This window comes from Paenibacillus sp. V4I9, assembly GCF_030817295.1.
In the GTDB taxonomy this organism is placed as follows: Bacteria; Bacillota; Bacilli; order Paenibacillales; family NBRC-103111; genus Paenibacillus_E.
In genome coordinates this window covers 1,038,089-1,093,986 of sequence record NZ_JAUSZE010000001.1, presented here as the reverse complement: position 1 = coordinate 1,093,986, position 55,898 = coordinate 1,038,089, and the positions used below count along the sequence as shown (strand labels likewise).

The following is a 55,898-nucleotide window of genomic DNA, read 5'->3' as shown; positions in this document are numbered from 1 at the left end:
ACTAACAACATAGAAAAAATTACTGTAAATGAGGTGATGGAATTAAATGTTGAGCATTCGGAAAGTTTGATTGATGATAGCGAGTTTCATCTCGTCGATGAACGCATCGTCGGCAGGAAACCGTCAACACTGGATTTCGCTCAATCGGCAGCGCTGCCGTTAACCATGATTGAAGCAGGCAACACAGTTGGAAAGGTTATTTTGGAACATTTTTAATTTCGGACATTTATTTTTTTGATATTAAAATAGAGCCTGTTGAGTTCTCTCAACAGGCTCTTCAATCTATCAGCTAATTTAATGAAGTGGCAGATGACTTTCCTGGACATCCTCGCCATACATGTCCGGATTCAGTTTCTTTGCAATCGCCAAGTCCAGCAATATACGCTGTGTCTGAGTATCTTCCAGGCTGTCCACCCAGAGGCGGATCAAGTCATTCATCTTTGAAGGGTTTTTAATCGGAATTTGATGCTTAGCATCTTTTATGAAATAAAGGGAGCTATGCGGCAGCTCATTATGGAGTATGTTCGCATACCGATGAAATGTGCGGTCCTTTTGACCATAAATCAATAGGATCGGATGCTGGAGGCCCCTAAGGCGGCGCGTACAGGTGTAGGTAAGGGACTGTTCGTAATAGGACTTCACATTATTAGCAGCATCGCTTAATGAGCTTTCATACAGACTATGATAGGTATTTTCATTATCTGCATTTCCAAAAGTAATTGCTTTTTTCAGTAACTTCATGAGCAGACCTGAACCCGCCATCCACGAAGCGAGCCACAGCCTGCTTTTGTTATAAGAATCCGTTAATTCAGACATCCCGCTAACCACGATTCCCCCAAGGAAACGTTTAGGGTACGTAAGCAGCGCTTCCAGCACTAACGCGCCACCTGTTGAATAACCGCACAGGAATACTTTTTCGATGCCCAGGTAGTCCAGCAGCTGCCTTATATCTTCAACGATCAGCGCATAGCTAAATGCACGATCTGACGACTTGCTCGCGCCGTGTCCCCTGATATCAAAAGTAATGACTTGGAAATGGTCTGAAAGCTGCTCTTTTTGATAAGCAAAGGTCTTTAAGGTTAATAAAGGTGGATGAATAAAGACGATTGGGGTGCCAGTCCCCGTAATCTCAACATTCAATTTGGTTCCGTTCACATGGGCTAAAGGCAAGATGGTCTCCTCCGAAAGGTCAATTTAGGCAACTCAACCTTAGAGTGACCAGTTCTGCCTATTTCTATGAGAACCTTAAAACATTTTGAAGCCTCTGATCCGCAGCGCTTTAATGGCCGATCCACTTAAAATAGCGCCAACCAAACCACCGATAGCCGGAACAATATCAACAATTGTGAAGCTCTCACCGCTGGAAAGAAAAGACGCCTCTCCTATTGAACCATAAATAACAACGCCGATAACCAAAGCAATAAAAGCATAAAGTGGAAACCATGTTGTTTTCATTAGCATATTCAAAATAAACCCGATCCCAAAAAATAACACTATCATTAAGACAGTGGCAATGACCATTTGTAACAATGTATGTTCCCCCTTAACAATGTAAGAAGCCCGTTCATCTATCTGACTTCCTTATAATTGTAATCCACGAAATGTCACAGGTAAAGTGTACACAAATTGAACATTTCCCTCTTCACCCTTTGTTCATTTGCCCTTTCCCCATGAATTGGATACAATGTAGGGGATATTAGCCCTTGAATGGAGGAAAACCAATGAGTGAAGCCGTACAAACGCTGGAAGGCTGGTATGCGCTCCATGATTTCCGTCTAATCGACTGGAACGCATGGCATGCCGCAACCCCGCAGGAGCGTAAGCACGCAACGGACGAGCTGAATACATTTCTGTCCCAGTGGCAGCAATTCGAGAACGATAAACTAGGCAGTACTGCCGTTTATAGCATCGTTGGTCAGAAAGCCGACTTTGTATTCATGCAAATGCGCGAAACGCTTGAAGAACTGAATGAATTGGAAAATACGTTTAATAAATCAAGCTTCGCCGCTTTTACAATCCCGGTCTATTCCTACGTATCCATTGTAGAATTAAGCAGTTATCTAGCTAAGCCAGGCGTGGATCCTTCGGAAGATCCGGAAATTCAAGCCCGCTTGAAGCCTATCCTGCCTAAATCGAAGCACATCTGCTTCTATCCGATGAATAAGCGTCGCGATGGCAATGACAACTGGTACATGCTCCCTGCCGAAGATCGCAAAACGATGATGCGCAGCCATGGCATGATTGGACGCACATACGCAGGTAAAGTGAAACAAATCATTACTGGTTCCGTTGGACTGGATGATTGGGAGTGGGGCGTAACCCTGTTCTCCGATGATCCTCTTCATTTCAAAAAGCTCGTTTATGAAATGCGTTTCGACGAAGTGAGCGCACGTTTCGGTGAGTTCGGCGACTTCTACGTCGGCAACCTGCTGACACCTGATAAATTTGCTAAATTAATTCAAATTTAAGATATAACTCAAGAGTGAAGGACTCCATGTCCTTCACTCTTTTTTGCATCACTGCACAATCAACATTGTGCACATTTTTGGAAGAGGGTAAACAGCCCCTGAAGATGAAATAAGCAAAAAAAGAAAGCTTGCTCAATGAAGAGCGAAGCTTTCTTAAATGAATTATTCCTCATCCTCGTCGTCCCGCAGGGCAGCCTCTAATTCAGCTTCCATTTGCGCTTTACGAGCCAGATACACTTCTGTATCACGGTCACGCTGACGACCTTTTTCCTTCAAGCGTTCAATCGCAGGAAGAATGAGGATATCGATTTCCTTTTGTACAACGGCTACATGATCATATCGTTTCTCAGTCTCTAGAAAGTGACCGACCTCGATCAAGGCATTGTAACGATCCAGTTCATCCCGGGTAAGAAGTCCTCTTACTTGGACACTGCAGTGCCGCATGGCGATCCCCCCGTTTACTAATGATGACTAGAAACGTCCTTTACGTATAACAAGTGGAATACCGCCGATAATGTAGAGGTACCTCATATCAACCACTTTTTTCATCATGGCTGCAACGTTACCTTTCAGCTTACGGGAACCAACGATACCAATGGCTTGACCTTTACCTAAGGAAGCAACTGTACCTTTGTTGGAGTATTTGAAAGTTTTCATTTGCGAACCGCGAATGGAAGCAATCAGGTTATGTGCAACAGCTTCACCTTGCTGCATAGCGATTTGAGCTGTTGGAGGGTATGGTCTGCCTTCATCGTTCATCACGATGGAACAGTCACCAACAACATAGATGTTATCGAAACCAGGCGCATGCAGGTGTTCATCCACTTTAATTCTGCCGCGCATCGTTTCGAAGCCAGCTTCATCAAGCATATGGTTACCGCGGATACCGCCTGTCCAAACGACTGTAGCTGCTTTGATGAACTCATCGCCAGCGATCAGAACACCTTCAGGTGTACATTCTTTAATCGCTGTACCGATTTTGAAAGTAATACCTTTGTCTGTCAAAACTTTCATCGCATACTCAACAAGCTCAGGATCGAATCCTGGAAGTGCCGTTGGAGCTGCTTCAATATTATAAATCTTCACAAGGGAAGGATCTACGTCAAATTCTTTGCAAAGCTGTGGAATACGGTCAGCAAGCTCACCAATGAACTCGATTCCAGTAAATCCTGCTCCACCGATAACGAATGTCAGGTAATCTTTGCGATCCGGTTCACGCTTGTACTTCGCAAATTGATACTCAATATGTTCACGAATGAAACGAACGCTGTTGATACTGCGAATGTTCAATGCGTTTTCTTTAAGCCCTGGAATACCGAAAGTTTCAGCTTCGCCACCAAGACCAATAACCAGGTAGTCATAGGAAAGCGTACCATCTTCGAGAATAACCTTTTTCTCATGAGGACGGATTTGTGTAACTGTCGATTTCACGAAATCAACTTTAAATTCATCAATCAATTTCAAAATGTTCACGCGTGCATTTTCAGGGTTATCCGTCCCTGCAGCAGGCATGTGAAGATGGGTAGTAATGTAATGATAATCATGCTTGTTTACAAGTGTTACATCGGCTTCATTGTAATTTAATTCTTTTTGCAAACGAATTGCGGAAAGAATCCCGCCATAGCCTGCTCCTAAAATTACGATTCTTGGTATTCTACTCATATCTCTCTCACTTCCATATCCGTATTTATAGTCCTATGGTTTCTCTATCTTGTGAAAAATTACACAAACAGCTTCAAAAGTAGTATTCTGCCTCTAGTTTGCACACAGCTGCAGCGAATTATGATGAAACAGGATGAAATTAGTCACAACATGCGTAAACCGATTCTCATGATATAATATAATTTTCATAAGTAAATATCAAGTGCTATTTTGCTCTAAAATAAGGCGTACAGGCCCTTCTAGCCTGACCAACCACTGTAAGCATTATTTATCATATATATAAGCGATTTATATAAAGAAATCTCACTTTTCTGTTTCCTTCAATAGAAGAGACGTTTATAATGGAATAATGATTGTTACTGCACTCAGGAGAATCACACACATCAAAGGAAATGAATCGGAGGAGTTTAAACAATGAACGAGAGAGAAACAAATCAAGATATCGTAGATATCATAGTAATTGGTGGAGGCCCTGCTGGAATGTTCGCATCTTTCTATGCGGGTATGCGCCAAGCATCAGTTAAAATTATCGAAAGTATGCCGCAGCTTGGTGGTCAGCTTGCAGCTTTATATCCGGAGAAATACATTTATGATGTAGCTGGTTTTCCAAAAGTAACCGCACAAGAATTAGTCGACAACTTGCTAGCTCAAATGAAACACTTTCAGATCAACACTTGCTTGGAAGAGAAAGTACACCAAGTGATCAAAAAAGAAGAGCGTCTCTTCGAAATAACAACAGACAAAGGCACACACTACAGCCGCGCCGTTATTATTTCAGGTGGAGTTGGCGCATTCGAGCCGCGTCGTCTTGAGTTACCGGAAGCCGCGCAATTCGAGAAGAAAAACTTGCATTATTTCGTTAGCGATTTGAATGCTTTCGCTGGCCAAAAAGTATTAATCAGCGGTGGCGGTGATTCAGCAGTTGATTGGGCCTTAATGCTTGAACCTATTGCGGAGAAAGTCACGCTTATCCACCGTAGAGATAAATTCCGTGCACATGAGCACAGTGTAGAAAATCTGATGAACTCCAAAGTAAACGTTGTAACTCCTACGGAAATCACCAAACTTCACGGCAGTGACCGTATTGAGCAAGTAACGCTTAAAGATATCAAATCAGGCGAAGAAACTATACATGATGTCGATGCTGTTATCATTAACTTCGGCTTCGTTTCTTCCCTTGGACCGATCTCCGAATGGGGCCTTGAGATTGAAAACGGCTCAATCGTTGTTGACTCCAGAATGGAAACAAACATTCCAGGCATTTTCGCTGCCGGGGATATTACAACTTATCCTGGGAAATTGAAACTGATTGCTGTTGGCTTTGGTGAAGCACCTACTGCGATTAATAACGCTAAAGTCTATATTGACCCTAGTGCAAAGCTTTCACCAGGACACAGCAGTAACTTAAAATTTTAATCTTCTTAAATAAAATGGGGTATTCTAAACCTAATCTACGGATTAGGAGGAATACCCCTTTGTCATATATATGTCCGGTTTGCAACGGCCTGCAGGAGCTGAATATCGAGTGTCCTGTTTGTTCACAACAGATGAATGATTGCGGGAAATGGAGTGACTATCTAGGCCCCTACTCTCCTTATCGAGAGATTGATGATATCTCCATGTCAGATGGGACACTAGGCTCACAGAATAATCAATGCCTTCATCTGGTAAACTGCGCCGACTGCCACCAGAATTTTACCATCCAAATAATTTCATGATGAAACTCTCTAGTTTAGCGGGGTTTCATCCTTGATGTAGACGTGCAGTTTTAAATTACGTCTCTGTATTTCTGCGAGCAACAGGTCAACAAAATCTGATTCCAATCTCAAATCCAATGCTTTGTAATAAGAGTCGATCAATGTTTCGTCACTAATTTGTCTCACTGAAATCACCTTTATTCTATAATTTGTAATTATATTATCATGGCGGGAAAATTAGAACAAGCGTTCCGTTATCCACAGATACCTGTGCATATCCTGTGGGTAGATTGTTAATATGTCCCATAAACGCACTGTATTTATGGGGGATACTGTGTATAAAGTTATGCACACGCTAAACTGTCAGTCTACCGATAAAAAAAATTGATCGAAATACCGGAAATATTTTACGTTCACTTAACAAATCCTTAAGATTGTTCACACAATTGAAAAGAAATTTTAATCGTCATTTAATATTCGTAGCCTACAATGATAGTAGAAAGACAAAAACAAAGGAGTGAAAGATATGATCGTCTACGACATTGTACTAAATGGTGAAATAAAAGAAACGATTAAACCCCGCAAGAACCGGTTGAAAGAAATTTACGCATTTATGCTAGAGCAAAGTAAGCTCATGAAAGCTAAGTATGGTGATAATGTTAAAATTAAAGGCCGCATGGTGTATTAGGGATAAACAACCCGTTATACACTCGCGGCCTTTTTTTCTTCCATGCCATTAGATGATCCCTTTGCGATGAAGAACCGTTAATAATCGATAGAAATCATAGCTCCCTTTCTCTGGAGTATCGATTAATGCGGCCTTGACCGCAGCGTCCACAGCAGCTTTCGCCCATTGCGGTACTACCTCCATAGCTGCTTGCTCCTCTAAGGAACTAACTCTATTTTGTAAGATTACGATTTGTTCCTGCAGTTTCTCTAACATACGAACGACCTCCTCATCAAAGTGAGTTAAACCATATGTTTGAATAATCGTATTCAGTTTACTAGCATAAGAGGGATCCGTTGCATATCCACTACTTTGCAATGCTTTCACTTGTTCACCAGGACTTCTCGCTATCCTAACACTAGCATAACGAGGGGATCCAAAAAGTAAATCCTGATCACGAAACCCTGCCTCAAGCGTAGGATATGCGCGAAAATCTCCTGGTACGTTATCATAACGTATACCTCCAATGACTTCCCATGTCGTTGTTGAAACGCGATCACCCTGCCAATAGGGCGTCAATACCCCATTACCAACCTTATATCCGACTAGATTGTTCCACGCATTCAAAATGCCTCCTGTCTCCTGAATGGCTTGCGCGATTCTCACTGAAGGATAGATCGGTGAGTTCTCTAGGCGAAGCTTCACTGCAATAGTTGCAATCATCTCAATAAATTCCTGTCTAGTTGCCATGAACACACCTCCTTCTTTTATCACTAGTAAACTAAACCTTTCAATCTATTCTATTCTTTCAATGCTTAAAAGGGTTCCGCTAGTATTTTGTTTTTTGAAAATAATATAAAAAAGGCTCCCACAAGTGCAACTATCCTGCACTCGGGAAGCTAATGAATCCAATGACCAATCAACATCATAAGTAATCCAAATATAGCCGAATATCTCTTTATCGTTCGGTTCGTCTTCGGGTAAAACAGCAGCAGCCAAATAATAAATCCAATAGGAATTAAAACACCAACTTTTAAATTGAATGTACCTAAAATGTAGTATCCAACTAATTTCAATCCCAAATAACCTTCGTCCTCTTCCCTATTTCTGTAAAACAGCATTAATACGAAAATGACAACAATTGTAGAGATAATTGAAACATTAAAATTCCAATTCACTTATAGGATTCAACTCCTCTCAACCACACCAACTGCAGGAATTCCTTATTATGTATATTGTATCACTTGATGGTTTGTCCTTACTAAGATGAAAAAAAAACCTCCCAAGACAGTGTATTTAAAAATACACACCTTGGAAGGATTGGTTCTCAATGTTCATTAAGCCTCGACTTTATCGTCGCACTTCTCAACTAAGCCCTCTTCATCTTTTACTTTAAATGAAGAACCGCAACCACATGATGCTACAGCATTCGGGTTGTTAATGGAGAACCCGCGATCATTAAGTGCAACCAAGTATGATTGGCAAAAAACTATATGTATCAAGGGTTTAAGTAACAAATGATGTTGAAAATGAGAATTGTTAATTGCAAAGTAGATTATGGATTGCATCGTCCTAAGCTTGCGGATAATGCTAATCCCAGTATACCCAAACTAGCCGAATTGTAAATCCTATTTTCAGAGTCATCAGAAGCCCAATTTACGCTCTCAATCATTAAATATATACTATACCTTCCACATTAAATATAAAGGCATGTATTGGTCATTCTGCATGTCTGATTATCATCATGGTCTTCTATTCATCCGTTAAATATGAAGAGAACATTTTCCGCTTCTTTTCTTTAATTAAAAAGAAGCAGCTTATTTTGCTACTTCTCCATGTCGACTAATCAACTTAAAAGGCGATGAGATCATTCTAATATATCAGAGATACAGCTCATCACCTTCAACACCCACGATGCTACTTTTTATTACAGCAACTTTACTTTTTGCTTTTCAAACTCTTCTTTCGTCATAAGCCCTAGCTCAACAAGTTTAGAAAACTTAAGAAGCTCATCCGCGGCTGAACCGTTGAACGATTCTTTTCGTGAAGATTGATTCACTTTCTCATCACCACGTTTAATCAATACACTTATTAAACTGTGCCAGTGATTAACATCTTGTATTGCTTTTACTGCTTTTACATTTGTTTTGCTCAACTCTAATTTATCATTTAGAAAATCAATTGTCACAAAAGGTCTTTCCATATCATTTACTACCAGTTTTATGTACACACGTTTTACTTTATCGCTAGAGGTTGTACGTTGCCCTGAGAGTCCTCCTATTATTGCACCAACTCCACCTAGTAAAACCCCACCAACAATCGCACCTGCCGCTTGACTTCCTCTGGACGTCTTCATTACTTGCACATCATCTTCAATTGCTTCTACTTCTAAAATTTCATTAGCCGAAAATACTCTTACACTTGTATCAATTATGCATAGTTTATTTCGACTTTCATCAAGAGCTAACACAACATTATAATTTTGTTCAACATACTTGTGAGAGTAATCAAAACCCTCAACTGAATCCAATATACTAGTAATCCTTTGTTCCTTCTCTGATTGTATTCTTCTTTGAGCTCTACCAACAGGATTACTAGATTTAACTGCAAAAAACACTGAAATTAAACAAGCAATTGTTCCATACCATCCACTACTCACTACAAATTCTATATTAAATATGTAGAAAATCCACCATCCTAAGTCACTTAAAGGTTCCATCCATAAATACCATAAGAACATTGCTAGTAAAGCAAAAAAAATAAAGAAAAATGGGTAAAGCTTTTGAAAACCATTGAGTTTTACTATTTCTTGAAGTTTAATTGACTCTTCATCTACATTGATAACTTTATTATTTGTTTGAATGTTACTCATAGTTGTCCTCCTAGTTCCTATAACTAAATCTCAAAATCAAATGTATCACAAAATTATGTAAATATAAACCATTTAGTCGAGTCAACCAGACGATCGAACCAACAACTTTTCTTGATAATTAAGTTAAAAGGAGATTTTCCTTTGCAACTTGAAATCATATTTGGAAAAGTAGTTAAAAGTATTCGTATTAAGAAGAATATTACTCAAGAACAATTAGCAGTGAGCAGCACTCTTGAGCGCACATACATTTCCGAACTAGAACACGGCAGATACCAGCCTACATTAACTAGCCTATTTGATATTGCAAGGGGACTAAATATGAATCCCTCAGATCTTGTCAGATTAGTTGAATTAGAGTTCAATAACCAAACACACTAATACAACGAAAAAGACTCACCAGAGCTAATCTGGTGAGTTTTACTTTAGTTCTATGTCAAACATCAATCAAACAATCCCAATGCAGCAGGTGGAAACTTGATATCACGTTATTACGATAGTCACCCTTAGCGTCTATTATATTTATAGTGTGAGGGTGACTGTCAATTTCACTTCCCAATTTCAATCTATGGTTAAACTTTCTATAATATTAGATCATGATCTTATCTAATTCATCCAAATTGATTTTAACCTCATTCATTAGCCTCTCAATCTTTTGTAATGATACTTCGATAGAGTTTTCATATTTGTCTTCACCCAGAAGATCGATCATCTCATCTCTATCCTCAACCAAAGAGTTATATTTTTCTCTTTCCACTATTAATTCAACTAATCTTGGGTTATCAGCAGAAATTCCATGATTAATTAATTTCACTTTTACATCACATGCTCTATATGATATTCCAATGCTCCGTCCAAGTCGAATCATGTCGTAGTCATCTTTTTCGTGGTAATCATATAATTTTTGATAGTCAGTTACTCTAAAACACCTAAACAATTCCTGTTTTATTTGGCTGCGATAGTTATTTATTTCTTCGATACTTTTTAACGTATCTACCTGTGCTGTCAATGATGCAAAATGAGATGCATAATCAAAAAAAAGTAAACTATCATTCTTGCTCCATAGTACTTCAGTTTTTTTTAGGTATAACTTCGTCTTAGATTTCGTTAATTGGATATAACCATAAATATTCATACTTAAGAATTTATCAAAAACATTCGAAAATAATATCTCTAGCACATCATCATTCGTATGTAAAATTTTAATGTTCCTATTATTAATACTTGCTTCATCCATAGGAATGTTTGGAAAAATCCGCATTAATTGAACTGTTATATTCTCACATTCTTGAAGAGTATCTTCGACACTTTTTATATGAGTGCCTAGTGATTCTTTAAAGACATTTATAAGTGTAACGTCATTAAAATCATTTTTTAACCCAAAGTCTATAATTTCATCACAAAAAGAGAGCTTCAACTTATCAACTTCAAACTTTATCCTATCCATGCTTTCACTGCCTACACGTTTCTCAACAAGATTCCAATGTATCATTATGTATCCTCCTTTTTAAGCATTCACACGTAAAATAACCCCTTTTAAATCATACCATCTCTGCTAACTTCCGCACTACATTTACGCCTAGAATACCATCTCTGAGCTGTTGCAAGTTTACTAAGTCACCGTATCCGTTTTAATGATAGTTCATCCTCATTGAGTTATAGTTCGAATATCATAACATTAAAACTATACAAAAAGACGCTCAGGAGCAATCCTAGAGCGTCTGATTTCGTATATAAGCAATTATTAGACCTTAGATAAAATGCGAGTTTTATCTAACTATGACACATATGTTTAATAAAGGAGTTAATCTCCTTTATCTATTACTCAGTGATTCGCTCGTAATGGTAATGGTTCTTTTGAAACATATTTTCGTTAGCTTTCAATGCGAAATGCTCTTCTTGGTGATTCCCATAATTAGTGAACAATCCAATATCTGTATAACCTACGTACCATACGCCTTTAGTAAGTGGGATAGATTCAGACGCAGAACCTACTTGAGTATTATCCATAAATGTCTGCGATGTATCATCCGCAGAAATAATCATAAACTTGAAATTAGTTCTGATTATTGGGAACAAAGTTACATAATAAACAGTACTAGGCTCTGGGTCGGCATACCCTTTAGCAATCACGTGATTGTCTTGTACCCATTTTAAAAAAGTCTTAATCGCTGCTACTTCTTGAGATCTAAAATATGAACTAGCAAACTGCATATTATCTACCGTGTTTTTAATAAAATCATCTTCGTTGATTGTGCGATAGTCGATATTTAATTGATTCATATAATACTTTCTAACCCTTTCTGACCAACCATCTATTGCATCTTTATAAGTCCACTGAGGAACTTTCTCTATAAATTCTTTGTGATTATACCATTTATACGTATCAGTGTACTGAGGTAAATCATAAAATTCTTTCGAAGTATCTGTAAGAAGATTCCACTTAGCATCCCAAGTTTTAGATAATTCACGACCCCAAGCGTCAAGAGTTACAGAACCATTAGATACCTTATCTTTATAAGATACATCTGTTACTTTCACGGAATGAGCACCTTCGTCCCATACAACTTCTGAAGATAAAGCTTCGGAAACAAAGCGTAAAGGAACCATTGTACGTCCTTCCGTTAGCACAGCGGTAGTATCAAGTGTTACAGCTTGTCCATCTACTGTTGCTACGTTAGAGCCTAGTGGCAGGCTGATCGTCTTAGAGCCATTTTTGACAGTGACTACCTTTTTTATGTCATCCCAAGTAACAGTGCCACCCAACTTCTCACTGACGAATCTGACAGGAACCAATGTACGACCGTTTGCATCGATGTATGGCTCTGTATCTGGGAATCTCACTTTTTGACCGTTTACGATTACAGGAATCATACGAAGGTCGTTGGTTACATTTGATGCGTGTACTGAAGTGTTTGTTAATGCTGTAGATAGAATAATTGTTGTTGCTACTATTGTCACGGCTATTTTCTTGAACATATAATACTTCTCCCCATGTTGCATAATCGGACTGTTCTCTTGTCCCATTGTGAAATTATACCATATCAGTATCTTCTTTGTATCTGTTTTGAGCCTTATTTCACTGCTCTAAGATGGCTCGCCTTTATTCTCATTACACAATTACCTCTTAAATATTTCCCATCCTCTACAACCACTACTTCATCGTCAAATGCTGTAATTTTCGATACACTATCAAGCATTCCTGCAAACCAAACCTCAACTTCCATATTGGCAATAATACAATTTTGTAGCTGCTCGTCTGTTTTGATATTAATTCTATTTTTCATCATCGTAATCTCTCCTTTTGGAAAACAAAAAAGCACACAGAAATAAAGGCTAATGCTATCTCTGCATAATTCACATTTTCCGTTTAATTCATAATATTTACAATTTATAAATCATGGCAGAATATCAATATGATAAAAAAGGTCTAACAAGATCTGCAACATCTTTAAGTTGATTAGGCTCGTGATCTAATACCCACTGCACTATTTGCTTACCATGGCGAACTTTGCTATAAACTAGCCCATATTTTTCGAATAATTTCGCCAATACTTTACTTCCCACAATATCATTTACTAAAACATTTCTTTCCTTCGGATAAAAGTATCTATCTTGACTTTCAAAACAGTCAGCAAGAAAACTTTCAATTTCGTCAATTGATTCTTCTATTCCGTATCCATTTAGTATGTTTAATAATGCTTCATTATTATCCAGAAAATAGTTTTCCAGTTCCCTTCGTCCCATTACTAAAATTTTATCTCCGTATTTTTCCCTAAGTTCATTTATTTTTTGCTCATCTCTTTCATCTCTGTCAATTATTATTCTATAAGGAATTGGGTCTACGGCTATCCCTTTAAAAATCATATCTAATTTTTGGGAGTTATTTGCCATTGCCCCTTTATTTTTGAACTCACTGCCAGTACCTTTAAGATTGATAATTTTATAGTTGTATCCTATTTGTTTCATACCATAATGCCTTAATATTAAAGGCAGAACAGCTTCTTCCGTCTCACCTTCCACAAACAATACCTTATCCGCCAAGGCAAAATCACTATTAGATATGCCTATCTCTTTAAATATTTCTTGCATGCCATCCATCTGGGTATAGGAAGTTTTGCCATTCTCTTTACTTGTTAAGAAAAGATTCTTAGTAACAGGATAATTAATCAAGATAGGTGAATGGGTTGTTAATATAAATTGATGGCTCTCATGTTCTACAGCTAGATCATAGATCGCTTTCTCAGCAGAAGGATGCAAATACACGTGTGGTTCATCAAATAGTACGACTTTATTTTGTTCAGAATATAAGACACATAGCATTATAAGTACATGTGTAAATCCACTTCCACATTCATGAAGCGAAACAGGTGAATCTAAACCAGTAAACGAAAGTTGTAAATTTGTCATAGTTCCATTGATGGGTGTTCTTATTAGATTTATATCTGTGAATATTGTCTTAAATCTTTCTTGAATTATATCGAAGACTTCCTCACTATTATTATGTAAAGTTTGCATAAATATATGTAGATTTGTCGCAGAGGTATCTAATTGCATACTTGTGCTTATTTGGGACTGTACAGGCACTGTTCGTGCTCCACTTATGTAGATAATTGTCTTAGCTATGTTATTAAATAGATGATGCATATAATTAGGTGGGGTATTTCCTGCTTGCATTTGTCCTTCTATAGTAAGATATTTATAATTTCCGTTTGCATCGTTCCAGTCAACAATTATTCTTTTATTGTTATCATCAAAAAGCTGGTTCAAAGCAAGTATCGCTGTATTTCCTTTCCAGCATTTTAAAATCAATTCACATTTCTTTATTCCATAATTACGTCCAAGAGCCATTAACATATCTTCCTCAATATTGAAGCTGAATGTTAATTCTATAATTGAAGGGTCAATTTGATTTATTCGATTAGATGCAGTCTGATCATTTCCTGAGTTTGGCATATCTAATACGCCTTGGAAAGATTTAAAAACTGCTTCAATAAACGCAGTTTTTCCAGAATTATTTTTACCCGCAAGCACATTAAAATTTTCATGAAAATTTAATTCTTTTGAGTCAACAATACTTTTATAGTTTTTCACAATAATTTTTTCGATTTTCATTTGATCATTTATCTCCCATCGTTTTCCTCTACACCAACCAAAAACAATTTCTCCTCAAACCCTCCACGCTTTTCCTTCTTAGCCAACCTAACTTTCTCAAAGTCCTCAATACTAACTCCCTTTCTCTCCAATATCGCATACACAACTTCTATAAGATCAGCCAGTTCTTCAACTTGATCTTCTTCATTTGCATGAATAAATTCAAGCAATTCCTCATGTAATTTCAGATCAAGCATTGTTCTATATTCAACATCACTCAATACTCTAAACTCAGCTTTCTTACCTTTTTCTTCAATGATTTGTGGAATCTTATCACGCACAAGTTTGTTGTATACTTTCATGTAAACTCACACTTTCTTATGATAGTCAGGGTTTGTTTGTTCATATCCATTTTCTCCTCCACGATGATAATATCCATATTTACCATGAACTTCGTGAGGTCTTACATGATGTGCATTTGGATTTTCAAGAATTATCTCGTTTTGATCTTCCATGTTTATTTCTGCTATATCGTTTTCTTCCTCAGAAATATGAAATTCTTCTTCAATTACTTCTTCTCCCAAATCTTCATGCATACCTTCAAATAAAGCATCTCCTATAAAGATTGGTATTGGTAACGATATTATGACAGCTCTTTTCATTAACTTTCTAGAGTGTTTTTTGAAGCTATCTGAATCATTTTCAATAATACTATCTACCATTTTAACGCTTGTTTCTATTGTGCTTGATATTCTTTTTCCCATGTTAATTAGAGTCTCAGCTGCTACAGTTCCAACATCATAAATTCCTTGGTCTATCTTCTCAGAATTTCCAGTTAATACACCACTTAGAACTCCTGAAGTGCCATCAGCTAATTTACCAAGGGTTCTACCAGTATGTTTTGTTGTATTCTCAACTTCATCGCCTATTTCTTTAATTAAGCTACTACCTGTTATGTCTCCAACTATACCAATTGCACCACCTAATAATGAGCCAGTAATCTCACCAAGTGAAGTAAGTAAATCATTCAAAAAGGTAACTTCCCTTGCTTTATTATTAGTTTTAGATTTTGAAAAGTATTGATTAATCATTTCACCATGTCTTATGGTTAGAAAATTCATCTCTTGCTTAAATTCATCAGGATATTTATTGAGAACATATAAAATATTACTTTGTTCTTTGAATAAGTTTGTAATCTTACTACTTTTTGCAATTCTCCTTTTTTCGACTGGTAAATATTCAAAATTTACTACAGACTTCCTATATTGTCTAATATCTTGCTTACAATTAATCCATACTTTTAATAAAAACAGCAACTTTTCACTTGAACCTGACTCAATATTTATTGAAATAGGTTCTTTAGGCTTAAGTTCAAGCATTATTCTTTTAGTTATTATGTTCATGTCTTTCTCGAACTTGTTACAATCATAATTGATTGTATTTATTATTTTATTTTGATCTCTCAGTAACACATTTGAACTTCCTTTTAGAGCTAGTACTTTTCTGTCTTCTGGTAGATAATCAAAGTTTTTGATGTTGTGTTTAAATTTTTCTGAATCTCCACCGCAATCATTCCATAGCACAACAAACAATTTCTTTTCTTCTTGTGTTTTTAATTTAAGAAAATAATCCAACGACATAATTCTTTCAGATGTAATGTTATTACTCATAGCTTCCCTCCCATTAAGCATCATCCCTGACATGCAATCCAAAACTTTCTGACATAGTTATTATCCATCGCCATTTCTAACTCTGAAACATGCTTGTCCTTAATTCCACTCTTTTGAAGTAAGTTAAGTAACACACTATTTCTTTTCTCTAGTCGCACAATCATATCTTCATTTGGTATCATGTTTGATTTGCTACTATTACATCTCTGATGTGCAAACACCAAGTTCCACAGGTCATCTGAGTACAAATAAGACCAAGGAATTACATGATCTATTGCAGGAGCTTCCTCAACAATCACATAACCACATAAGAAACATAATTGCTCAGGATTCTCAATGTTCAAGTACGCAGAAAATTTATTAAGTGGTTTACGTCTTATATTATCTTCATCTATTATCTTAACCTTTTTGCTAATTCGTGGTGAATGATTGAAGTTCTCTAACATTTGTGTCCAACGATAATTTATGGCATCAAAAACAATTAGGCTATTATCCTTTAGTTGCTTCAAGTTGTCAGCCGCTATATACAAGCAATCAGCTTTTTGCTCATATTCATAGATGCCTTCTATTTCTCTTCCTTCAATGCGTAGGAACCTATAACTCACATCTGCTTTCAGAGCCTTCACTATATCCTTTATCGCTTTGTCGTACTCTTGCTTACACAGATCCTCTGCGTTAGTTTTAAACCATTTAATGGGTTTGAATGAGCCTGTCTTTGCTTGGTAAGATGTAATTAGTTCTTTCACAGCACTAACGATAACAGGTGGTTTAACTGGATTACCGCTTTGTTTTAAATCGAAGAATGAGATTTGCTCCCAATAATATCGAATTACCTTTTGAGCAATTGACAATAGGGTTATTTCGACATTCTCTTGTTTATTATTTTCAAAATCATATTCAACCGCAATTTCTGTAATTGCTTTAGACCAAGCTGCTTTGTATGTATTATCGAATGAGCAATTGCGGATTATGTGAAGCCATTTTTCTAATAACGTCATTTAGATAGTCCCTCATTAATCATATTAATCATTCATCCAAACCAATTTATTGTTTCATAACCGAATCGAATATGGACAATTTCTTTATCACTAACTAGTGCTTTATATTTCTCACCATGTCTAAAATAAACCCTTGTCAGTGTGGGCTTAAATAGGGATAGCAATTTATCTTTACGTAAAATAAAAACATCAATACCATTATTCTCATCTGAAACGAATGCTAGATATGGGGTACAGTTAAATGCTTTACAAGCGGATACCTTGATGTTCCTTCTTCTCACCTGTTTTACGACTTCTCATTTTTACAGAGATGCCCATCACTTCATCATTATTTGGATTTCTAGCTATAATATCAATGCCAACATGATCTACTAAAGCTGACTCAAATCCATGCTTTGACAACCAATATAATATTAAGTTCTCAGCAAAATTGCCATTGGAATGTCGTGAACTTTTTGTTACTTCTGGGTTAAATAACATCGTATCCATCCTTCACAATGAACTTTACTTACTTTACAACAAACCTACACTTCGGATAATTCCCATAACCCTTTACCATACTTACCTCTAAGCTCAATCAACACTCCACCAGATTGAATTGTGATGTCATGCAAAATTAAATATTTGTCTTTATCAAGATTGTTAAGTTGATACGACACAGATATTTCCCCTATATATCCTTTGAACGTGAGAGATTTCAAGATAATCGAAAAAACTAGAGGTACAATAAGAAATATATAGATTGACATTTGACTCTACTTATCTGGTTGAATAAGTTAAATTGTACCATGACTTTTGACATAACAGGGAATATTTTGTTGTATAAAAAGAAGCTTCCAAAGGAAGCTTCCAAACATTTCAAGATATATTTTTCTGTTTTTTGTTGAAATCCAAATGGTATTCACAATTCTCCAGATACCAGTTTAAATTCATCACTTCTCATACTCATTTTAAATACAGGTATATTTCTTCTATTAGCTATACTAAGCACTTTGTTCTGATCATCTTCGCTAATTTTTGTACCTAGATATACAGCTTTTGGAGTTGTGACTGCTCTATTAAATGACTCAAAACTAACTCCCATAGGAAATGTTAATCGCCATTCTCTTTCATATGCCCATTCTTTAGACTTAATAATAGCGGAATAAATACTTATCAGATTATTATGATCTTCAAGTGTTTCTGTCATATAAACTGACATATCGAACATTTTGTCTGTATAAATAACAGGTTGCAAACTTCTCGTCAAAACATCGTCATTTCCACACTGTTTAAAGTCATACTCAACACAAAATCCCTTGTGGTTATTAGCATAATGACTCCACATTAATATTGAATCGTTCAACTCACTAAAACATGCAATAAAAGTACCTTTTTGAGCTTTTTCAACAAAAAGCTTAACATGGTTATCATTCTCTTCTTTCATTAGTCTTATCATAGACTCTGCAAACTCATCAATAATATCTGGTTTTGTACTTAGCTGTTTATCATATGAAAGGACGAACTTACATAATTCTTTCAACGATTTTGTAGAGTATCCTTTTAACTGATTTTTATCCACGCCATTTTGATTATGACTATCTAGAAATTTAGATATTATTGCCCTCTTTATACGTTCCTCCAAATAGTTAAATTCCATATTCAAGGCACAATCGTAAGGATCATTAAAGTTAACGGCATTTGTTACCCAAACTGTATCTTCTTCAAGATTTTTCAACGAAAACTCATTTACTGCTCTATATTTATACAACGATGTTGGAATATGTTCATATTTAAATAGCATCGCTTCTTCCATTTTAATTAATTTATTATTAATAGGATATTTTAGTTTAATATAATCATCAATCCACATACTAATTTCTCCAATCAATTAGATTTCTCAGAATCGTTTAAACCATTTATTTACTTCTCACAAGCTACTCCATCGTTATCCCTATCTAGCTTAGAACTATAACCAGGCTCTCCTCTTTTAATGTTATAAGCACCTGCTGCTTTTGCTTCTGTACAATTATTATAGTAAACGTTTGAACTACTACCACTATTCGTTTCAGCTACAGGTACTGGCTTAGGAGTTGTGGTTGGTACAGGTTTAGGTGATGGACTTTCTTTTGCCTTCACAACACCTTCGTGAAATCCATCTTCTTGCGCATAATTTTCAACACTCCAAATATTAACTCCTTTTTGTTGTGCTGTCTTTTGTATTTCACGGAATTTATCTACATACTTAACATTTGGTGGATAAACATACGCTACTCTTGCGTAACCATTTTCAAGTAACATTTCATTGAACATCTTATCACCTATGTAAAGGTAACAAAGTAATCTTCCGTACTTATCACGTTCTGACACATCAATCTCTAGCTTTACATCTTTATCACTCAATGTATCTTTTGCGTATTTAGAAGCGTCAAGAGCAAACGGTTGAACTGGTTTTTCAGGATCAACACTCTCAGGGGTATCCACTAAAAGTAATCTAATTGTTTCTTCTTTAACTTTTCCACCTTCGTTAAACGAAACTTTCATTGTATCCCCATCAACAACCTTCAGAATCTTGGCTGAGATTAGTTTGTTGGTGGATTCAGGTGTAGTTGTTGGCTTTGCTTGTTCTTTAGTTGGTGTTGGTAAAACTGTTGCTAAGGGACTTGGAATTGGCGAAGCTATGACACCACTTGCTTTTGATTCCACATTAGTTGCAGCCAAGGGTTTTTGTATATCTTGAGAACACCCAGCAACAACAAATATGACTATTAAAGACACCGCTGCACTAATAAGAAGCTTCTTAACTTTTCTTTCATTCAACATCTGGTAATACCTCCAAGTTATGACTGATCTTTAGGACTAAGTAATTATATCAAATAATGGAGTTCTTAGGTGATTTTTCGCAAACGAAAAAAAAGCATCCTATCAAGGATACCCTAGATTAAAGCCTACATTTATCAGGTAGCCCTTTGCCTAATCACTATTTTCATTATCTTGATTGTTTTTAGGAAGTTTCATTAGTAACCACTTCAATATCTTATTTGCTAAAGGTACAGCGATTGCCACTGAAATTACAACTATTGTTACCCAAACCACAGTTTCCGTAAGACTTTCCATTTTATGAGGCACAAACAAATGATATATGTTTATAAACAATTTAGATAATACGCCAATTAAAATCAATATTAGTATGTTCCTTATTAGAATAACTATTGTACGTATCATTCTTATGGAGATTTTCAATAACACCTTCTCCTCCTCAGATTTACTTAAACATGCATGTTAGCTATATAGTCCTGTCTTGGATAAGCACTTAAATCTCCATTATTAATCTCAATGAATAAAGGTTTGCTTTACCCTTTTTGAAAAAAGGAAATAGCAAATCCATAAACATAGCCAAACTACTTTTATAGTTGCTCCCATTATCAACGCCTTTTGAGGTAAATCGTTTGCTAGGAAATAGCTAATAGCAAGTGATACCAGATTCAATACTTCAAAACCAACAATCAATTTAGGAACAAATTTCCTCTTTTTAAAAATCAAAAGAATTGTCACGATCAAGATAAACAAATGTATAAAATTGTAGATTGCAATGAATGCTGAATAACTTGTCCAATTGTGAACGGAAATTCCATATCTCAGTATAACCACGTAATTATACATAATTAAAAAAATGCTTATTACACATGTTGCTGCATAAAGCATTAGCAAACCACCTACAGGTGATGATTCTACGATTTCATTTTGCCTAGAGTCAAAATCAATGATTTCATTTTCACATTTAGGACAGTGCTTAATTCCTGATTCTAACTTGGCTTCACACCAAGGACATTCGATCATGTGAGATTCCTTCAAGTTGCCACCACCTTTCTAACCCCAACTTCCAAACTCTGATACAATTTCAAAACCAGATTCTTTAAGAATCCGTTTGAACTCCACAGTAGTTTCTAATTTGGCTAATCCTTCTTTCGGGACACATTTATTCATATCAAAAGAAATCACAACATTCCCATTATGCCAATCTTGATTTTGTAATTCATTGGTAAAAGCATGACGATACTCTATTTGATAAACCTGACTTTTGGCTTCCCTTGGCAAATGCATGAATGGGAATGTGTCATATTGATGCCATTCCTTACTTTTCTTATTAAACAGTCTTGAAAGAAAGCCCTCATTACTATCCAATGGGATATTTGATGTGCATTCCAGTTCGTCAAAACAGCTTTCTTGATCTTCAAACACATCTGCAATGATTTCTGTGATTGAAGGAAATAAAGCATATTTTGATGATGCTATAAGCAATTTACTCCCATAAAGGCTTTCAATCTCATTAATAGCAAATCCTGTACGTTCAAAGATTCTCCCATACGTTTCGGATTTAACTGAGTGAAATAGATTAACCTCAATAATATAGTCCCTAGTTTCTATACCTTCGTGCATGTTTTTTATAAAATCAGCTAGAGTAGTCTTTACTATAGGGGTTCTATGCGTCTGATGAGAGGTGTTGCAATAAATCTCCAAATCTTCATTGTTTAAATAGCTTTCTGCTACAAGCTTGCGTAATAGATCAGCAATTTGTTCTGCCGCGATTGCTTGTTTATGACCTGTCATCATTACATGCTGATATTCAACGCCCATTCGCTTCCTCCTGCGCTATCTTAACAATGTGTCAAAAAACAAATTTGGGTGAGCATATGTTGAAGCCAGAAGAAAACTCCAAGTCCTCCACATGCAAGAAATAAAACTGTAATCCAAATAATGACTAAAGAGTTCTTCATAATTCTTGAGCGTTCGCAACTATCTTCATGGTTCCATGGATTTGATTTCTTCATTTCATAACAGCTTCTCTCCAGACCAAAATACGTCATTAAGTATCTCATTTATTTGCTTCTTTAATAAATCTAAAGCAAAATTGAGCGGTGTTTGAAACTGATCACCTAACAAAGTAATTCGAACAGGTGAGATGCTTGGACTACTGCCATCACTTGCACAAGGGACAGTAATGATTCTTGGGAATTGATTATAGTAGCATAACGCAATCAACCAATGAGTGGCATAAGTATATTCACTCTTCCCTGTTGTATCATCCCAATATTCTTTGCAAAGAGCATTGTAATCATTTTTACCCATAGGAAGAAAAGCGTATTTGTATACATACCAATTTTTTTACGACACTTTTTCCGTCCTAGTCTGGTTATGTTTTGTAAAACGTTGTTCTCATGAAGCCAAGGCAACCCTAATTTCTTCAATAATCGTTTTCTCATATTTCCCTCATTTGACTAAATGCATCATCAAACCTGCTTGAGATTTCAATAAACTCATTACCCCAACCACTAGCAATAAATATTTCCTGCAAGGAACCTGTTGGAGCAAAGAGAAGCATTATATCATCAAGGGCAGATTCGTTCCCTAGCCTTAAACTTTCGATACATGAATCCAAGAATTTCAACGCTTCGTTAACATCTTTAAACCTTGACCAGGTAACGTCTGTATTGGGCGTATCTATAAGTGAACGAACTTCCAGCAATAGCTCTATCAATGCTGCATACGTGAACAGTCTCTCAGACATCTCATTCAAGACCTATCCTTATCAAGCAGTTCAATTACTTTATCAAGCTTCTTACCCATTTCAACATCGTGTTTCTTCTTCCAATCAAAATATCTTATGCTACTTATCAACGCAATAACTAGCAATACTACCAAAAGCAACGAAATCAGTTGCATTAAACCAGTTTCTTCCGAAAACGAATATCCCATCTAGTATTCCCCTCTCAACACGCAATCTGCCTTACATAAAACTTCTCTTTATTTAAACTATCCTAATTTTTTAATTAATAAGCCTCTGACGTACCTTCTCAAGACTTTCCTGATTAATCTTGCTTCCATAACCGTTCAGTTTAAGAAAATATCTTAGTTTCTGTTCTTCAGAAATTCCACTCAGCACTGCAAATCTGGTTGAATAGAATATAAAACTGCCTTGATCATTATCACACAAATCGCTATAAAGCATTCCTTTATACGAAAATCTATCTTCATAAAACTCTAGAATCGTTTTCATTCTTTCCTTTCCATCTAAGATTTCATACTCAAACATTCCTTGATTTTCTGATTCTAATCGAACAAAAACAAATTCTCCAATCCCAAATCCATTAAATATTGAGTCAATTAATTTCACCTTTTCATCTAAGCTCCAAATAAAATCGATTTGATAACTAGGGGATAAATCCACACCATTGTAGTAAGCTTTATCAATAATTCCTTGTAGGAATATTTGAGAGAAATCCAAATGCAAATCAAGGTCTTTAGTCATTTGTTCAGGAATTACATCGATTTTTTTTCTGACTTCTGTCCAGAGAACTATTCTTTTTTGGTTCTCTTTTTTAACTAGTCTCCAACTTAACTGGTTAGGCTCATATGTAGTATATGAAATTTCATAAGCCCTACCATCAAATAGCACTCTTTCAATTTTAATATCTTGAGTATTCCCAATCCTTATAGGACTTCCAACTTCAAAAATATAAGTTGGCTCTGGTATTAATTCAAGGGACTTCTCAATACAATTTATTGATTCTTCAAGAGCCAGTCTCTGTATCTCTAACTCTTCAGGTGAAACTATTTTTTCTTTCTTTTTAGACATTTATTATGCACCTCAAACTTTCATAGTAAATAGCTTTTTATTAAACCAGTTATTTTAAATGAAACCTTCTTAAATGAAATCCATGTTTTATTTAAACCCAATACATTGACCATGAAATTCTAACTCCAATAATAGCAAAACTAATCCCATAAATAACCAATAATGTCAGTCTTTTCTTCGAAAATGAAACAATCTTCTTAGTGGTATCTATATGTATTCTGAATAGGTAATGCATATTTAACAGAAAGCAAACCCCTAGTGTACCTAATGCTATTTTTGAAAGATAGCCATATATTACTGAATCAAAAATAGTGCTTATAGCATAATCAAATTCCTTTGGGTTTGAACCAATAAATATTTCCCCAATCACCTCTAAGAAAAACGAAAACACCACAAATATAATCATCCTAACTATCACTTGATTGAAAATGTTCCTAATTACATATGAAAATCCCAAAACATTATTCGTTCCTAGCTTCAATTTCAGTATCAAAACAATAAGTCCATGAATCGTTAGTTCAAATAAGGAGAACGATATTATCCAAAATATACCTATCAGACTTATTACAATTGTCCAACCTTCAATCATAATTTTCATCCCTTAGTTTTAATGAAATTGCTCTTTCATTTAAGCTGATGCAGAGTATGTTACTCTAATACCTTTGTGAATTGATTCAGAATACCAAGAAAGACAAATAAAACACCTGATACCCTATTCAATACTAGAACAAACATATTTGCTGGTTCTGACTCCAATTTAAAATCATCTTTTGTAATTCGAAACATAAAGCATGATAAAAACCATAATTGTTTAGGAAACAAAATATTGAGCAATCCCACGACAATCAAGCATGCCGTAATTAGAATGTGTTTATTTCCCTCATTCCTAAAAAGCTATCTCAATTCAATTAATTACTAATATCTCCCATGAAATACCTAGTCAATTGAACAATCACAAAGATAATCGCACAAACAATTAGGGCTTTCTGAATAAGTTTGGATAGCGTAACTGTTAGGTTTTTTACATTCTCCCACGTTGTTGAGTTTTCACCAATTGAGCGTTTCAGCAGCCAAGACAATGGATAAACAAGGCAAGCAAAAATAAAGAACACAATCTTAATAAACCAAGCATGATCGAAAAATGCAATTAAGTGTGCCAAGTCATACCAATGATAATTGTGTTCGTTAGTCATTTTGAGTCACCTATCTGCAATAAATCGCGCTTTCAAGTATGTATAAGGTCTTTAAGAATAAATTTCAGGACATCACTATTGAGCTTTTGTATAATTGAATGCTCAAACGAATCAATTACATCGAATTGAATTGGTTCATAGCTATTAAGCCATAGTACTCATTAAAAACATAAACATCATCCTGCATAATGTCCTCCCTTTTCAGGATAGATTCCATGTTCCTTATAATACCTGTATATCTTCATAATCGCCCTTCCTGCTAATCCATAATCTTTCCATTCACCATCACATGGCGTTACTAATTCAAAGGTAATATCCTGTTCATTCTCACTTGCAATTTCTAATCCTATATGTTTACTTAAATCAATTTCAAAGACACCTTCAAAACAATTGAAATCCTTGCTATAGCCATATGTTGCAAGAGTTCCATTAATGTTCAATAACTTGAAACTAACCGCTATTCCCATATCCATCAACTTCCTTTATATCCCATTCCACTCATTATACATTAAAAATAAACACAAAAAAGCTACCTTTTTGGGATAGCTGTTCTTATTTAATTTGCCATTAATCCGAAATTGATTCATATTCTCTACACTAACTAATTAGCTTCTATGAGACTTTTTCCAGTATATGCTTATGATAAACTAAAATGAATCATTGTCTTTTTCATCATATGGTTGGTTTACTAATTTATTAAAACCACTAACAGGATATATGTAAGTCATTGATTTTATCTTCAAGTATTTTTTGATCTCTCTAAATATGTTTTTCCATGAGGACTAAACTCTCCTGAACCATTGGTAAGTTTGATTATTGTTTTTTCAAGTGATCTTCTTAAAAATTGTTTATCTTGATGTCCTAATCTAAACCTTGTAAAGTCCTTATTTAAGCTTTTGTATAATTCTCCTATTGATTTGTCAAAATGCAAATTATGCTTGTAGGTCAATATATAGTAAGCATCTTCGCCTCTTAATTTGGAAATAATAGCCCATAAAATATAATGAAATTTATATTTCACAAGAGTATTTTTATTAATTGGATCAAATAACTTTGTCTTTTCATTAAGTCTGTATAATTGATCTAACATGCACCAAAAAAGTTCAATTTCAGCAATACTTTGCAAATTACCAACACATAAATCTTCATGATAATCATAGTATTTTACATTATGAAATGCAGAGATAATTTGTGGAGTACCATACATAAGATTTACATTTATATGTTTAAGAATGTTTTCTTTTATTACACTGACTTCTATTCCAGGCTTAATATCATGCACTCGTGTATATGCAGTCTTAACATCCAGATACACATATAACTCAAAAAGAATTGGTGCATATAGCTTTTGATATACTTCTTTATTATACTTAATATTTTCACGCTTCTTAGTTAACCAATGAGAAATAATTTGAGCAACTACTGCAGCGGCAAATGCAACTGATGCAGTTACTATTGATGTCAAGTAAGGATTACTGTTCATTATTTAAACTCAACCCACCTTTTTTATAAATCAAACTTTCTCCAAATACATATTTTTGTTCTTGAAATGAACCAAAATCATTGCGCCAGAAGCAAACAAAATTTCAAAAGACAACGTATCATCATCTACAATCAATATTTCATTGTAGCCCCAGTCATCAAAACCCCTACGTTGTTCAAAGTCACTTTCACCACATTCAAACCTCAATTCAAGCTTCTTGATCTTCTTGAACGTGACCTTCCATTCTTCAATGTTGTTAGTCATTGTAATTGATACTTCAACAGGATTTAGCACACCATACTCAGAATGCTTTACTTCCAATTTTTTTAAGCGATAATCATGAAATCCATTTGTTTTAAAGTGTTCGTAGACCTTACGTGAAAGCCTTTCTTGAAGACTTGGGTAGTGTTCAGCATATGCTTTACTATTCTCAGACCACTCATTATTTGCCTTTTCCGCTTCATGAGCGCAACCTTGATTCATTTGTGTCCATAATTCATTTGTGAAGTATTTCAAGCAAATACGCCCCTATTTCCTTTTTATCCCTATTGTACCATTAGAGGTAAGGCAGAGGGTGATAATTTATCATTGTTAACTCTACATAACCGTGCCCAACGCGGCTGCAGTGCCTATACCCTTTAAAACACAACAAAAATCAATAAAAGTAGAAAGTACTCCCCCCTATCCCAATTAAAATAAGGGAATATCCGCTTATGGACATTCCCTCATTATTAGCTAACCCCGTTATTCACATTTCATCCATTAAAACCTTCAACGCTTCTTTCCCATAGCTTGTCATAAAAACACGATGATCCTTTGAGCTTTTATCAGTCTCAATAAACCTCACACAAGATAAAGCGTTAAAGACTTTTCTAAATATCGCTTCTGACATTTCGCTTTTCTCTTTAAGTGAAAAGAGCGTAATAGCTCTAAACTTTGACAACGCTCCATTTTCGTTCAATATCTTAAGAAGCGTCAGATCCTGCAATGTTATGTTTTCAAGAACATATTCAAAGTAGTTATCCATGTTCATCCTAATTAGCCTTCTGTGTGGGATGAATAGATTTTTTACGATTCTCTATTTCACGATACAGAGTTGCTTTAGATACGCCTGTTAACTCCGCTATCTCTTTTCCACTATGCTGTCTAGAATCATACAACTTCATTGCTTGCTTGATCTTCTTCTCATCAATCTTTGGTCTTCCACCTTTACGTCCTCTTGCTCTTGCCGCCGCTAAACCTGCTAACGTTCTTTCGCTAATAATATCCCTTTCCAGTTCAGCGATGACAGCAAGCATTTTAAACATAGCCCGTCCGACTGCAGTAGTTGTATCTATCTGATCTCTAATACTAATCAACTCAATCTTACGACTCTCTAGTAGCTCACTAATCTCAATCAGCTTCTTAGTTGACCTAGCCAATCTATCTAGCTTATAGACAACTAATGCATCACCTTCACGTAAATATTCCAGAGCTTTAGCCAATTCCACACGATCATCGTTTTTGCCAGACGCTTTTTCCTCAAAAATCTTAATACAGCCAGCCTGGTTAAGTGCATCCGTTTGTAGGTCTAATACTTGATCATTTGTACTTACTCTTGAATAACCGATACGAGACATGGACTTTTCACCCTTTCAAATTGATAGACCGTCTACCCAGCCCAGACTGTACTACCAAAAACGGGCAAAAGCCAGTCTTTTTTTACTTTGTTTTTGAGATGGCTTTTGGTACTAATGCTGAGCTATTAATGTATGAATTTACGTATCGGTTCAATTGTTCTCAAAAACATTCGTTTTAGACAATTAAATTACTTAGTTAAACAAATCAAATAGTCATTAAATTCTTTAATCTTCGTTTGTATTCCCCTATTCGATGTTCTTGAAGTTTGTTTAACCATTGCCTTAACCATGTTACCTTACCAAACTTTTCACGAATTAGAATTGCGTCAAGACTATCATAGGTTAAATAAAATTCATTCTTCGCGTCTGAATAACCAAAATATCTACTAGGAAGAGTTGGAATGACATCAAGCTTATTTAATATGGAATAGTGAGTTTCTCCACATTCTGTTGCATAACTATTTCCGACTCTTGGCATTCCAAAAACAAAACAACTAAATAAACCATAATATGTGTGTCTAAAAGCCCTCCCTAGGCATGCTTTATATAAAATAGTAGCTAATGCTCCGCCAAGAGAATGCCCAGTAAAAACCACTTTGGTATCATTGTCTGTATGCAAACCTAGTTCCCTTTTAAATTTCCCATAAATTCTTGAAACTTCACGATAAAAACCAGAATGATATTTCTCGTTGTAACGCCTCTTCACTTTTCTCGCTTTAATATTTACTAAATTATCTCTGTAAATATGGTGTGTACCTCGAAGGGTTACAAATAACACGTTTCTACATTTAATTCCAATACTTATTATGTTACGTGTCTCTATTATAAAAACTACTTTAATCTCTTCGTTGTGTGAAGCGTTTCTTTGGACATGTCTTCGAATATCAAATGATTTTTCTTCTTCTATTATAGTCCAATACTTCCTACATGGAATTATTTTCAAACGGTTAATATCTTGCCTTTCAAACTCAGGAATATGTAAATAAGCCATTTCTGAAAGGATGGAAGTTATATAAGCCTTCTGTAACGTAAATTCATAATTATCCCATATACCGTCTCTAACTGAATTTATTATTTCTTCTAATTCATCATTTTCTATCATATCCCTCGACCTTTCACCTTTTATAAATCTTTAAGTTCTAGTCTCTATTAGTTACCCAGACTGAATTTTTTATAAAGACCGCTCTGACCCTTTGATAAACCTTAGTTTAAGTCTATTTTTGAATTTGACAAATAAAAAGGAACGATATTCGCTCACTGATTTAGATATAACTATAGTAGTCAATAATACATGAAATTGTCTCGGTTCATACGTATCGATGAAACTTCGCAAAAACATTAAAAGAAAAAGGCATGAACCTCCTTGAAATGCTTGGGTTTATGCCTTAGTCTTTAAAATCTTCTTAAAGTTTGATATTTATTGTTGATTACTTCTTTTTACCGCTACATCACAAACGGAAAGAAATCTTTGTCCATCTTGAGATAATTTATATGTTTTCACACCATTAACATCCATTAATTCTAGAAGATTAAATTTATACAGCAAAGGCGCTACATTATAATAAACAAATAACGACTTATCGTTAATACTCACACCATTAATAAACAAATGGTATTCCGTGATGAAAAAATTTAAAATGCTTATCTTGCCAGTCCAATTAGGTGGTATTACTGTCTCGTCACCAAGAACTTTTCCTATATCATTAACTGAAATGCCATTAAATAAATAATTTTTATCAAGAGATCCTTCGAGATCTTTTATTTGCTTTTTCAACTGCTTATTTTCTTCTCTTAGTCGATCTACTTCGGTAGAGTTATTGTTAACTTCCTTTCCAGAAATCCAACCAGAAAGATCATTTCTTTGTTCTAACTCTTTCATTGACTTGAGTATTCCATTCTCAATATCTTTCATATCATCAATTTTCTTTATTAGTTTTGATTTCATTAGACCATCTCTAAATTCTTTATGCATTTGAGGATTATTCTGTTCTAATACTTTAGTGTGATCTCCTACGATAGCGATCTTTCTTTGAATTGCATCATCAGTTAAAACAAGTGCGAATCTGGGTTTACCTATTTGACCTGCATAATCAAATTCCCAATGGGTATAACTTTGAGAATTGTCAGGAAGTAACGCGCCATACCTTCCACCTAGTATTAACATATAAATATCTGATTCTTTAATCCACTTTTTAATTATATCTTGTTGAGATTCATCTCCAGCAGTAAATAATTCCATTCCTGCTGGGATATGTCCAGAGTTTAAGACAGCTTGTACCGCTGCTTGACGTTCTTCTTGTAAATCAATAAACGTTGATGAAATAAACACTTGTAGTTTTTTATTCATTTTGTTCCCCTTGCCTGATATGAGTAATTAATTAAGTGTAAATATTTTCTTTAGTTGGTTTACATTTTTTGTTGACTTAGCATCCCTTAACTTTTTCCGCTTTTTCATTTAATTCCCATTTTACTTGTTTCTATTTCCAATCTTGCTATAAACTTATGACCTTGTTTGGAAAATTGAATTTTCTCGTACTTAACTCCTGCAATCTTGTTTTTCTCCACAAGATCAAAACTCATTAACTTTGGAGCAACTTTAAAGAATAAAAATTCATCATCGCTTGCCATGTCATACCTGTTAGTAATACCAGTAGCAAATCTGCTATGAGCGTTTAAAATAAGGGTAAGTAAACTTGCATTTCCTTTATTTTTATCAATTATCTCAGGTAATTCAATAAATGTATTAAGTAAATAACTCCTTACTTCTTCATATGTATTTCCATTATATAATTCAACTTTTTCTGGTTTAAGCTTCAACTTCACATTTTCACTTTTTAATTTACCATTTTCACGATTTAGTTTTGCATTTTCTTCCAATAAATCTTTCACATTTGGAACATCCTTACCTGAAACCCAGCCTGATAGATCACTTCTTTGCTCAATTTCTCTTAATGACTTAAAGATGCTAATCTCAATATCTTTATGGTCATCAACAGGGCTAACTAATTTTGCAGCCAACAATCCCTCTCTAAAATCCTTATGTAATTGTGGGTTATTTTGCTCAGTTGCATTTTTCAATCCTACCGTAATAACTTTATTCTGTATGGCATTGTCACTCAACACAATCGCAAATCTTGGCTTTCCTGCTTCCCCTGCATAGTCATATTCCCAATGGGTATAACTTTTCCCTGTCTCTTTGTCTATTGAGCCATATCTACCACCTAGAATTAATACATAGGCATCTGATTCGTCTATCCATCTCTTAATGATTTGCTTTTGTGATTCATCCCCAGCGGTAAACAATTCCATTCCAGCAGGAATATGTCCAGAATTTAGAACCGCTTTTACAGCAATTTGTCTCTCATCTATTAAATCTGTGAATGTAGAAGAGATGAATACTTGAAGTTTTTTTCTCATGCGCTAAATACCCCTTAATACAAAATTTAACACTATTATACATCTTTCAATCCCTAACAACCATAATCTATTTCGTTCGTCACAAGATTCTCTTTTGCAAAAATCATAAAGTTGTCTTTACATAAAATCTCACTTTTATTGATACAAAAAAGCCACATTGATAATCAATCCAATGTGGCTTCTTATAGTTAATTTATATTTATAATGAATTATTATTTAAGTATTGGATTAATAAAATCTACAGTCGCTCTACCTGCACCTGTAACTTCAACCTGTAAACCTACTACACCTTTTAAATTAATCGAAATTGCTTCCTGAATGGAGCCTTTTCCTAAGGAAATGTCTTTTAGAACATTGCCATTCTGGTCTTTAAAAGTAACGTTTCTTATTAGACCATATGATCCATTTTGGTTTATATCATCCATACCAAGAGATAACACTAAGGAAGAAAACTGGTTATTTGGAGTGAATTTCAGATAAACTATGTTTCCAATACCTTTTCCAGAATCACCAGCCCAAGCAGAAGAATGGGCAGAAGTTAAAGAAAATCCTATATTTCCATAATTTTTCTTATTGATAGTCATTGTCTGGTTACTTTCAAGTTTCTCCTGAATTAACATTGAACTATTTGATGGATCACCAAGAGAAACAGCTGGCAATTCTAAAGGAGTGCCTTCTATTCTTTTACCAATCACTACTGCAGTATTGGCGCCATCCCAATTTACATCTACACCAAGTAGATCACCAACAGCTTTTAGTGGTACATACGTACGTCCGTTTGCAATAAATGGTTTTAGATCATCCTCCTGTGGAGTCTTATCAATTCCGTTCTGCATGAGTTTAACACCAAAATACGCATCCAATTTAACAGCATCGGCAGCATAAGCAATTCCACTTGTTAAAAGTGCGCAGCAACCAAAACCTAAAACAAATCCTTTTATATTCTTGATGTTATTTTTCATTCAATCATCGCTCCTTGTGTAGTTTAGTACAATTGTCTTATATACTTTTCTACACAATACAACATTTTCCTGCAATTTATTTACATTTTATAAGTTGCATTATCACTTCAAGTGTAATCCAACGATTAAACTCCTTCGCTTCCTTCTTACGACTACCAAGAACAAGCGAATAAAGTCATGATTCGTTTACAAAATTAGTTTCACCATGCTGACCCCCTTTGTTGAACATAGTCACTTCAAGTCTTTCTAGTGCCTGTGTAGTATTCTTTATCTTCAACACATCACATACATCTTTCGCAACCCACCATGGTTTTTCCATTTACCAAACAAATCACATGTCATATCGTACACATGCAGTTTCCTACCTGTATTATAGAAATACTCACTCACCTCAAACTTGAAACAACCTTAGACTTGAGGGTTACCGTAATCCATTACAATCACCAGATTTGCTTCCATGCCTCATTCAAATCAGTCATACCAACACATCTATCCTTTAACACAATCCATCCTGCTCCTATTTCTGCTCGTCTGATGAGCTATCCACCTTAGATAAAACTCTTATTTTATCTAAGCGCTGCCGCCGCTGCGCTCGTCAACGAACTTTTAGCCTTAACGCAAGAAAGCTTACTCCATTATGGAATAAGCTCTCAGAAGCATTTTGAATTGAAACGTTAACGTATAATGTAACAAATGATGCGTGGTGGAACACTCTAATCCTTATGCTACGCTACTTTCATTCATATCTACATTACGTGCTAAAAACTTCACTTCCGTTAATTCACCCATAAATGCTTCCAAATCCTTAACGGACTCCCACTCTACAAGCAAATCAGCAAAGTATAGGACATTATTTTTGATAAATGCAGCAACGGAATGCGTTTCACTGGTCAATATCAATATTCCCTCAGCATCTTTTATGGCTGTTTTAAGTAATGTCGCAACAAATGGTGCGATAAAGAAGCAACCATGAATCCATCTATACCAATCGATTTCACCTTTCTTTGGTGAGTATTTTTCGTAATAACGATAATCCAGTTCAGAGCGAGCATCCGTTTCGAATAAATCATCCCATAACCCATCATCCTTAATATCAGCATCTTCCCCAAACATCTTTTCAAAAAGCAGTTTCTCTTCTAATCTGTATTCCTTATCTTCATGGATGCAATCAGTTATCTTCATGTACCAATAATCAGACCTAGTATAAGTCCATGGAGCATATTCTCCCTCATCCTCCTCCAATTCCCTTTTCCACTCCTCTGCATTTTTAAACCCTAAACACCTTGCAAGGCTATACTCTACTTTAGGTTCATTTAGAAAGGGTCTGAACATATCCCAATTCTCTTTTAAAGGGAATATTTTCTTCCCACCTGCAAGTACATCTCTTTCAAAATCAATAAAACTTTTCATAGTAAGCATCGTTTATATCCTCCATTATTATTGAATTGCTTTGATCAAATTTATTTGCCTGCCTGAAGGCAGGCTGCGAAACAGCAAAAAATTATATGACTCTCCGCTGCTTCTTAGTTAGCACTTCATTCCAGTCCTTACCTATCTCAGGGTATAGAACTTCCACACCATACATGACCTCTAATTCGGTTTTTGCCTTCTCAACAAACTCCTTTGCTGGACTGTCATTATCTAAAGCCAAAATAACTTTTGCAACTTGCTTGTTCTCCTTTAAGAAGGTTGATATTGCTCCAAAATGTAGTCCACCTAAAGCAAGAAAGTGAGTATTAGACGATATCTCAGGAAACAACGCCATGAACGACATAGCATCAATTGGAGCTTCTACTACAACTACTTCATTTGAATATTGTCCTGAATTTATTACCCAGCCATAGCCCATATCACTTCCCTCTACTCTATTTTTAAATGCTATATCTTTATGAGTACCTCTAATAATGGCTCCCCTTGGAATACCTAGAGAGTCATAACAAGGAAATACACAATTGCTTCGATCATCCTGATACAACAAATTACTTTGAATTATTTCCTTTACTATCTTTAATGGAATACGCCTTGTCTTAAACAAGTAAGGAAACAGCATTGTATTTTCGGCTTTATATGGCAACCCAAACCCAACCCTTTTTTGCTGTTTCGCCAGTGATTGCCGTAGGCGATCACATTGTAAATCTTCGACATAATTATCTACTTCAAGTAACCCTTCTACCGCATCTTTAAATCCCATTCCTAATATGTTCATACAAAAATCAATTGCTGAACCCTGTTCCTGAGTGCTATGCCTATAGAACATGTTGTCCTTAATTATTGTTCCAGCGTAGCCAATAACTCTGTAATTCCCATCACCTTCATCGTTGAGGTCATAGTTATTCCTTTGACAAAAATCAACCAAACTTGCTCTACGCGCTTTCATCTTATTTTCTATGCTAATTTTCATATAACCTCTCTTTAATAGAATAATAATGAAAATGTAGGTGAGGAGTTCTTTCTCTGATATAATAGAATGTTCTCCCCACCTTATAAATTTGATCTCAGGGTAATATATAGATTTTCTTATATCCGTTCTCATCTACTTCTATTCCAAGACCATTTTGCTTAAAGTGATCTATTATGATCTGTTTTCTATCAACTTTATTCCAGTAGGTATTGAACCAATCTTTAAACTTATTTCCTCCTATATCATATGCAGTAAACTTGGGGATTTTAAAAATGTCATCGTAATTTAAAACGTACTCTTTTGCTTTTACTGCCCATTCCTCACATTTTTTCACGAACTTCTCCAATGGTAAATCCTCAAGTTTGCTACTAGTTATATTCTCATCTGCTAAGTTTAAAGCTGACTTCAATTTTTCAATCCATACTGTACGATTCGTATAAAGGTATATATTCACTTCGCTATCTTCATTGATATTTCTTAAGCTACTTCTATGAATGATTTGAATTAGATCAGCAAGTACAAGCTCTTCAAAAACGTTTTGTACTCTTTCATCAACAAACCATACTTTAGATTTACCTTTGTTCATTGTTAAATCAATATCATTTCCATATAAAGAAATCGCAGCTTTCTTATAAACTGATGGATGTTTAATGGGTATACTCAAGAGTGCCAATGATGTATTTGTATTTAGTACGTTCTTACCAGTTGTATTTAGCAAGTTGAGAGGTAATTCGTCGCTAATATTCTTATCTACTTCGTAATATTTAAGAAATTCAGGTTGTATTATTCTGAGCTCAATACATGTTGCTATTTCGGATTTCATCATAATAGGAAACGGATTAATTCCTAATGATCGAATGGACTCTATATCATTAGCAATATTTTGGAATAATTGATTGTATTTAACTTTGTCACTTTTGGCATAGCTTGACGAGTTAATTTCTTGTAGATGCAATTTCAATCTTTTTCTGTAATCGTGATAATTCTTTGTTTGAATGTACTGGTATTCATTGTTGTACATACTTCTCGTAATGTTACTTGAACCATCAAGAATCAAAATATTTCCTAATGATCTATAATCAATTCTCTTTGCACATATGATACTTGAACCAAAATGATGTCTATCAATGGAAGCGACGTCATCTTCGTTTAGTAATTTCTTAAACCATGAGAATTTTGCTTGAACATCTCTTTCAGTATGATCTGGTTTCAACTTTGAAAGAATATTATTGAGTGCTTCCAAGTCTGATGTTCCTTCGTAAAAGCGATTTAAACGCTTTGTAATTGTTGAGTTCTCATTTAACTCTAGATTGATCATGTTAGTGATCACCTTACGCCCTGTCATAATTTCAGCTACATCTAATTCACTTACTTTTGTCGATTCATCATACCAATCAATATGATTATCTTTACTATTAATATCAAAAGTGCAAGAACTAACGAAAATAGGTGCTTCGTCAATGATGATACAACGCTTCATTTGTTTTCCACTTGGAGATTTATACCACATATATTCAAATTGATTTCCTATGTCTAAAGCAAGATCACGTAAGCGTTGATGAGTAATACATAAGACTTGATACTCACTTAATTTGTCGTCTACATATTCATCGACATTATCAGTATTAATGAATTGAATAGCATTATAACCATTTTGCTTATTTGCGTAATCTACTAATGAATCATAAAAAGTGCGCATATTGTCGTTATTGTTAAAGGCAAGGAGTAATGGAGTCTTGTATTTCTCCACGATTTCTTGTTTAACGACAGCTTCTAATGCCGTCGTCTTTCCATGTCCTGGATTAGAAGAACAAACATAATGATGTTCACCCTCCGTTTGATACGAAGCACTTTTACTAATGAAATTGCGAATCACTTTTGATATTTCAAGAAAAGCTGGTAAGTGCACGTTTTTCTGTTGCTCTTTACTAAGTAACGATTGTGTAATTGTTTGAGTAGTCATGTAGATAATCCCTTCTTAGTTTTATTTTACGCTTGTATGATTTAAATAAATCTCTATAAATTCTTCTTTAAAACTTGATAAATCATAAGGTTCATTTTGATTTGTTTCATCAATAAGTGAAGATATAATTTCTTCAATTGTATGATTTTCTAATAATCCTTTTAACGATTGTCTTATTTGAGACGATAATATTTGTTTTTCAAAAATTGTTATTGATAATTTCCTACTTGCCCTGCTTCTTAATAATTCGTAGAACAAAATTTCTGATTTTAGACTATCGTAGTTTAAAATTTCCCCGTACAATCCAGCATCCTTATTCTTCCTTATAATTATTGCATCGTATTCACTTATTTGAAGTTCTAAAATTCTTTTTTTCTCAAGCTTTCTTTTAAAATCTCTTCTCAACTTCATCATCTCAGTCACTTTGCGCATCGTTCTTCCATCTCCTTAGATTTTTTTATTTTAAAGGTATTGTTTCTTATTACACCATTAATTTTATTTTACGCCTGTAATGAGTTGACATTTGGAGAATAATTTATTTATCCAAATACAACTCAAATACTTTATCCTCTGTAATGAAATTAGTTAGCGTATGGATTGAATTTACATTATACAGATTAGCAATAGTTAAAAAATCAATGTACTCTAATTCAAATTTTTCATTGGCTATCAAAATATCACGTGCCTGCTTAAGCATACCTGATCTTTGTATGTTTTTAATGGTAAAATGCTTTAGCTTAAGTTGATTCTCAACACTTGTGATCCTTCTATAGATGACAAATTTATCAACTTCTCTAAGAATTTGGTCCTTTTTTGTATTTGAACTTCTAATCACGTATTCCGTGTTATTTAAATCTGTAAATTCCCTCACATTATCTCTTTGTAACATCATTCCATTGCTCTTCTTGTACTCTTTTTGTTTATTTGCTTTTTGTATCAACTCAATGGCACGTTCGGTTACTAATAGTTTACGTGTTGAGGAATCAAAGTCTGTTAGATGTAGCTCACTTTTTTCAAAGTCAACATCTGTCTTTTTTAAATTACAAAGTTCTGCCGCGGATTTCCCTAGTACCCCTTCAAATATTAAACGGATCAAGACTGAATCCTGAGCATTGACACATTCATCTTCAATTTCAATTATTTCTTTATGGGTAAAATAAAGTTTTTCTTCCCTTACGAATTGATCAAACCATTTTGTTTTAACTTGTCGTAAAGGGTTTACTAAATCATTTCTTAATCCATTCTCAATCGACCAGTCTATGTATTTGGTAATGATTCTCCCGTATGACCTTGCAGTTGAGGTGTAATCTAGTCTAAAACGAATGAAGAGATTATAAAGATCAACTTCATTAAAATCATACAAGTCTTTATTAAAGAACAATTCAATAGCCTTAGTTTTTTGGAACACACTTCTGTAGATAGCTTGTGATTTTTGTTGATACAGGCTTAGAAAGCCCTCTTTCACATCCGCATTGTAAATCTCAAGATGTTCTATAATCATTCACCCGATCCCGTTTTATTAATTTTTCATGGAACACGTTTAATTCGATAAATGAATCATATCATTTTATTTTACGCCTGTCAACTGTCGCTCAAATAAATTTAAAAGACCGCTCTGATACAATGAAGTATCGAACGATCTCATGTTTATCCGCATCTGTAAATTTACTATTCAATGAATTGCTTTCTCTAACCTCAAATAGAGAAGCTCGGTACGTAATTCAAGTTCCATTGTATGAACTTCCGTTAAAACGTCCTCTACAGTCAACAAATGAAGTGAGTCTCTTTCCTCCACAAAGGCATTCAAGCTCTGACACGTTCTGAGCTTGTCTAGGAGTTCTTTCTCTTCGTGTAACAAGCTTTCATACTCCGTGAGACTGTCTTCGATTTTCGCGGCTCTGGAAGGCATTAAATGGATAGGTGAACTTTGATTCTTGGTTGGTACAAGTTGAGCTTCTAGATCTTTCTGTAAGGTGTATATGATGCTGAATATTTGATTTAGGACTCCGTAATGAGGAACGGAATCTTGTGTGAGTGATGATTTGGTGATGTGTTGTTGGAGCAATTGTAAGGTATTGAGTTGGTGAAGAATAGCTTGTTGTTTTGGTTCATGGATGAGGTACTTTTCTTTGATAGATGGCTTATGCATTAGGTCAGAATTACCTGAGAAGTTATTGGACATATCAAATTCTCCCAGTTCTTGTTAGTATTTTGCTAAGTGGAGAGAAGTCATCATGACTCTTACGAATATCCGCTGTATCCATTTGAATATATCTACGAACGGTTCGAATATCTGACCAGCCACCCATTTTTTGTAGTGAAAATGGATCTGCACCGTTTAAAGTTAGGGTTTTTGCCCAGGTATGACGATATACGTGTGCTGTCATCTTCTTACCATTAACCCCTGCTTTTTGACCATAATACTTAAGCCTTTTATTAAACTGGTTTTGTCCTAAAGGTTCACCAAAACATGACATGAACATTCTATCCGTACTAAAATGTTGTTTATTCTCTGAAGCAAGCTGAAGAAGTAATTTTGAACAATGAGTTGATATAGGTACTAGCCTTGGTTTCCTGTTTTTGCTTCTCTCTCCTGGAATCGTAATGAACCGTGTTTGAAAATCTATATCCCCAGTTCTTAAACTCAATAACTCTCCAATTCTTAAGCCTGAATCTAGCATGGTAACTATTCCCACATAATCTCTATAACCTACAAAATCTTTTTGATTGGGCTGATTGAGTATCGCTTTCACTTCTTCATCAGTTAGGCAATTAGTGAGATCAATATCCTGCCTAAGAAGATTGACGTTTTCTAGCGGATTTACTTCAATTAGTCTATCTCTGCGTAATTGGTTAAATATTGCCTTTAAAGTACGCAATCGAATGTTAACAGTTGTATCCGTCAATCCAATTCTTTGATTGTCTTCGTTGATGAATTTATGCCCACTATATCTTTTAGCATCATATCTCATGTAATTAATGTGATCCCTGAATATTGTGGATGTCAATTCATCTGCAAATTCTATTTCTGGATACTTCTCAGTTAGCCAATTAACAAAATAGCCAAAGTGCTTAACATAATCAACAAGGGTTCGCTCACGTAGTCCTTCTGCTCTTTTAGCATTCATTGCAAAATCAAGTGCTTGCTGAAAACTAATTCTTGGGAACTCTTGCTGATCTGGACGATTACCCATTGGTACTTTTCGTTCTTTCTTTTTTAGCACAAAAAAACCTCCTAGTTATGTGTTTAACATCAACACACAAGCTTAGAAGGTTTCGTAATCCGCAACCCAGAAATCGTAGTTCTAGGGTTGTGTACATTCAATTCAATGATTGCGGATTGTCGAATTTTTCTTGCAATCCTTAATCTACATTACTCTCATTGTTCTCATTAGTATCGGTTTATATGCAAGCAACTTACTCACTCACAAAACCCCAAAACCTTATCAGACTTCGACTTTATCGTCACACTTCTCAACTAAGCCCTCTTCGTCCTTCACTTTGAAAGAAGAACCGCATCCACAGGAAGCTACAGCATTCGGGTTGTTAATGGAGAACCCGCCGCCCATGCCTGCGTCTGTGTAGTCAATTTCAACACCGTATAAATATTTGGAGCTATCTTCGTCCACAACGACCTTGAGGCCATGAATGGTGAATACTTTATCGTCATCCTTCTGCTCATCATCGAAGCCCATGCCGTAAGAGAAACCGCTGCAGCCTCCGGCTTTGACACCTAGACGCAAAAACAAATTCGGTGATTCTTCAGAAGATAGAAGCTCTTTAATCTTATCTGACGCTGATTCACTAATGTTAATCATAACGGAAATCCCTCCCTAAAGTTCTCCTTATGGAAAACTGGCATTATACTAAGTTTTCGTAATGCTTACTATCAAGTATACTCCTATCTGGCACATTGCTCAAGGGCAGCCGCGCAGTCATTCTTAGACATTTCAGCCATAAACTTTACGGTTATGTCGTATCGCATAATATTGCAACAGCAATTGATCAAGCTCTCGACTGCATTGCTGCACTTCTGGATGAAGGAAGCCGTACGCGGTACCTAAGGAAACCATTTGGCCTCGAAGCTGTTCTATTTCTATATTTAATCGTTCCTGTGGTTCGGTCACGAATATTGGTATCACGATATAATCACCTTTAGCCCTACGTAATCACATTGCAATAGTATACAGGAATTTGTTAATATTGGGAATAACATTTCCTAATATTGTAGGAAAAACCAAATTATATTCGCATATTGTCAATTTATCTCCATCTAAATGATATTGCCCCTCCCAACACGTAGGTTTATAATGGGATGGATGGATTGCACGTATATAGAAGAAACAAAGCGGTGAGTGTGAATTCCTGAACCGAACTGGATGAACAGGTACGCGAGCGTCTCACACCGCCTAACGCATTTGGTCTTTATCTTGCTGAATGCGTTGATTCAGTATGGGCTTTATCTACTATTCAGAGGAGGAATAATGATGAGTGTTGTGACTACAGACCCGGTCAAACGGATGGCTGAAATTGCTGAAAAGGTTGAGAACAGTCAACGTCTATCTATGGAAGATGGGCTATTTTTATATGAATCAGACGATTTGCTAACCATAGGTCAATTAGCGAACAAAGTAAATACGCGAATGAACGGAAACAAGGTTTATTTTGTCCAAAATATGAGTTTGTACTTTACGAATGTGTGCGAGGAGCATTGTGCTTTTTGTCATTTCCGCCGCGACGAAGGTGAAGAAGGCTCATACACCCTTACACCTAGTCAAATGTTAGATTATGTAGCTGAAAATTTTAATCCAGAAATTAAAGAATTTCATATTAGCCAAGGGCATAACCCGCATTTGCCTTTTGAATATTACGTGGATTGTATCCGTCAGCTGAAGCAAGCTTATCCTGACGTTACGATTAAAGCTCATACAGCGGCTGAAATTGAATTTTTCTCGCGTATCAGTGGTCTCAGTTTCCGTGATGTCCTGAAAACGCTAATGGATGCAGGTTTATCCACTCTTCCAGGAGGAGGAGCCGAAATTCTGACTGAGCGTTACCGGACTAAAATGAAAGTAGAAAAAGCGTCCTCTGAGGAATGGATTGACGTACATCGTAACGCTCATATGCTCGGAATGAAAACTCACGCAACGATGCTGTACGGCTCAATTGAAACGAAAGAGGAACGCATTCGTCATATGATGCTGCTGCGTGAGCTTCAAGATGAAACAGGCGGCTTCTTAGTATTCATTCCTAATTCCATTCAACCAGCAAGCAAAAATGCTGGCCTCAAACAACGGGTACCAGCTTGGGATGAACTGAAAACCATTGCCATTAGCCGTTTGATGCTGGATAATTTCCCGCATATTAAGGCTTATTTCATCAACATTGGTACGAAATTGACTCAGCTATCCTTCGCTTTCGGTGCTTCGGACGCACATGGTACGATCGTGAAAGAGAAGATTTCCCATGCTGCTGGAGCATTGTCACCAGAAGGTCTTACACGTGATGAGCTTGTTTATCTCATTAAAGGCGCAGGACGCGTTCCTGTTGAACGTGACACCTTTTATAATGAAATCAGGGTATATTAGTCATACTAGAGAAGAGATATTGTTCAGAAGGGATATTGGATGGGATGAAAAAGTTTGTGATTCTTGGAGGAGGTTATGGCGGTTTGACCATAGCCTTAAACATGCTGGAGAAGGATTTACCAGAAGATACACTGCTAGTACTTATTGACCGAAGCCCTTTTCAAGGATTAAAAACAGAATATTACGCACTGGCTTCAGGTACGATCGCTGAAACACATATTCGTGTTGCCTATCCGAATGACCCACGGTTGCTTCTAACATTCGGTGAGGTTTCAAGCGTCGATTTGAACAACAAGCAAATTCTTTTTGAAGACCAAGAACCGTTATCGTACGACTGGTTAGTTATCGGTCTGGGCTGTGTGGATAGTTATCACGGAATTGTCGGTGCTAAGGAGTACTCTTCCAGCATCCAGACTCTTTGCCAAACACGTGCTACCTACCAGCGCATCAACGACATTGCCCCATATGGACAAGTCTCCATTATTGGAGGAGGTCTAAGCGGTGTTGAAATGGCAGCTGAGCTCCGTGAAAGCCGGGCTGATTTGAACATTCGATTAATTGATCGTGGTCCAAGCTTACTTTCGGCTTTCCCGAGCAATTTGCAGCAGTACGTCCGCGAATGGATGACGGAGCATCATATTGAACTCCGTCCTCAAGTATCGTTAGTTCGACTAGATGGTGGAGATTTATACAACGGGGATGAAATTATTAAAACCGATGCTACAATCTGGACAGCAGGCATTCAGCCCAATCCAATCGTTGAGGCATTGAATGTGCCCAAAGACCGCCAGGGCCGTATCCTGCTTAACGAGTATCATCAGATCCCAGAGTATCAAGAAGTGTTCGTCGTTGGGGACTGCGCTGCCCTGCCGTTCTCGCCAAGTGCGCAAGCGGCGCAAGCCCAAGGCAAGCAGATTGCCGAAGCCATGCTGTCGATTTGGAAAGGTGAAACACCTCGTCTTGGTAAAATCAAACTTAGAGGTACATTGGGTTCACTTGGTAAAAAGGCCGGCTTCGGCATCATGGGTAAACGTACGTTAATGACGGGTAAAATCGCTCGTGTCCTCAAAAGCGGTGTACTTTGGAAGTCGAAACGCCACTTCGGGTAAGATTAGTCTCCAAGAAGTTCGTACATTGCTTCTATTTCTTTTATACGGTCTAAAATGCGCTCGTGGAGAGCATCTGCGCTTTCAGCAGCAACGATTTCGCCATTCACAAGCGCATAAGGTTCCATATAGCACTGCCCGCAATTGCCTAGACAGCCGTATTCCATGACGTCGAAGTCCGGATTTTGTTCCAAAGCTTTCATGACTTTATCAGTTCCATGGTGCATATTACTGGCACAAAACTCAATGATTGGTCTCATTATATAAATTCCACCTTATGTTGATATTCAAGTTGAAAACCATTTTCATTTAAACATTATTGTAATATAATAATAGAAGAAAGGAGATGAATCAAATGACTGAAAAAACAAAAGAAGTAATTTATGATGAAGTCCTTGAGGTTTTAGATAAACTCCGTCCTTTTCTACAACGCGATGGCGGTGACGTAGATCTCGTTGATGTAGAAGACGGTATTGTGAAGCTGAAACTTATGGGTGCCTGCGGCAGCTGCCCAAGCTCAACAATCACGTTGAAAGCTGGTATTGAACGCGCATTGGTTGAAGAGGTTGAAGGCATAACAGAAGTCGTACAGGTATTCTAATTACGACTATATCATAAGAAAGAGCTTACCTCTATGGTAAGCTCTTTTTGCATATAGGATAAGGACTAGTTTTTACGCTGGTTAAGCACCGGCAATGGTTGGATTGGATCGAGGCCCCCAGATATATCCATAATATTTCCAGTTATGAAATCGGATGCAGGTAAACAAAGGAAATCAATGACTCTAGCCACATCTTCGCCCGTCCCCGGTCTTCCTACTGGTGTTTCCCCATCAATCTCCAGACGCGCTTCTTGCATCGTACGTTCTTTGTTCTTACCTCGAATATCGCCAGGGCATATCATATTGACAGTGATGCCATGACTCGCTTCTTCTTCGGCCAATGTCTTCGTGAATGAAACTAAGCCCACCTTAGCCGCCGCGTATACGGCGCGATGCGTCCAACCCCTAGCTTCAGCCGCCTTTCCGAATCCAAAGTGGATAATTCGTCCCCAGCGTTTCTCCCTCATCATAGGCAGAACCAGATGATCAAGCTCCATGACGCCTAGCAAATTGCCGCGCATCAGATATTCAATCTCATCGATATTATAATCAGCGAAAAAACGCCGTTCTCTGAAAAAAGGTCCGGCATTATTCACAAGAATATCAATAGGACCGAGCGTAGATGTTGTTTGTTCCACCATACGTATAATATCTTCGCGCTTAGCGACATCGCCTTGGACGGCCACGCTGCGAACACCCAGATCTTCCAATCGAAGGACGAGCTCAGCGGCTTCCTTTTCACTATTTACATAATTGACAGCTACATGGCAACCCCGCTGTGCTAGGGTGATCGCGGTCATTTTGCCCAAGCCTTTGGCGCTGCCTGTAATAAGAACCGTTCGGCCTCTTAATTCCATGGTCCTCTTACCCCTTTGCAATACTTGCCGTAATATAAGAGAAAGCTATTGTTAAGGTTCGGCATACCATTTCAAATCCCTGCTGCAGATCGGCGATATTTGATTTCACATTTTCAACATGAATACGTTCACCTGGAATCGGCTCTTTTTGCATAAGATCATCCAGCATTTCAGCATTAATATAATGAATCTCCATATTGCGCTGATTGCGGAGTCGATCTAGCGCCGATTTATAATCCATTTTGAGATTATAAAGCTGGAGCTCCAGTGAACCGTGAATATGCTTTTCATGCATGCGGCGCAGTACGGTAAAGTACGAGAACCGAGACTTAAGCGTCTCTGTTTTCAGCTCAAATAGATCATTCATAAACGTGCCCAATTTGTCCAAAATCGAAAACAAGCGAATGAAGGCATTTTTATAAAAATAAACAAATCGATGATATTCTTCGATCTCTTGCGGATTCATTTCCTCCAAGAATGCCTTACTGATATGCTCAGCGTAACGCTCACAGCAATATTTACTCTGTTCCAGCTCATCCAAGGCATCGATAAACCCCTTGCTCCAGATCGCCCGTCTATGGTACTTGGGATACTCTGAGGATAGGCGGCTATGCTCCTTAGATTCCAACAGCTCAATATATGTTCTCACCGCGTTGCCAGCATCTAGAAGAAGTCCGCTATCGATTCGTTTCGGTTCATTGAACAATACTCGCAGCACGGGCACACCCCTTTTTCATCCTAGCAAATTTGTTCGGTTATAGCTTTGCTGTTTGTTCGCTTAGCAGGGTCTGTTTCACCTTCTGTGAACGATCCCGTTGTACTAAATACATAGCTGCCAAAACCCCAACACCACCCAAACATTGGTACAGGGAGATAGACTCATGTAAAAAAATGTAGCCTGCAATAGCTGCTGTTATAGGAAGTAAGTACCCATAAGCAGAGGATTTGAACGGCCCTAGCTTAGCTAAGCTCCAGTTGTGAATAGAAAATCCTAAGGCAGTAGCCAACAAGGAGGTATAAATTAAGCTGATCCAACCTGTCGAAGAGATGGCTGCATAATAGGCGGCGTCAGCACGCAAGAGTACGAAGGGCAATAACGAAAGCGCCCCTGCAGTCATTTCGAGCGAGATCAGCAGCGGCAGCGGATAACGCAATACAAGTCGATTCATACCGATGAGATAAATGGCTCCCATAAAACTGCGCATCAGTAATAGGATATCTCCTCTGAACGTTTCTCCTCCAAGATGGAATCCATCTACCCCGCCTGAGACAATGATGATTACACTGCATAAAGCTAAAGGAATTCCTATAAGGATGCGCCATGTGAGCCTCACTTGACCGGCTATTAAAGCGAAAAGAACCGTTATGACGGGCATGAAGCCGCGCCCTAATACAGCGCCATTCGCGGAGTTAGAAAACTGTAAGGCATACTGCAGAAGGGCTTCCATCCCAATAGCATTGAGAATGCCTAATCCACATATAAGGAGAAGATCTCTACCGGCAATCTGTATCTTCAGCGAACGCGATCGATAATAAAAGTAAGTATAGACCCACAGCATCGGAATCATACTCGCGAAGCGTAACCCGTTAAAAACGAGGGAATCCCATTCTCTTCCCCCAATTTTTAGAGAGGCTAAATTAATGCCCCAAAGGATATACACCAGAACAAACCCTGCATGTGGATAACAGGAACGGAACCGATCCGCATTCATGCGAAATATTCCTTCCAGCGGCGATCCACGAGTTCCACGATATCTTCCCGAGGGAACAGCTCATCGGGATATCCCGGTTTCATACGAGCATCAATCACAATCGGAACCTCGTAAGCGATGTGATGACGATTTACGCTGGACTGCGCGTACATATCACTTGCTGGATTGAAACGAGTGAACACAGTCCATAAGAACTTGGTCTGGTCGTTCGCGATGCCGCTGGCGTCATCCACTAAGATGACTAGCGGCCACTCTGTTAAGCGGCTGGCTGCATTCGCCAGCAGACGCTGTGGCAGCTCCGGCTCCGCCGCGTAAGACGCTCCTGAGACGAGCAGACATCCGCCACAGTAAACGGCGATGTCATGGATCTCTGGCAGTTCTCCTGCGGTGTAGGCTCTTGGCAGCTCACGTACAGGGTCGCCTGTGCCGAGAAGAACTGCTTTGCTGCCATGATTAAGCTGGCCACCTGTATAATCAAGCGTATCATGCGATGTTTTGTTGAAAATGAATAGGTCACGTCCCGGATCAAAACGCTCCAGCACAGTTTCAAGCAGCTCTGTGAAGTTGGCTAAGACCGTCGGCTTGTCTGTGACGATCAAGAACTTGGTGAGTGACAGCTGACCCTCACCTAGAATGCGGAATGCCGTGCCAAGCGCCTCACGGCTATAGCTCTCACGGACGACGGCAGCTGCGAGCGGGTGGAACCCGGTCTCTGCATACGTCCAGAGGTCTTTAACCCCCGGCATCGCCATCGGAAACGCGGGTTCGAGCAGTCTTTGCAGGAATTCGCCAAGGAAGTAATCCTCTTGGCGCGGTTTACCGACGATCGTCGCCGGATAGATCGCGTCTTTGCGGTGCCATACATGATTCACGTTGAAAACCGGGAAATCATGGATGAGTGAGTAATACCCGAAGTGGTCGCCGAACGGCCCTTCGGCACGTCTCGTATGCGGCGGAACAGAGCCGCATATCGCGAACTCCGCCTCGGCCACGAGGCGGTGCCCCCCATGGGGGTTCTCCACCATGGGGAGCTTCTGTCCGAGGATGAGCGAAGCGAGCATCAGCTCGGGCAGGTGCTCGGGCACTGGCGCAATCGCCGAGGCGATGAGCGCAGGCGGGCCGCCCAGGAACACGGTGACGGGCAGCGGCTTGTTGCGTTTCTCGGCTTCGTGGTAATGGAAGCCGCCGCCTTTATGTATTTGCCAGTGCATCCCGGTGGTGAAATCATCATAAACCTGCATGCGATACATGCCGAGGTTATGATGACCTCCGTCCGGATGCTCGGTGTAGACGAGCGGCAGCGTGACGAACGGGCCGCCGTCTTCTTGCCAGCTCGTCAGGACAGGCAGTCCTGCGAGTGGGTTGTCCTGCTTCAAGCCGCCGAGAATCGGCGCTTGGTTCGGCTGTACTTTCTTCGTTCCAACCTTCAACAGATCCATAATGAGGGCACGTTCGCCCCAGAGCGCTTGCGGCGTTGGGGGCATTAACGTGCTTGTAGCGTTAATAACCGCTTTCATGAATTGCTCCGGTTTTGGACCGAAGGCAAGATCAACGCGTCGTGTAGTCCCAAACAGATTCGAGACAACAGGGAATGAACTTCCTTTGACATTCGTGAACAGCAAGGCTGGGCCTTGCTCGTCGATGACTCTGCGATGAATCTCGGCGAGTTCTAGATTCGGGTCTACTGGAGCGGAGATTTCAATCAGTTGATTTTCACGGCGCAAAATGTCTAGAAAAGCTCGTAAATTCGTTGGTACCATGTATGTTCCACCTTTGACTGTGAGATTGTAGATGAATAATTGTAAGTAAAAAGGAAATAGCCTTCCACATCAGAAGGCCTCCTCTACCGCAAAGGTAGCCCTGCCGTGCTTCCAAGGAGCTCGTCCGTCAGGTATTAAGCTTTGCGGTCATATAGCGTAAGTACGCATAGATAACATAAGAATCCAAACATGCAAGAAACAATAACTGCGTGAATCATGCCGGTAAATAAATAAGCGACTTCATTCCCCATTGACCAGGTCACAACGGCACCGCTAAACACTTGAAGAGACACTAAAATTAGCGCCCATTTGCTGCCAAATCTCAGCTTGTCTGGGCCATGATAGTAGCGTTTGGCTTGTAAATAAAGAAATAAAATACATATAAAAAGCAGTAATGCCGCTACACGGTGGGTAAAGACAATACCCGTTGCCCCGCTTAGTTCAGGAACTACTTCTCCATTGCATAAAGGCCAGCCCGAACATCCACCTGATGAAACCGTGTGACGAACGAATGCACCCAGATAAACAACGACATAGCTGTAAATCGTCGTCATCCATACAAGGGCTTTAAAACTGCTGCGAATGGCCGTATCACGCTGAAATTGCCCCCATGGCGTAAAAACAATGGCTAATAACAAAGAAAAAGCAAAGGCCAATAAGGATAATCCGAAATGCAGTGCCAAGACGAGTGAAGATTGCGGCCATACAACAGCCATAGCACCCATTGCTGCCTGAATTAGCGTCATCAATACCGTAGCAGAGATGAAAAATTTGGCATCTTTACGTTTCACATAACGAAATACAAGGATGAATGTAGCAACCAGGATTAACGTCACAATGCCAACGACCAATCGATGGCTGTACTCAATAAGCGATGAAATCGTATGTGCCGGGACAAATGTCCCATGACACAGGGGCCACTCATCTCCGCAGCCTCTACCTGCGTCAGCCTTCGTAACTAAGGCACCCATTGCAAGAATAAGAAACATGCCAATGGCCGAAAGATTCGCTAATCTTTGAATCAATTTTTGCATGATTGCACCTACTTTTATGTCGTGACTTCTGTTAATCATGTCGAATGATGTTGTTCCGCTTTCAATTATAGCTTTAATAAGTAGGCAAATCCATTCGCAATTGTTACAAAGCTCTGAAACCACGCTGAAGGCTGTCCTGAAGTTCATAAGGCATTCAATGTTTCAACTTTTTGGACGAGGGTAAATAAAAGATGAGCACCAAATGATTGCTGTTCAACCAAAATCGATTGCAGGAGGTTTTATCTATGGGTAAGCACATTATTGGAGTATTCAATTCTGAAGAAGAAGCCATTCGCGTGATTAACCAACTCAAAGCAGAAGGCTACAGAGCAGATGATATCTCAGTTATCGGCAGGAATAACGAGGATTTAAATCAAATCGAGGATGAAACAGAAACCAAAGCGGAAGAAGGACTAGCTACTGGTGCTGCCGCTGGCGGTGTATTGGGTGGCGTTACGGGATTACTGCTAGGTATTGGTGCACTTGCCATTCCAGGTATAGGCCCCATCATAGCAGCTGGCCCTATAGTCGCGACTTTGACAGGCGCAGCTGTTGGCGCGGGTGCAGGCGGCCTTGTCGGCGGCTTAATCGGCTTAGGTATTCCCGAGAAAGAGGCCAAAGATTATGACGATTACGTTAAAGATGGGAAAATCCTGATCCTCGTCGAATCTGACTCGAACCGTGATCATAAAGCCTATGAAACATTTCGCAATAACCAATCGCTGAATGCTAACACTTATAGCCCTGAGTATGGCTATCGAATCTAGATATATATTTTAAAAAAAAATCTCTCTTTGGTAAAATGGGGTCAAATTTGACCCTATTTACTCAAAAGAGAGATTTTTTGTGCTTACGACTTTAACGCATCGGACACTTCAATAGCACGGTTGAGGAATTCCTCAATTTCTTCGCGTGTTTTGCGTAGTTTACTGACGAAACGAACCAGCTCTTGGCCTCCACGGAAAGCGATAAAACTCGGTATACCAAGGATATTCAACTGCTCACATAGATCAGGCACTTCGTCGCGGTCTAACTCGATGAACGTGATACGCCCAGCATAAGCTTGTTCTACTGCCGGCATGAAAGGTTCGATATAGTGGCAGTCTTTGCACCAAGTTGCTTTGAATACAGCAATGGTCAACGTGGACTGCGAGATTTGTTCTTGAAAAGCTTGTTCATTGGATACTTTAATCATGACGAGCACCTCACTGCTTAGAATTTATTAACTTATAGCATGTCCTAATAATTGTGTCAAGATTTGATTCAGGAAAATAAAGTTCGTTAGTGAAAATTTATTAAACTATAGTATCCGTTAGCTTAATCCATGATTGGGATATATACCTCAGCTTCATCAGGCCATACAGGATTTTCAAAATGATACATTTCGAATGCGAGCGCCCTGTTATTGTTTTGCTTATTGTTAGCTTTCAAATAATCGTGAATATCTCGATAGGGGTCACTGGTTGATTTTACTTTCGCATAACGATGCGGAGGTATCGTAAAGCCTAACATCCCTTCTGGTATATCTGTAATATCAGCCACTTCCATGCAAACGAAGTAAGTAAACAGAATCTCCGAAGAAAAGCTCGGACTCACGTAACGTTCAGGATGAATTATATTTCGAATTTCATCTTTGCGTCTGAAAAATTCCTTTTTCATATCTTCTACTCTTTCAGAAAGATGACCCTTAAAGGGTGAAGTAATGCACATTCCAACAAGATTGATTTCAGGTAATTCAAACTCGTATACCTGATTGTTATCCGACATTAAGATTGCCCCTCTCAGAATTTAACATATTCTTAAAAACTCAGTTAAATCGCACTTTTAAATTGTGTAGCCAATCAAACTTACCGCTTTACGCATACCACTCCATTATAGCGATCGTTTGTTCGTATGTAAATATTTACCTTTTAACTATGTAGAGTAAAGGACTGGATTTCCCAGCCCCTCCTCATCAAACCGTACTTGCGGTTTTCCCGCATACGGCTTTCCGACGTTCTTCATCTAGGGCATTACGGTTTTTCCATGAGCATACTGTTTTCAATCCTGCACGTTGAAGCAGAATCTGCATCTCCGACCAATTCCGCTTGCGCTTCCTATGTTTGTTATTCCAGAACAGTCTCAATCTCCTCAGGATGTACCAGTCCACTTTCCCAAGGAAACGGTTTGCCATACTTCGATCTACATCCTGATGAGCATAATAGTTGCGCCATCCTTGAATCATTGGGTTCAGCAGCTTGACCATCATATTTAACTGACAGTTTAACAGGCCTCTGGATGCCGTTTCTTCCTTCACACGAGTGCGCATCTTCTTCATTGCTTTCTTCGATGGAAAGCTTCGAAGTCGATGCTTTGTCCCGGTTTTATGAAGGTAAGGCATCTTCCGATGATGAAAGCCAAGGAAGTCGAATCCGTCCTGGTTCTTCCATAGACTCACTAGCTTTGATTTAGAAGTGTTCATGGTCAATTCCAGTTTCCCAAAGATCGCTTTAAGTGTCTGAATCGATTCTAGCGCCTGCGGTTTGTATCGACATAGAATGACTAGATCGTCCGCATACCTTATCAGCTTTCCGAGATGGGAAAACCGTTTTTCCCATATCGTATCAAGGTAATTGAGATAAATATTGGCCAGAAGAGGAGATATTACGCCGCCTTGTGGGCTTCCGATCTCCGTTTTTTTTCCATATGCCATCCTTCATTACACCTGCTTCAAGCCACTGTCTAATTAACTTCAGTATGCGCCTGTCGCAGATGCGTTCTTCGACCAGTTTCATCAGCTTGCTGTGGGAGATATTATCGAAGTAGCCTGTTATATCTACGTCGACCACCCAGTTGATGACGCCCCAATTGATGCTTTCTCGGATGCTCTTTATAGCGTGGTGAGCCGACCGTTTGGGGCGAAATCCGTAAGAGCAATCTTTAAAATCTGCTTCGAATATGCCTTCGATTACCAGTTTGGTTGCCATCTGAACAGTCCGGTCACGGACTGTTGGAATACCCAAGGGACGTGTCTTACCGTCCGGCTTCGGAATCTCTTTCCGTTTAACCGGAGACGGTCGGTATTCCCCATTCATTAGCTGTTGCCTGATCTCTTCGATGAAGGATTCTTCGCCAATCTCTCGAACGATGAATTTAATCGTTTGTCCGTCAATACCGGCACTACCACGATTGGTTTTCACTCTTGTCCATGCTTCTTGCAAGATATCTTTTCGGAATACTTTGTCGTACAGTGCATGAAACTTACGCTTTGGGTTCTCCTTAGCCGCAAGATAGAGGGTATTTTGGAGTTGTCGAGCGTTTTCACTGGTGGCGTTAGCCGTGTATTCGGCATTCACTTGCTCTTACCTCCTTAATATCCCGTAAACGAAGTGGGGTATTGCCTTTCGGCGCCCTTCCCTCCCCGGGGTTATGTTGTCCGCCGGATCTTTGGTAATATGGCCCCCTCCGACTCCCTTCCCGCAGCTTACCACTTCACCTTTGAGGCTTATAAGTTTGCTCGTTACGAAAAAAAACTTCGTGCGGGGGAGGGTCTCCCTAGTTCCAGACACAACTGTCTCTACATGCCGATCCCTTTACACCGGAGGGTTCTTCTACGCTGCATTCCAAGTTCTTCGCGCGTTCCATGGCCTTCGCCGGGGCAGACGTGGCTCGGCTCCCTCTTGTCCCTTTCGGGTTCAGTTTCACGATGCGGTAGGATTCATTTTCATTACGGCCTGCAGATTTGCTTCATCGCGCAAAGCGCGACTTTTCACAGGGCTTCAGCCGCCGGATTTCGCCGACGTCTGCCTGCTAGCTACGGGGCGGCTTGGTCCTTACCCCGACTGAACTTGCATCAGTAAGTTGTGCCTAGCTTGGCTAGGCGCGCCCTGCCCGTTACTTTAATGAAAGAGGAGGAGCTGCATCGCTGCAAGCTCCTCCACTATCAGTATCCGTTAGCTTAACGAACTACACCTTAACTGCCCACTCACTTTTACCAAGCTTGTAATAATTATATCTCTCGTTATCTAACTCGATAACGCCTTGAAAAATAAACCCGCATTTTTGTATCACTCTATTTGACGGTACGTTCCGTATAAGAGCAATCGCATTGAGCATCTCAACGTTCGTATTCTCAAATAAATACTTGGTTAACCCTTCTGTAGCTTGCGTGGTATAACCTTTGCCTCTATGATCATTTGAGATTGCAAACATAATTTCTCGGTTTGGAGTCGGCAATTCCTCTTTAATTCCTGTACAGCACCAACCGATAAAATCTCCCGATGCTTTCAATATGATTCCCAAACGAAGACGAAGCTCACCTATGACCCCACCTTCGGATACGGTATTTAGAAACTGTTTGTTTCCAGGTATTTCATAATCCATTAACCAATCTTTCCGTTGTTCTTTAGATACGTTCCAACCAGGCAAGTATTCATGTATTTCAGGTTGCCATGTTAAAGAATGAAATTGATCCAGATCATCAATTATGTACTCTCTAAGGTAGACATCCCTACAATCAATAGTAAAGATATTTTGTTCGCTCAACGTCTTCACCCCATCAACTGGTATTTGTATCCATGACTACTATAACATGTCGTGTTACTGTGGTAGTTGATAAGGATTAATTATTGCTAAACTATCCTGCCAGTTATTTTACAAGAAAATGAGAACAATCTGCCGGTCGCGGCGAACTGTTCCCTGGTTAATTACACTATCGTTCTCCGTCCACGGAGTATCGGGATACGTTAAACAAAAGGGCTCCGACCCATTCCGTTAGAAAGACCGACCTCCACCCCTTAGTTAGATGTGACGAAGGAATGATAGGGCGCTTGACCCGTTGAGACATGGGAGTGAAAATCGCTAAGGGCACCGTGGAGAATACGTGCAGCATTTGGAATGAATTGGGTGAATAACCTCCACCTCTGTTCCCGCATGCCTTTTTAACGACACGTCCTAATGTATCTCGCTATCTTTCATTCATCATAGAAATCTTAAGGATGAAATCCTGCGAATAGACGAGCTTGCGTGAGGATTTTAAATCATACCGAGGGAGTTTAATCACCAATGATCATATTTTTCTTTTATGATTCAACAACCAATTATATAAATCTGTATTATTGAATGTTTCGTGCATTACTCGATGATTATGCTTTAGTCCATGATAATAAGTAAATTTTACATTCCCGCCAATACCTATTAAAGCCTTAACCATATCCTTTGTTCTTGAAACAGGGACAATATCGTCGTCTTCACAATGAAAAGCCCATATAGGTACATCTTTTAGTAACATAGCCTTATCCGTATCGAAATACCCTGAAATTGGAACTGCAGCAGCAAATAGTTCTGGTGATCTTGAAGCGAAATCCCATGTACCATTTCCACCCATACTAAATCCTGTAACAAATATCTTGTCAGAATCAATTCGATAATTAATTATGATTTCATTAACCAAATCTATCATCGAGTGATATTCCAACCCCCAATTAGAATCGGATGGGCATTGTGGGCTAACAACAATAAAAGGGAAATCTTGTTTGCTTTCTGCAATCCAAGTCAGCCCGTAACCATCTAGCATACGAATATCCTCTCCACGTTTTTTAATACCGTGGAGAAATAACATTAATGGATACTTATTTTCTGTTTTTGATTCATAATCATGTGGTAAGAAAAGTTGAAAATTCACACTCTTATTTTGAGGTATTTCTTTATGAAACGTATAATTTTTAACTGACATTTTATAACCCCTAATGATAAATTGGAAAAACTAAACTCCCACCTCAGATTGGAGTCAACAGAATTGTTTAAAATTACTGCCTGTTAGCGGAGAAAGGGCTGCCACACGGTAGCCCTTTCGATATTAAACTATCGTTTTCCGTTAGTTCAACGGTCTATCAGTTCGTTGAGGGGATGTCATAAGTTCAAGCTCTCTTTTCGTTTCCGGATGGACTACTATGCTATCTGTAAGGTTTAGAGTAGAATCTTTTACTTTTTTTCCCCATTTTCTTGAAAAGGAACGCCAGTCACATACCATTTCAATTACATACTTCTTTGGCATGGGCAATGCCTCTTTTGTGTTGGGGTTAATAACCCAATACTCCCAATGATGCTTATTCTTACGCTGGTGACGAAGCCAAGCATATTTCCAATTCAGCTCCTCATCCAAGTCCAAAGGTTTTCCGGAATAAAATTTCTTTGCGTAGGGAAAAAACTCAGCCGGTGAAAATTTCGAAAAATCATGAATAACTCCCTGGATGTACAAGCCTTCCTTCCAACATTCGATCAAAACGTTGAGTTTGTGATTCATGATATATAAGAAATATCTCCAATAAGCTTTCATCATCGTATATATTTCTCCTCTCAAGAATAAACTTCATTCTGCTTGAATGAAATCATGATTTTTTTAACTGTTCAGAGAAACAAAAAGAATCCCACCTCCAAGAACAATGTCTTGGGGACGAGATTCGTCGTGGTGCCACCCCAGT

68 protein-coding genes, 1 pseudogene and 1 other annotated feature (1 of these 70 cut by a window edge) are annotated in these 55,898 nt (G+C 37.7%); of the genes and pseudogenes, 9 read left to right on the top strand and 60 right to left on the bottom strand.

Annotated features, from left to right (window positions below):
* Nucleotides 1–75 precede the first annotated feature (75 nt).
* Nucleotides 76–177, top strand: a pseudogene (locus QFZ81_RS37235) (zinc-binding alcohol dehydrogenase family protein); the annotation flags it as partial.
* Between the two features lie 117 nt (nucleotides 178–294).
* Here the strand turns inward: QFZ81_RS37235 and QFZ81_RS05410 are convergent.
* Entirely contained in the window at nucleotides 295–1,170 is an 876-nt protein-coding gene (locus QFZ81_RS05410) for an alpha/beta fold hydrolase (RefSeq protein ID WP_307447206.1), read from the bottom strand.
* A gap of 75 nt (nucleotides 1,171–1,245) precedes the next feature.
* The gene (locus QFZ81_RS05405; protein ID WP_171641056.1) at nucleotides 1,246–1,530 is read right to left on the bottom strand and encodes a YuiB family protein; all 285 of its coding nucleotides are present in this window, start codon (nucleotides 1,528–1,530) and stop codon (nucleotides 1,246–1,248) included.
* Nucleotides 1,531–1,721: 191 nt separating this feature from the next.
* On the opposite strand from QFZ81_RS05405, the gene hemQ reads away from it, so the two are divergent.
* Nucleotides 1,722–2,468: a hydrogen peroxide-dependent heme synthase gene (gene hemQ, locus QFZ81_RS05400; protein WP_029194770.1), complete on the top strand. Its 747-nt coding sequence runs from the start codon at nucleotides 1,722–1,724 to the stop codon at nucleotides 2,466–2,468.
* Between the two features lie 162 nt (nucleotides 2,469–2,630).
* Here the strand turns inward: hemQ and QFZ81_RS05395 are convergent, their stop codons facing one another.
* Together QFZ81_RS05395 and QFZ81_RS05390 are read right to left on the bottom strand one after the other, a co-directional pair.
* Nucleotides 2,631–2,912 (bottom strand): hypothetical protein, encoded by a 282-nt coding sequence (locus QFZ81_RS05395; RefSeq protein ID WP_057307547.1) that lies wholly within the window; start codon nucleotides 2,910–2,912, stop codon nucleotides 2,631–2,633.
* Between the two features lie 27 nt (nucleotides 2,913–2,939).
* Nucleotides 2,940–4,130 (bottom strand): NAD(P)/FAD-dependent oxidoreductase, encoded by a 1,191-nt coding sequence (locus QFZ81_RS05390; RefSeq protein WP_047681609.1) that lies wholly within the window; start codon nucleotides 4,128–4,130, stop codon nucleotides 2,940–2,942.
* Nucleotides 4,131–4,544: 414 nt separating this feature from the next.
* Between QFZ81_RS05390 and QFZ81_RS05385 the strand changes: the two genes are divergently transcribed.
* On the top strand, nucleotides 4,545–5,546 hold the full coding sequence (locus QFZ81_RS05385; protein ID WP_307447222.1) for an NAD(P)/FAD-dependent oxidoreductase: 1,002 nt from the start codon (nucleotides 4,545–4,547) through the stop codon (nucleotides 5,544–5,546).
* 311 nt (nucleotides 5,547–5,857) lie between these two features.
* Here the strand turns inward: QFZ81_RS05385 and sda are convergent, their stop codons facing one another.
* Nucleotides 5,858–6,013 carry a sporulation histidine kinase inhibitor Sda gene (gene sda / locus QFZ81_RS05380; RefSeq protein ID WP_082562636.1) on the bottom strand — a complete coding sequence of 52 codons (156 nt, stop codon included), beginning with the start codon at nucleotides 6,011–6,013 and terminating at the stop codon, nucleotides 5,858–5,860.
* A 340-nt stretch (nucleotides 6,014–6,353) separates the two neighbouring features.
* On the opposite strand from sda, the gene QFZ81_RS05375 reads away from it, so the two are divergent.
* Nucleotides 6,354–6,515: a hypothetical protein gene (locus QFZ81_RS05375; RefSeq protein ID WP_029194774.1), complete on the top strand. Its 162-nt coding sequence runs from the start codon at nucleotides 6,354–6,356 to the stop codon at nucleotides 6,513–6,515.
* 48 nt (nucleotides 6,516–6,563) lie between these two features.
* Here QFZ81_RS05375 and QFZ81_RS05370 read toward each other — a convergent pair whose 3' ends face one another.
* The 3 genes from QFZ81_RS05370 to QFZ81_RS05360 all read right to left on the bottom strand — a co-directional run bounded on the left by QFZ81_RS05370 (nucleotide 6,564) and on the right by QFZ81_RS05360 (nucleotide 9,366).
* The gene (locus tag QFZ81_RS05370; protein WP_307447228.1) at nucleotides 6,564–7,244 is read right to left on the bottom strand and encodes a glycoside hydrolase family 73 protein; all 681 of its coding nucleotides are present in this window, start codon (nucleotides 7,242–7,244) and stop codon (nucleotides 6,564–6,566) included.
* 149 nt (nucleotides 7,245–7,393) lie between these two features.
* Nucleotides 7,394–7,672: a hypothetical protein gene (locus tag QFZ81_RS05365; RefSeq protein ID WP_307447230.1), complete on the bottom strand. Its 279-nt coding sequence runs from the start codon at nucleotides 7,670–7,672 to the stop codon at nucleotides 7,394–7,396.
* Nucleotides 7,673–8,421: 749 nt separating this feature from the next.
* Nucleotides 8,422–9,366: a hypothetical protein gene (locus QFZ81_RS05360; protein WP_307601827.1), complete on the bottom strand. Its 945-nt coding sequence runs from the start codon at nucleotides 9,364–9,366 to the stop codon at nucleotides 8,422–8,424.
* Between the two features lie 141 nt (nucleotides 9,367–9,507).
* Here QFZ81_RS05360 and QFZ81_RS05355 point away from each other — a divergent pair, with 141 nt between their 5' ends.
* A complete protein-coding gene (locus tag QFZ81_RS05355; RefSeq protein WP_307601825.1) occupies nucleotides 9,508–9,744 on the top strand; it encodes a helix-turn-helix domain-containing protein in 237 nt (78 codons plus the stop codon).
* A gap of 208 nt (nucleotides 9,745–9,952) precedes the next feature.
* Here the strand turns inward: QFZ81_RS05355 and QFZ81_RS05350 are convergent, their stop codons facing one another.
* The 39 genes from QFZ81_RS05350 to QFZ81_RS05165 form a co-directional block, all read right to left on the bottom strand.
* Nucleotides 9,953–10,855: a hypothetical protein gene (locus QFZ81_RS05350; protein ID WP_307601823.1), complete on the bottom strand. Its 903-nt coding sequence runs from the start codon at nucleotides 10,853–10,855 to the stop codon at nucleotides 9,953–9,955.
* Between the two features lie 329 nt (nucleotides 10,856–11,184).
* Nucleotides 11,185–12,342: a copper amine oxidase N-terminal domain-containing protein gene (locus QFZ81_RS05345; protein ID WP_307601821.1), complete on the bottom strand. Its 1,158-nt coding sequence runs from the start codon at nucleotides 12,340–12,342 to the stop codon at nucleotides 11,185–11,187.
* Between the two features lie 95 nt (nucleotides 12,343–12,437).
* Nucleotides 12,438–12,653 carry a hypothetical protein gene (locus tag QFZ81_RS05340; RefSeq protein ID WP_307601819.1) on the bottom strand — a complete coding sequence of 72 codons (216 nt, stop codon included), beginning with the start codon at nucleotides 12,651–12,653 and terminating at the stop codon, nucleotides 12,438–12,440.
* Nucleotides 12,654–12,774: 121 nt separating this feature from the next.
* A complete protein-coding gene (locus QFZ81_RS05335; RefSeq protein ID WP_307601817.1) occupies nucleotides 12,775–14,478 on the bottom strand; it encodes an ATP-dependent nuclease in 1,704 nt (567 codons plus the stop codon).
* Between the two features lie 8 nt (nucleotides 14,479–14,486).
* The gene (locus tag QFZ81_RS05330; protein ID WP_307601816.1) at nucleotides 14,487–14,819 is read right to left on the bottom strand and encodes a nucleoside triphosphate pyrophosphohydrolase; all 333 of its coding nucleotides are present in this window, start codon (nucleotides 14,817–14,819) and stop codon (nucleotides 14,487–14,489) included.
* Nucleotides 14,820–14,825: 6 nt separating this feature from the next.
* Nucleotides 14,826–16,127: a hypothetical protein gene (locus tag QFZ81_RS05325; RefSeq protein ID WP_307601814.1), complete on the bottom strand. Its 1,302-nt coding sequence runs from the start codon at nucleotides 16,125–16,127 to the stop codon at nucleotides 14,826–14,828.
* 20 nt (nucleotides 16,128–16,147) lie between these two features.
* The gene (locus QFZ81_RS05320) at nucleotides 16,148–17,125 is read right to left on the bottom strand and encodes an HNH endonuclease (RefSeq protein WP_307601812.1); all 978 of its coding nucleotides are present in this window, start codon (nucleotides 17,123–17,125) and stop codon (nucleotides 16,148–16,150) included.
* A 246-nt stretch (nucleotides 17,126–17,371) separates the two neighbouring features.
* Nucleotides 17,372–17,605, bottom strand: coding sequence for a hypothetical protein (locus QFZ81_RS05315; protein WP_307601811.1), 234 nt, complete (start codon nucleotides 17,603–17,605; stop codon nucleotides 17,372–17,374).
* 44 nt (nucleotides 17,606–17,649) lie between these two features.
* The gene (locus QFZ81_RS05310) at nucleotides 17,650–17,784 is read right to left on the bottom strand and encodes a hypothetical protein (RefSeq protein WP_307601809.1); all 135 of its coding nucleotides are present in this window, start codon (nucleotides 17,782–17,784) and stop codon (nucleotides 17,650–17,652) included.
* Nucleotides 17,785–18,026: 242 nt separating this feature from the next.
* The gene (locus tag QFZ81_RS05305; protein WP_307601807.1) at nucleotides 18,027–18,977 is read right to left on the bottom strand and encodes a DUF2971 domain-containing protein; all 951 of its coding nucleotides are present in this window, start codon (nucleotides 18,975–18,977) and stop codon (nucleotides 18,027–18,029) included.
* A gap of 50 nt (nucleotides 18,978–19,027) precedes the next feature.
* Entirely contained in the window at nucleotides 19,028–19,927 is a 900-nt protein-coding gene (locus tag QFZ81_RS05300) for a thermonuclease family protein (RefSeq protein WP_307601805.1), read from the bottom strand.
* 510 nt (nucleotides 19,928–20,437) lie between these two features.
* Nucleotides 20,438–20,959 (bottom strand): DUF2569 family protein, encoded by a 522-nt coding sequence (locus QFZ81_RS05295; protein ID WP_307601803.1) that lies wholly within the window; start codon nucleotides 20,957–20,959, stop codon nucleotides 20,438–20,440.
* Between the two features lie 15 nt (nucleotides 20,960–20,974).
* Nucleotides 20,975–21,742, bottom strand: coding sequence for a hypothetical protein (locus tag QFZ81_RS05290; protein WP_307601801.1), 768 nt, complete (start codon nucleotides 21,740–21,742; stop codon nucleotides 20,975–20,977).
* Between the two features lie 195 nt (nucleotides 21,743–21,937).
* Nucleotides 21,938–22,234: a hypothetical protein gene (locus QFZ81_RS05285; RefSeq protein ID WP_307601800.1), complete on the bottom strand. Its 297-nt coding sequence runs from the start codon at nucleotides 22,232–22,234 to the stop codon at nucleotides 21,938–21,940.
* A gap of 130 nt (nucleotides 22,235–22,364) precedes the next feature.
* Complete coding sequence (locus tag QFZ81_RS05280) at nucleotides 22,365–22,673, bottom strand: hypothetical protein (RefSeq protein WP_307601798.1); 309 nt, start codon at nucleotides 22,671–22,673, stop codon at nucleotides 22,365–22,367.
* Between the two features lie 5 nt (nucleotides 22,674–22,678).
* Entirely contained in the window at nucleotides 22,679–22,861 is a 183-nt protein-coding gene (locus tag QFZ81_RS05275; protein ID WP_307601796.1) for a DUF4083 family protein, read from the bottom strand.
* Nucleotides 22,862–22,931: 70 nt separating this feature from the next.
* Nucleotides 22,932–23,741, bottom strand: a complete 810-nt coding sequence (locus tag QFZ81_RS05270) for a DUF262 domain-containing protein (protein WP_307601794.1) — start codon at nucleotides 23,739–23,741, stop codon at nucleotides 22,932–22,934.
* 91 nt (nucleotides 23,742–23,832) lie between these two features.
* The gene (locus tag QFZ81_RS05265) at nucleotides 23,833–24,330 is read right to left on the bottom strand and encodes a hypothetical protein (RefSeq protein ID WP_307601792.1); all 498 of its coding nucleotides are present in this window, start codon (nucleotides 24,328–24,330) and stop codon (nucleotides 23,833–23,835) included.
* A gap of 59 nt (nucleotides 24,331–24,389) precedes the next feature.
* Nucleotides 24,390–24,590: a DUF6199 family natural product biosynthesis protein gene (locus tag QFZ81_RS37580; RefSeq protein ID WP_483874659.1), complete on the bottom strand. Its 201-nt coding sequence runs from the start codon at nucleotides 24,588–24,590 to the stop codon at nucleotides 24,390–24,392.
* Between the two features lie 59 nt (nucleotides 24,591–24,649).
* Nucleotides 24,650–24,934 carry a hypothetical protein gene (locus QFZ81_RS05260; protein WP_307601790.1) on the bottom strand — a complete coding sequence of 95 codons (285 nt, stop codon included), beginning with the start codon at nucleotides 24,932–24,934 and terminating at the stop codon, nucleotides 24,650–24,652.
* Between the two features lie 176 nt (nucleotides 24,935–25,110).
* Entirely contained in the window at nucleotides 25,111–25,401 is a 291-nt protein-coding gene (locus tag QFZ81_RS05255) for a hypothetical protein (RefSeq protein WP_307601788.1), read from the bottom strand.
* Nucleotides 25,402–25,673: 272 nt separating this feature from the next.
* On the bottom strand, nucleotides 25,674–26,417 hold the full coding sequence (locus QFZ81_RS05250) for a hypothetical protein (RefSeq protein WP_307601786.1): 744 nt from the start codon (nucleotides 26,415–26,417) through the stop codon (nucleotides 25,674–25,676).
* 30 nt (nucleotides 26,418–26,447) lie between these two features.
* Nucleotides 26,448–26,933: a DUF4085 family protein gene (locus QFZ81_RS05245; protein ID WP_307601785.1), complete on the bottom strand. Its 486-nt coding sequence runs from the start codon at nucleotides 26,931–26,933 to the stop codon at nucleotides 26,448–26,450.
* A gap of 232 nt (nucleotides 26,934–27,165) precedes the next feature.
* A complete protein-coding gene (locus tag QFZ81_RS05240) occupies nucleotides 27,166–27,450 on the bottom strand; it encodes a hypothetical protein (protein ID WP_307601783.1) in 285 nt (94 codons plus the stop codon).
* A 1-nt stretch (nucleotide 27,451) separates the two neighbouring features.
* On the bottom strand, nucleotides 27,452–28,036 hold the full coding sequence (locus QFZ81_RS05235) for a recombinase family protein (RefSeq protein WP_307601781.1): 585 nt from the start codon (nucleotides 28,034–28,036) through the stop codon (nucleotides 27,452–27,454).
* A 205-nt stretch (nucleotides 28,037–28,241) separates the two neighbouring features.
* Nucleotides 28,242–29,138, bottom strand: coding sequence for a lipase family protein (locus tag QFZ81_RS05230; protein WP_307601779.1), 897 nt, complete (start codon nucleotides 29,136–29,138; stop codon nucleotides 28,242–28,244).
* 315 nt (nucleotides 29,139–29,453) lie between these two features.
* Nucleotides 29,454–30,383 carry a DUF4062 domain-containing protein gene (locus tag QFZ81_RS05225; RefSeq protein WP_307601777.1) on the bottom strand — a complete coding sequence of 310 codons (930 nt, stop codon included), beginning with the start codon at nucleotides 30,381–30,383 and terminating at the stop codon, nucleotides 29,454–29,456.
* Between the two features lie 104 nt (nucleotides 30,384–30,487).
* Complete coding sequence (locus tag QFZ81_RS05220; protein WP_307601775.1) at nucleotides 30,488–31,453, bottom strand: DUF4062 domain-containing protein; 966 nt, start codon at nucleotides 31,451–31,453, stop codon at nucleotides 30,488–30,490.
* A 212-nt stretch (nucleotides 31,454–31,665) separates the two neighbouring features.
* Complete coding sequence (locus QFZ81_RS05215; RefSeq protein ID WP_307601773.1) at nucleotides 31,666–32,415, bottom strand: stalk domain-containing protein; 750 nt, start codon at nucleotides 32,413–32,415, stop codon at nucleotides 31,666–31,668.
* A gap of 175 nt (nucleotides 32,416–32,590) precedes the next feature.
* On the bottom strand, nucleotides 32,591–32,734 hold the full coding sequence (locus QFZ81_RS05210) for a BRO family protein (RefSeq protein ID WP_307601772.1): 144 nt from the start codon (nucleotides 32,732–32,734) through the stop codon (nucleotides 32,591–32,593).
* A gap of 401 nt (nucleotides 32,735–33,135) precedes the next feature.
* Nucleotides 33,136–33,834: a hypothetical protein gene (locus QFZ81_RS05205; protein WP_307601770.1), complete on the bottom strand. Its 699-nt coding sequence runs from the start codon at nucleotides 33,832–33,834 to the stop codon at nucleotides 33,136–33,138.
* 82 nt (nucleotides 33,835–33,916) lie between these two features.
* Nucleotides 33,917–34,816, bottom strand: coding sequence for a DUF3991 and TOPRIM domain-containing protein (locus QFZ81_RS05200; RefSeq protein ID WP_307601768.1), 900 nt, complete (start codon nucleotides 34,814–34,816; stop codon nucleotides 33,917–33,919).
* Between the two features lie 94 nt (nucleotides 34,817–34,910).
* The gene (locus QFZ81_RS05195) at nucleotides 34,911–36,779 is read right to left on the bottom strand and encodes a hypothetical protein (RefSeq protein ID WP_307601766.1); all 1,869 of its coding nucleotides are present in this window, start codon (nucleotides 36,777–36,779) and stop codon (nucleotides 34,911–34,913) included.
* Between the two features lie 21 nt (nucleotides 36,780–36,800).
* Nucleotides 36,801–37,211, bottom strand: coding sequence for a hypothetical protein (locus QFZ81_RS05190; RefSeq protein ID WP_307601764.1), 411 nt, complete (start codon nucleotides 37,209–37,211; stop codon nucleotides 36,801–36,803).
* A 103-nt stretch (nucleotides 37,212–37,314) separates the two neighbouring features.
* Nucleotides 37,315–38,280 carry a phage lytic cycle repressor MrpR family protein gene (locus tag QFZ81_RS05185; protein ID WP_307601762.1) on the bottom strand — a complete coding sequence of 322 codons (966 nt, stop codon included), beginning with the start codon at nucleotides 38,278–38,280 and terminating at the stop codon, nucleotides 37,315–37,317.
* Between the two features lie 171 nt (nucleotides 38,281–38,451).
* Nucleotides 38,452–38,961 (bottom strand): hypothetical protein, encoded by a 510-nt coding sequence (locus tag QFZ81_RS05180; RefSeq protein ID WP_307601760.1) that lies wholly within the window; start codon nucleotides 38,959–38,961, stop codon nucleotides 38,452–38,454.
* 1 nt (nucleotide 38,962) lies between these two features.
* The gene (locus tag QFZ81_RS05175) at nucleotides 38,963–39,973 is read right to left on the bottom strand and encodes a tyrosine-type recombinase/integrase (protein ID WP_307606832.1); all 1,011 of its coding nucleotides are present in this window, start codon (nucleotides 39,971–39,973) and stop codon (nucleotides 38,963–38,965) included.
* 252 nt (nucleotides 39,974–40,225) lie between these two features.
* Nucleotides 40,226–40,597 (bottom strand): iron-sulfur cluster insertion protein ErpA, encoded by a 372-nt coding sequence (gene erpA, locus QFZ81_RS05170; RefSeq protein WP_307601758.1) that lies wholly within the window; start codon nucleotides 40,595–40,597, stop codon nucleotides 40,226–40,228.
* A gap of 132 nt (nucleotides 40,598–40,729) precedes the next feature.
* Nucleotides 40,730–40,921 carry an aspartyl-phosphate phosphatase Spo0E family protein gene (locus QFZ81_RS05165; RefSeq protein ID WP_307447234.1) on the bottom strand — a complete coding sequence of 64 codons (192 nt, stop codon included), beginning with the start codon at nucleotides 40,919–40,921 and terminating at the stop codon, nucleotides 40,730–40,732.
* A gap of 342 nt (nucleotides 40,922–41,263) precedes the next feature.
* Between QFZ81_RS05165 and mqnE the strand changes: the two genes are divergently transcribed.
* On the top strand, nucleotides 41,264–42,367 hold the full coding sequence (gene mqnE, locus QFZ81_RS05160; protein ID WP_373462699.1) for an aminofutalosine synthase MqnE: 1,104 nt from the start codon (nucleotides 41,264–41,266) through the stop codon (nucleotides 42,365–42,367).
* A 44-nt stretch (nucleotides 42,368–42,411) separates the two neighbouring features.
* The gene (locus QFZ81_RS05155) at nucleotides 42,412–43,476 is read left to right on the top strand and encodes an NAD(P)/FAD-dependent oxidoreductase (protein WP_307447237.1); all 1,065 of its coding nucleotides are present in this window, start codon (nucleotides 42,412–42,414) and stop codon (nucleotides 43,474–43,476) included.
* Nucleotides 43,477–43,478: 2 nt separating this feature from the next.
* Here QFZ81_RS05155 and QFZ81_RS05150 read toward each other — a convergent pair whose 3' ends face one another.
* Entirely contained in the window at nucleotides 43,479–43,733 is a 255-nt protein-coding gene (locus tag QFZ81_RS05150) for a YuzB family protein (protein ID WP_307447240.1), read from the bottom strand.
* Nucleotides 43,734–43,828: 95 nt separating this feature from the next.
* Between QFZ81_RS05150 and QFZ81_RS05145 the strand changes: the two genes are divergently transcribed.
* On the top strand, nucleotides 43,829–44,074 hold the full coding sequence (locus QFZ81_RS05145; RefSeq protein WP_056829608.1) for a NifU family protein: 246 nt from the start codon (nucleotides 43,829–43,831) through the stop codon (nucleotides 44,072–44,074).
* 65 nt (nucleotides 44,075–44,139) lie between these two features.
* On the opposite strand, the gene QFZ81_RS05140 is transcribed toward QFZ81_RS05145, so the two are convergent.
* From QFZ81_RS05140 to QFZ81_RS05120, 5 genes are all read right to left on the bottom strand, one after another.
* Nucleotides 44,140–44,931 (bottom strand): SDR family oxidoreductase, encoded by a 792-nt coding sequence (locus QFZ81_RS05140; RefSeq protein WP_307601756.1) that lies wholly within the window; start codon nucleotides 44,929–44,931, stop codon nucleotides 44,140–44,142.
* Nucleotides 44,932–44,938: 7 nt separating this feature from the next.
* Nucleotides 44,939–45,649: a Cthe_2314 family HEPN domain-containing protein gene (locus QFZ81_RS05135; RefSeq protein WP_307601754.1), complete on the bottom strand. Its 711-nt coding sequence runs from the start codon at nucleotides 45,647–45,649 to the stop codon at nucleotides 44,939–44,941.
* Nucleotides 45,650–45,686: 37 nt separating this feature from the next.
* A complete protein-coding gene (locus QFZ81_RS05130; protein ID WP_307601751.1) occupies nucleotides 45,687–46,643 on the bottom strand; it encodes a DMT family transporter in 957 nt (318 codons plus the stop codon).
* A complete protein-coding gene (locus QFZ81_RS05125) occupies nucleotides 46,640–48,403 on the bottom strand; it encodes a UbiD family decarboxylase (RefSeq protein ID WP_307447256.1) in 1,764 nt (587 codons plus the stop codon). Before QFZ81_RS05125 ends, QFZ81_RS05130 begins: the two co-directional genes overlap by 4 nt.
* A 134-nt stretch (nucleotides 48,404–48,537) precedes the next feature.
* Entirely contained in the window at nucleotides 48,538–49,437 is a 900-nt protein-coding gene (locus QFZ81_RS05120) for a COX15/CtaA family protein (protein WP_307447259.1), read from the bottom strand.
* Between the two features lie 245 nt (nucleotides 49,438–49,682).
* Between QFZ81_RS05120 and QFZ81_RS05115 the strand changes: the two genes are divergently transcribed.
* Nucleotides 49,683–50,204 (top strand): general stress protein, encoded by a 522-nt coding sequence (locus tag QFZ81_RS05115; protein WP_307601749.1) that lies wholly within the window; start codon nucleotides 49,683–49,685, stop codon nucleotides 50,202–50,204.
* Between the two features lie 83 nt (nucleotides 50,205–50,287).
* Here the strand turns inward: QFZ81_RS05115 and QFZ81_RS05110 are convergent, their stop codons facing one another.
* From QFZ81_RS05110 to QFZ81_RS05080, 7 genes are all read right to left on the bottom strand, one after another.
* Nucleotides 50,288–50,632 (bottom strand): thioredoxin family protein, encoded by a 345-nt coding sequence (locus QFZ81_RS05110; RefSeq protein ID WP_307447262.1) that lies wholly within the window; start codon nucleotides 50,630–50,632, stop codon nucleotides 50,288–50,290.
* A 122-nt stretch (nucleotides 50,633–50,754) separates the two neighbouring features.
* The gene (locus QFZ81_RS05105; protein WP_307601747.1) at nucleotides 50,755–51,204 is read right to left on the bottom strand and encodes a GyrI-like domain-containing protein; all 450 of its coding nucleotides are present in this window, start codon (nucleotides 51,202–51,204) and stop codon (nucleotides 50,755–50,757) included.
* A 187-nt stretch (nucleotides 51,205–51,391) separates the two neighbouring features.
* Complete coding sequence (locus tag QFZ81_RS37575; RefSeq protein WP_307601745.1) at nucleotides 51,392–52,129, bottom strand: reverse transcriptase domain-containing protein; 738 nt, start codon at nucleotides 52,127–52,129, stop codon at nucleotides 51,392–51,394.
* A complete protein-coding gene (locus QFZ81_RS37570; protein ID WP_307601743.1) occupies nucleotides 52,041–52,772 on the bottom strand; it encodes a reverse transcriptase domain-containing protein in 732 nt (243 codons plus the stop codon). The genes QFZ81_RS37575 and QFZ81_RS37570 overlap by 89 nt, the downstream gene beginning before the upstream one ends.
* Before the next feature lie 610 nt (nucleotides 52,773–53,382).
* Nucleotides 53,383–53,961, bottom strand: a complete 579-nt coding sequence (locus QFZ81_RS05090; protein ID WP_307601742.1) for a GNAT family N-acetyltransferase — start codon at nucleotides 53,959–53,961, stop codon at nucleotides 53,383–53,385.
* A gap of 523 nt (nucleotides 53,962–54,484) precedes the next feature.
* Nucleotides 54,485–55,150 carry a carboxylesterase family protein gene (locus tag QFZ81_RS05085; RefSeq protein WP_307601740.1) on the bottom strand — a complete coding sequence of 222 codons (666 nt, stop codon included), beginning with the start codon at nucleotides 55,148–55,150 and terminating at the stop codon, nucleotides 54,485–54,487.
* A gap of 141 nt (nucleotides 55,151–55,291) precedes the next feature.
* Nucleotides 55,292–55,756 carry a DUF5662 family protein gene (locus tag QFZ81_RS05080; RefSeq protein ID WP_307601738.1) on the bottom strand — a complete coding sequence of 155 codons (465 nt, stop codon included), beginning with the start codon at nucleotides 55,754–55,756 and terminating at the stop codon, nucleotides 55,292–55,294.
* A 107-nt stretch (nucleotides 55,757–55,863) separates the two neighbouring features.
* Nucleotides 55,864–55,898 (bottom strand) — a binding site (T-box leader) (it continues 226 nt past the right edge of the window).

What these genes read in the sequence shown, in the direction of transcription:
- hemQ (WP_029194770.1), top strand. Translation starts at nt 1,722, where the DNA reads ATGAGTGAAGCCGTACAAACGCTGGAAGGCTGGTATGCGCTCCATGAT.
- QFZ81_RS05395 (WP_057307547.1), bottom strand. Translation starts at nt 2,912, where the DNA reads ATGCGGCACTGCAGTGTCCAAGTAAGAGGACTTCTTACCCGGGATGAA.
- QFZ81_RS05390 (WP_047681609.1), bottom strand. Translation starts at nt 4,130, where the DNA reads ATGAGTAGAATACCAAGAATCGTAATTTTAGGAGCAGGCTATGGCGGG.
- QFZ81_RS05385 (WP_307447222.1), top strand. Translation starts at nt 4,545, where the DNA reads ATGAACGAGAGAGAAACAAATCAAGATATCGTAGATATCATAGTAATT.
- QFZ81_RS05375 (WP_029194774.1), top strand. Translation starts at nt 6,354, where the DNA reads ATGATCGTCTACGACATTGTACTAAATGGTGAAATAAAAGAAACGATT.
- QFZ81_RS05370 (WP_307447228.1), bottom strand. Translation starts at nt 7,244, where the DNA reads ATGGCAACTAGACAGGAATTTATTGAGATGATTGCAACTATTGCAGTG.
- QFZ81_RS05360 (WP_307601827.1), bottom strand. Translation starts at nt 9,366, where the DNA reads ATGAGTAACATTCAAACAAATAATAAAGTTATCAATGTAGATGAAGAG.
- QFZ81_RS05350 (WP_307601823.1), bottom strand. Translation starts at nt 10,855, where the DNA reads ATGATACATTGGAATCTTGTTGAGAAACGTGTAGGCAGTGAAAGCATG.
- QFZ81_RS05345 (WP_307601821.1), bottom strand. Translation starts at nt 12,342, where the DNA reads ATGTTCAAGAAAATAGCCGTGACAATAGTAGCAACAACAATTATTCTA.
- QFZ81_RS05340 (WP_307601819.1), bottom strand. Translation starts at nt 12,653, where the DNA reads ATGATGAAAAATAGAATTAATATCAAAACAGACGAGCAGCTACAAAAT.
- QFZ81_RS05335 (WP_307601817.1), bottom strand. Translation starts at nt 14,478, where the DNA reads ATGAAAATCGAAAAAATTATTGTGAAAAACTATAAAAGTATTGTTGAC.
- QFZ81_RS05330 (WP_307601816.1), bottom strand. Translation starts at nt 14,819, where the DNA reads ATGAAAGTATACAACAAACTTGTGCGTGATAAGATTCCACAAATCATT.
- QFZ81_RS05325 (WP_307601814.1), bottom strand. Translation starts at nt 16,127, where the DNA reads ATGAGTAATAACATTACATCTGAAAGAATTATGTCGTTGGATTATTTT.
- QFZ81_RS05320 (WP_307601812.1), bottom strand. Translation starts at nt 17,125, where the DNA reads ATGACGTTATTAGAAAAATGGCTTCACATAATCCGCAATTGCTCATTC.
- QFZ81_RS05315 (WP_307601811.1), bottom strand. Translation starts at nt 17,605, where the DNA reads ATGTTATTTAACCCAGAAGTAACAAAAAGTTCACGACATTCCAATGGC.
- QFZ81_RS05305 (WP_307601807.1), bottom strand. Translation starts at nt 18,977, where the DNA reads ATGTGGATTGATGATTATATTAAACTAAAATATCCTATTAATAATAAA.
- QFZ81_RS05300 (WP_307601805.1), bottom strand. Translation starts at nt 19,927, where the DNA reads ATGTTGAATGAAAGAAAAGTTAAGAAGCTTCTTATTAGTGCAGCGGTG.
- QFZ81_RS05290 (WP_307601801.1), bottom strand. Translation starts at nt 21,742, where the DNA reads ATGGGCGTTGAATATCAGCATGTAATGATGACAGGTCATAAACAAGCA.
- QFZ81_RS05285 (WP_307601800.1), bottom strand. Translation starts at nt 22,234, where the DNA reads ATGGGTAAAAATGATTACAATGCTCTTTGCAAAGAATATTGGGATGAT.
- QFZ81_RS05280 (WP_307601798.1), bottom strand. Translation starts at nt 22,673, where the DNA reads ATGTCTGAGAGACTGTTCACGTATGCAGCATTGATAGAGCTATTGCTG.
- QFZ81_RS05275 (WP_307601796.1), bottom strand. Translation starts at nt 22,861, where the DNA reads ATGGGATATTCGTTTTCGGAAGAAACTGGTTTAATGCAACTGATTTCG.
- QFZ81_RS05270 (WP_307601794.1), bottom strand. Translation starts at nt 23,741, where the DNA reads ATGTCTAAAAAGAAAGAAAAAATAGTTTCACCTGAAGAGTTAGAGATA.
- QFZ81_RS05265 (WP_307601792.1), bottom strand. Translation starts at nt 24,330, where the DNA reads ATGATTGAAGGTTGGACAATTGTAATAAGTCTGATAGGTATATTTTGG.
- QFZ81_RS05260 (WP_307601790.1), bottom strand. Translation starts at nt 24,934, where the DNA reads ATGACTAACGAACACAATTATCATTGGTATGACTTGGCACACTTAATT.
- QFZ81_RS05255 (WP_307601788.1), bottom strand. Translation starts at nt 25,401, where the DNA reads ATGGGAATAGCGGTTAGTTTCAAGTTATTGAACATTAATGGAACTCTT.
- QFZ81_RS05250 (WP_307601786.1), bottom strand. Translation starts at nt 26,417, where the DNA reads ATGAACAGTAATCCTTACTTGACATCAATAGTAACTGCATCAGTTGCA.
- QFZ81_RS05240 (WP_307601783.1), bottom strand. Translation starts at nt 27,450, where the DNA reads ATGAACATGGATAACTACTTTGAATATGTTCTTGAAAACATAACATTG.
- QFZ81_RS05235 (WP_307601781.1), bottom strand. Translation starts at nt 28,036, where the DNA reads ATGTCTCGTATCGGTTATTCAAGAGTAAGTACAAATGATCAAGTATTA.
- QFZ81_RS05230 (WP_307601779.1), bottom strand. Translation starts at nt 29,138, where the DNA reads ATGATAGAAAATGATGAATTAGAAGAAATAATAAATTCAGTTAGAGAC.
- QFZ81_RS05225 (WP_307601777.1), bottom strand. Translation starts at nt 30,383, where the DNA reads ATGAATAAAAAACTACAAGTGTTTATTTCATCAACGTTTATTGATTTA.
- QFZ81_RS05220 (WP_307601775.1), bottom strand. Translation starts at nt 31,453, where the DNA reads ATGAGAAAAAAACTTCAAGTATTCATCTCTTCTACATTCACAGATTTA.
- QFZ81_RS05215 (WP_307601773.1), bottom strand. Translation starts at nt 32,415, where the DNA reads ATGAAAAATAACATCAAGAATATAAAAGGATTTGTTTTAGGTTTTGGT.
- QFZ81_RS05210 (WP_307601772.1), bottom strand. Translation starts at nt 32,734, where the DNA reads ATGGAAAAACCATGGTGGGTTGCGAAAGATGTATGTGATGTGTTGAAG.
- QFZ81_RS05205 (WP_307601770.1), bottom strand. Translation starts at nt 33,834, where the DNA reads ATGCTTACTATGAAAAGTTTTATTGATTTTGAAAGAGATGTACTTGCA.
- QFZ81_RS05200 (WP_307601768.1), bottom strand. Translation starts at nt 34,816, where the DNA reads ATGAAAATTAGCATAGAAAATAAGATGAAAGCGCGTAGAGCAAGTTTG.
- QFZ81_RS05195 (WP_307601766.1), bottom strand. Translation starts at nt 36,779, where the DNA reads ATGACTACTCAAACAATTACACAATCGTTACTTAGTAAAGAGCAACAG.
- QFZ81_RS05190 (WP_307601764.1), bottom strand. Translation starts at nt 37,211, where the DNA reads ATGCGCAAAGTGACTGAGATGATGAAGTTGAGAAGAGATTTTAAAAGA.
- QFZ81_RS05185 (WP_307601762.1), bottom strand. Translation starts at nt 38,280, where the DNA reads ATGATTATAGAACATCTTGAGATTTACAATGCGGATGTGAAAGAGGGC.
- QFZ81_RS05180 (WP_307601760.1), bottom strand. Translation starts at nt 38,961, where the DNA reads ATGTCCAATAACTTCTCAGGTAATTCTGACCTAATGCATAAGCCATCT.
- QFZ81_RS05175 (WP_307606832.1), bottom strand. Translation starts at nt 39,973, where the DNA reads ATGGGTAATCGTCCAGATCAGCAAGAGTTCCCAAGAATTAGTTTTCAG.
- erpA (WP_307601758.1), bottom strand. Translation starts at nt 40,597, where the DNA reads ATGATTAACATTAGTGAATCAGCGTCAGATAAGATTAAAGAGCTTCTA.
- mqnE (WP_373462699.1), top strand. Translation starts at nt 41,264, where the DNA reads ATGATGAGTGTTGTGACTACAGACCCGGTCAAACGGATGGCTGAAATT.
- QFZ81_RS05155 (WP_307447237.1), top strand. Translation starts at nt 42,412, where the DNA reads ATGAAAAAGTTTGTGATTCTTGGAGGAGGTTATGGCGGTTTGACCATA.
- QFZ81_RS05150 (WP_307447240.1), bottom strand. Translation starts at nt 43,733, where the DNA reads ATGAGACCAATCATTGAGTTTTGTGCCAGTAATATGCACCATGGAACT.
- QFZ81_RS05145 (WP_056829608.1), top strand. Translation starts at nt 43,829, where the DNA reads ATGACTGAAAAAACAAAAGAAGTAATTTATGATGAAGTCCTTGAGGTT.
- QFZ81_RS05140 (WP_307601756.1), bottom strand. Translation starts at nt 44,931, where the DNA reads ATGGAATTAAGAGGCCGAACGGTTCTTATTACAGGCAGCGCCAAAGGC.
- QFZ81_RS05130 (WP_307601751.1), bottom strand. Translation starts at nt 46,643, where the DNA reads ATGAATGCGGATCGGTTCCGTTCCTGTTATCCACATGCAGGGTTTGTT.
- QFZ81_RS05125 (WP_307447256.1), bottom strand. Translation starts at nt 48,403, where the DNA reads ATGGTACCAACGAATTTACGAGCTTTTCTAGACATTTTGCGCCGTGAA.
- QFZ81_RS05120 (WP_307447259.1), bottom strand. Translation starts at nt 49,437, where the DNA reads ATGCAAAAATTGATTCAAAGATTAGCGAATCTTTCGGCCATTGGCATG.
- QFZ81_RS05115 (WP_307601749.1), top strand. Translation starts at nt 49,683, where the DNA reads ATGGGTAAGCACATTATTGGAGTATTCAATTCTGAAGAAGAAGCCATT.
- QFZ81_RS05110 (WP_307447262.1), bottom strand. Translation starts at nt 50,632, where the DNA reads ATGATTAAAGTATCCAATGAACAAGCTTTTCAAGAACAAATCTCGCAG.
- QFZ81_RS05105 (WP_307601747.1), bottom strand. Translation starts at nt 51,204, where the DNA reads ATGTCGGATAACAATCAGGTATACGAGTTTGAATTACCTGAAATCAAT.
- QFZ81_RS37575 (WP_307601745.1), bottom strand. Translation starts at nt 52,129, where the DNA reads ATGGCATATGGAAAAAAAACGGAGATCGGAAGCCCACAAGGCGGCGTA.
- QFZ81_RS05085 (WP_307601740.1), bottom strand. Translation starts at nt 55,150, where the DNA reads ATGTCAGTTAAAAATTATACGTTTCATAAAGAAATACCTCAAAATAAG.
- QFZ81_RS05080 (WP_307601738.1), bottom strand. Translation starts at nt 55,756, where the DNA reads ATGATGAAAGCTTATTGGAGATATTTCTTATATATCATGAATCACAAA.